The organism is Acinetobacter sp. KAM396 (genome assembly GCF_021602765.1).
Classification (GTDB): domain Bacteria; phylum Pseudomonadota; class Gammaproteobacteria; order Pseudomonadales; family Moraxellaceae; genus Acinetobacter; species Acinetobacter towneri_A.
Genome location: NZ_BPPH01000016.1, coordinates 1 through 51,707 on the forward strand (window position 1 = coordinate 1; position 51,707 = coordinate 51,707).

Below are 51,707 nucleotides of genomic sequence, written 5' to 3' on the forward strand. Positions count from 1 at the left end.
TGCTGAAAAGGTTGCCGACACATAAAGTGACTCAGATTGAAGAATTACTGCCACATCGCTGGAAATCCAACTCAAATTAAAAAATAGGCATGGGGTTCAGCGGACGCTTACTTTGGATATTGGCTCAGAATTTTACTTTTGTATTGCGCTGCTAAAGTAGGTTTGTGATCTACATCTTGCGCTATGCTATATAAGCGATATAAGGCACTTGATGCTTTTGCAGATTGGGGATACTTTGTTGCTACAATTTCAAAATTCTTTTTGGCTTCGGTGTAATTGGTTGGCTCAATTGCTAAATTAAATTCAGCTAACCAAAAATACGCATTGCTGATATACACACTGTTTGGGTGGTTTTTAATAAAGTTTTGCATAGGTGCAATCGCTTTTTTGGCACCACCTTGTTTATAGGCATCCAATGCAACAGTATAGGCTGCTTTTTCCAGCTCAATATTGGTATTTAAACCTTGAGCTGTTGGACTCACATGCGTTGTATTTTGCACAGATTGCGTGGCATTCTTGTTTAACTGGTTGTTGCTGGCGCTGGGTGCAGTATCTTTTTGGTTATCCTCCTCAGCGGCAGGAGCAGATTCAGGGTCTATTTTTTGTTGGAGCAGTTCTAGACGTTGATCTAAATCGGTATAGCGATTTTGCAATTCATGTTTGAGCTGCGCAATTTCATTGTCTTGTTCTTCAATTTTGCCACGTAACTGGCGGATGTCATTTTCAAGTTGCTGGTTTTTTTGCATCAACTGCCAATTGATATTGGTGGGTACATTGGCAGTTGCCCTATTACTCGTTGCAATTGCAGGGCTATTAGCATAACCAGCACTGCTTTGGCTGAGGTTATGGCTTTCAATTGGAATATTGGCAAATACAGGCGTTGCGCACAGTAGGGCAAGAGCACAAAGTGCATGCTTTTTTAGCATAATTGAATATCCATCTTAATCTGGTGTAGCTGAGTCCTTAAGGGTCTTAGACTCAATCTGTTAATTGGTCATTTTCCACATTTAAAACGTCCGCGTGTGGAATTGCAATAAGCTTTTACAAACTTATCATCAATCACAGCGCAATGTGGGTAAATCTAGGATTTGAATCTCAAAATAATTTTACAATGGTTGATTGAGAGTCTGATGATCATTCGTCTATGTTTGCGACAACGCATATTTTTTAGCTGATATAAGTCATGAGGCAGGAAATTTAGTCATTCTATATGACTGACTCATAACGTAATCTGAAGAAGTTTTAGCTTACATCGCAAGCCATTTGAGAAATATCAGCATAGCCAAGTTTTAGTTTTAAGTGACGTTATTTTATAAATGTCTTCAATTGTTTTTAAAATAATCAATTGGATAGCTTTGTAAAAGTAAATACAGAACAACGCTTGCAAGTTTGTTAAAAATCTCTATACTCTGTTTTTGCAATGGTAGCCCTGCTGGTTACTTCGCAATTGTACTCTACGAACCCCGTCAGGACCGGAAGGTAGCAGCGGTAGTGGAACTATGATGTGCCGAAGGCTTGCTGGTAGGGTTGCCACCAGTTTTAAAATAATAATTCTATTTATCTTTTACTTATTTTTATCTTATATCCATTATTTTAAAAATCTTGCTCTTTTCTACGAATTGCTTTCATAATTGCATCCATATCAAAGCCTCGATACTGTAAAAAACGAATTTGTTTGGCTTTAAGTTTTGGCTCATTTGCGACTTCTGTACCGAATTTTTTTACTTTTAGTTGATAGGCTTGTTCTGTCCAATCAGTTTCTTTAAGTTCTTCTGAAATTAAACTGCTATCCACTTTTTTGTTTTTGAGTGCCATTTTAATACGATTTGGCCCTTTACCTTGCCGCTTTTGGCTAGCCAGTAACATTTCTGCAAGACGTTGATCACTCTGATAATTTTCACGTGCCAGTTCATTGACTAATTCAATCACTTCATCACGATGTTCTGCATATAAAGCCAGTTTTTCAATTAAGTCATTTTTAGAATATTCTTTACGCGTTAAGACAGCAAAGGCGTAGCTGCGTAGACGAGAACCCGTGAGTCCTAGGCGTTTGCTTTGCTGTTCGTCAGGGTCTTCATTGTGCTGTTGATCTTCAATGGCTTTAGTATAAGTAGGGTATTGTTGATTGATGTTAGGCACAGAATTTGAGGTAAAATGCAGGGCAGACGTTGTTTCTGAATATGCCTTCTCAGTTTGGCTGCATGATTGCTCATCTTCGCCTAATTTTTGTTTTAGCGCGGCATAATCAATCAGTTTGGGGAATTTATTTTCAGACATGTTAATGCTTCCATATACAATAAAACGCTCCGTAGAGCGTTCTATTTAATCCAGTTTTTGTGTTCATCTTAGCGCATGCTTAAACATCAAGTAAGTCGAATTCTTCTTCGTCTTTATCTTCTACAGGCGCTGCTTGACCTGTCGTAAGTAGTTGTTCACGAATAATCGCTTCAATGCCTTTCGCTAGCTCTGGATGTTCTTCAAGGTGACGAATGGTGTTGTTTTTACCTTGACCAATTTTATCGCCCTGATAAGAATACCAAGCACCTGCTTTTTGCACGATGTTTTGTTGAACAGCTAAATCGACCAGCTCACCTAAATGGTTAACACCTTTACCATAAAGAATCTGGAACAATGCTTCTTTAAATGGAGGTGCCATTTTGTTTTTCACAACTTTGACTTTGGTTTCAGAACCAATAATCTCGTCGCCTTCTTTCACTTGACCTACACGGCGAATATCTAAACGAACAGAAGCATAGAACTTCAATGCGTTACCACCAGTTGTGGTTTCTGGGCTACCAAACATTACACCAATTTTCATACGAATTTGGTTAATGAAGATCACCATACAATTTGAGCGCTTAGCATTACCCGTGATTTTACGTAATGCTTGACTCATTAAGCGCGCTTGTAAACCCATGTGTGAGTCACCCATTTCACCTTCAATTTCGGCACGAGGGGTTAAGGCAGCCACGGAGTCGACCACAATCATGTCAATTGCACCAGAGCGTACCAACATGTCGGCAATTTCAAGGGCTTGTTCACCGTTGTCTGGTTGCGACACCAAAAGATTGTCAATATCTACACCAAGTTTACGTGCATATTGAGGATCAAGCGCGTGTTCGGCATCAATGAAGGCACAGGTTCCACCAGCTTTCTGACATTCTGCAATGGCTTGCAGGGTCATTGTGGTTTTACCTGATGATTCAGGGCCGTAAATTTCAATGATACGACCTTTAGGTAAGCCACCAATACCCAATGCAATATCTAGGGTCAATGAACCTGTAGATACGGCTTCTACCGCTTGCACAGTGTTGTCGCCTAGACGCATGACAGTGTTCTTACCAAATTGTTTTTCAATTTGGCTAAGCGCCGCATTTAACGCCTTGCTTTTATTCTCATCCATCTTACAACCTCAATACGATGTCACGAAATAATATACTCAAGTGGATGCATTTACTTCAATCTTTTCCACATGCGATATAGTGACAGAAATTTTCCTGTAGTTCTATTTATATCATAGCCTTTGCGACAAACTATGACGCTCTATTTAATCATCATTATATGACCAAAATTGGTCAAATTGCTGATCATTTTCTTGTTTGAATTTGCTGATGTCACGACGGTCTTTTTTACTTGGTCGATGATCAGGTCGTGCTAGATTATGCAACTTTCTTTGGGTCGCAATCAATTCCCTGCGTGCAATACTCACTTCAGTTTCTTCATAAAGTTGCTGAGCGATGGGTGCCGGGCCACGTACACCCGATAATGCCTTGACCAATACGGTTTTTTTATCAAAACCCTGTTGAATGGTCAGTTCAGTTCCCACACGAATTTCTTTGGAAACTTTAACGCGCTCGCCATTGTGATGTACTTTGCCGCCTTCTATGGCAGCTTTTGCAATAGAGCGGGTCTTGAAAAAACGTGCAGCCCATAGCCATTTATCAATTCGAATCGTTTCAATGGCTTCGTGGGACGAAGTTTTAGGCATATTTTTGAGTGTCCTCAAATTGTTCTAAGACAGGAATTAAATCTGTTAATTGGTGCAACATAGGGTAATTACAAGTCTGACGCGTAGGTTTTGCTGAAGATGGCTGGGCAATACTATATAAGTGTCCAATCCCAAAGGCTTTTGCACCATTAAGCACCTTTTCGGTGTCATCAATAAAATAGCAATCTGCAGGATTAAATGCATGTTGTTGTTGCAATGTTTGCCAAAATTCAACGCGCTCTTTGGCATAACCAATGCTTTCAGAGCTAACAATCACTTCAAAGTATTTTGTTAAACCTGTATGTGCTAGTTTAAAGTCTAAACCTGCACAATCTGCATTGGTGGTGAGCCAAATACGATAGCCATTATTTTTTAAATATTCCAGTAACTCAACGGCTTGTGGACGCAAAGTGACTTGATCTTTATATTCTAGTTGCATGGCTAACATATCTACCTCGACTTTGGTTGTCCAAAAACGTGAGGAATACCATTCTAAAGTGTGACTATGTGCTTGATAAAAATCGTATAAAATTTCTTTGCTGCGTGCTAAAGAGCAGGCATGTAATTCTGCATAGCGAATTGGCAATTGTTCATTCCAAATAAAATCATCATAAGCGAGATCTAACAACGTTCCGTCCATGTCAAACATGATGATATTTTTGCGCATTTAGACACCTTAAACCATAAAGCAATTGCCAAAAGGCAGATAAAACAGACTCATTTAAACATGCTTGAGGCATAACTCAAAATACTGTCTGATTTTTAGCCAAATCATGTTAGGCTAAATAGATAAGTACTGTGTAGGTTTTCATATAAACAAATGAGATGCGGCAGTTGTAGAAAGTTACTGTAGCGTTCACAAAAACAATTTTTTTGACATATTTCTGTATTTGTTTTTCTGTATAAGCATAGAAATTGAAGGGTAAATTTTTTTAATCAGGGAGCTAATAATGGCTGAACAACAGTATTTAGATTTAAAACACTTAGATAAACAACTCGATGAGTTTGAGAAAAAGAAGAAGAAAATTAAGAAAATGCGTATCGGTTATAAATTATTTGCGCATTTAATGGGAGATGAGAAATTCGCCCATCATGTTTCAGAATCGGCATTAAATCCAGATAAACGCAGTTATCGTAAAGTGAAAATTAAAATTACCTCAGATGAGGGGGAGTTAACTTTTCTAGAAAAAGATTGATCGATTTTTGATTTAAAATCTAAGTCGGTTTTTATTATGTGTAAAATTTGTATACCTTTAAATTTAACCAGATTGATGCAGATCGGGCTTTTTTATGAATCAATGCTATGAATTTTTTGGAATGAATTGTAATTCTTTTTAGAAAAAATTTGATCATCAATCATTTGTAAAACTAGGAATGAAAGCCCTTTCTCTTGCGGCATATATGGTTCACGATGATGAGTAATCCGCAAGTGGATAAGGCTGCAGAATGAGGGTTTAAAAAATTATGAAAGAAGTCTATTACAGAGTAAGCATAGTTATTTCAGTTGTTTTAATCAAATCCATCAAGTTGTCATAATTTGCACTTAATCTATTCAGCAAGCTCAGTGAAATGAAATAGGATGTGACTGGTATATTTGAGTATAAGTTCTGTATATAAATGCTGTAAAGCAAGCTCAAATGTTACGCTTTGACTATCAAAAGATGCATGAATATCGCAGAGCGATCCCTGAGAATAATGTCAATTTTTCATCATTAAGTAAATTTATAAGGAATTGTGATGTCTATTTTAGGAATTGCCATTACCACTATTTTGGGTTTATTGGGTATTGCTGCAATTATTTTTGGTTTTGTTGGTGGCGAAACTTATTTGGTTATTGTGGGAATTTTATTAATGGTCAGTGCTGCACTCACTTTTTCCATGTTCAAAAAAAGCTTATCTGATCCATTTAAGAATTAATTAACTTAGCACTGAATAAATAAAATTCATGTAAAAAATGAATTCCTTTGAAACTTAAAGTCTTGATTTAGCATATTAAGAGACTGAGTTTTTTGCTACGTATCAGCCGTAATTTTTATTACAATGTTTTTATGAAAGTAATGAAAAGTTAGACCTTTAGATACGGTCTAAAAAGGATAGTTATGTTTATAAAAACAACGGCGCCAACGCATACTTTAATTTTACAGTTGTTGTCAATCATGCAGCAGGCATGTGAAATTTTAAATCAGGAATTTCAAGATTACTGTTCAGGTGCTGCTTTTGATGTCGAAAAGAAAATTGATGAATCTCCTGTTACGCAAGCTGATTATCGGGTCAATTATTATTTAATGCAGGCTTTGGCAGAAATCTCCAATTTACCTGTATTGTCAGAAGAAGGTGAACAAGATCAGCGCCTGCAATGGCAGAAGTTTTGGTTGCTGGATCCTTTAGATGGCACGAAAGAGTTTTTACATCAACGACCAGAATTTACCATTAATTTAAGTTTAATTTGTGGAGCGTTAACAACTTTTGCCGTGCTTGCAGTACCCGGTGAGCATACTATTTATTTTTGCCCTGAACAGGGTATGCCATTGAAATATCAAATTTTAAATCAGCAGTGGTATCTCTATCAGCCAGCACCAACGGTAACATCTTCAATTCTAAAAATTGGTTTAAGCCACAGCAGTCAAAAAAAGTCACACTATGCAGACTATTTAAAATGCTTGGCGCAGTTGACCAATTTTGAAGAAGTAAAAGCAGGGAGTGCTTATAAATTCTGCATGATTTTGGAAGATCGTGTCGATGTCTATCCGCGTTTTCATCCGACCTCTGAGTGGGACACCAGTGCAGGACAATGCTTGTTGGAACGAATAGGTGGCGGATTGGTCGATTTGCAGGGGCGGGCATTTGTATACAATCAGCGCGACACATTGCTAAATGGTGGTTTTATCGCCTATAAAAATACACAGATGAAAATGATTGCCTTACAAGCACTTGGACTTATGGCCAAGTCAGATTGAGCAAAGTGCTGAACATGGTATAGTGTCAAGGAACCAAGTTAAAATTTTGGCTAGATCATGGCATTAGAACTACTCCCTGCAAGTATGCTTAAAGCAATTGATTTATTGCCTGATGCTCAGACGCCTGTGACTTTGTTTACCCGTCATTCTATTCGTGAAATTGTCGTGGGTCAGGGTTTGGCTGGATATAATTTGCAGTTGACCGAGCAAGGCCGTGATTTAGCCGAAGCATGGGGAGGCTACTTGGTTGGAAATACAGATCGAGTGATTCAACACTGTATTTCAAGTCCTATTCAGCGTTGTGTCGATACGGCTGCTTTAATGATTCGTGGAGCAGATGGTATAACCATTGAACCCAATACCCATCACATTGAAATTATAGAACAAGGATTATTGGTTGAACCTGGAAGCTTTGTACTTGATATCAAGCAGGCAGGTCCATACTTTCAGAAACAGGGTGCTTTAGGCTTTATCAATAGTTTTGTGAACAATGCCTTGCCAGGCATGAAACATCCGATTCATGGTGTAGTGGATGTTCTTGAGTTGATTTATAACACCCATCCAACCAACCAATACGGACTCAGTTTAGCTGTGAGTCACGATACGATTCTTGCCGCAATTATCGCGGTAATTTCTGGACGCAATGAAGTCACGCAAGCCGATTGGCCAGACATGATGGAAGGTTTATTTGTTTGGTTTGAAGGCGATGAGTTTTTAGAATCTAAGTTAAAATGGATTTGGCGCGGTCAGATTCACACTTTAGATATTTCGCAATTTCGTCAGAAAGTTTAAGTAGAGCGTTGAAGGCATAAAGCCCATCAAGCCGAGAAGCTATTATCGACACTGAATATTCCGCAATATAGCGATAGTATTCAACCTGCGGTAAAAATTGCTCGTACTCATGGCTAAGAAGCTTTAAGAAAGTTGAAATGCCTAATTTTCAGAAGCAGTTGGAAGCGCAAGCGAAATAGCAGGCACAAAAAAAGCCCTAAAGGGCTTCTTTTGTTTAACACTTAGTTAGAAGCTAAAGCTTTAACTTGAGCGTTTAAACGGCTCTTATGACGAGCTGCTTTGTTCTTATGGATGATGCCTTTATCAGCCATACGGTCAATCACTGGAACAGCTTTTTTGTAAGCTTCAGTAGCAACCGCATAATCGCCTGCAGCAATAGCAGCGATTGTGCGTTTTAAATAAGTACGAACCATAGAACGTAAGCTTGCGTTGTGTTTACGTGCTTTAACGTTTTGACGAGCACGTTTTCTAGCTTGAGCAGAGTTTGCCACTCGTGCACTCCTTGAAATAGATTGGTCTGGGCGGGCTGCAATTACTTCCGAAAACCAACATCAGAAGAATTATCACCAGCCCGTAAACAAGTGCCATATTTTGATGAAACTAGACAGTTAAGTCAAGTCTTGACATGCTTTGACAACATTTTAGCTGCAGAAAAATCGGAAAGAAACAGGTAGATTAGCTTTAAGCCTCAGAGATTGTTTAAAAAATGACAAATTTTATTCAAAATGCAATTGTAATTGGTGCGAATGGTTTAGTTGGGCAGCAATTGGTTAAACAGCTGAATCAGCTGTCTGAATGTAAAAACATCACCGTGATTTTGCGTCGGTCTTGTCCTGAATTGAATCGCTTAGAAAAAGTCCAGACGTTATTACTCGAAGATTTTTTATTGCTCAATGATGAAGATGTGAGCGGTTATAGCCATGCATTCAGTTGTTTAGGTACGACCTTAAAAAAAGCAGGCTCAAAGCAAGCATTTTATGCCGTGGACTATACTATCAATGCACATTTTGCCGAATTATTACAGGCAAAGGGTACGCATTATCTTTTGATCAGTGCATTAGGCGCTGATGCTAACTCAAAATTGTTTTATAACCGTGTTAAAGGTGAATTAGAGCAATATATTGAAAGCTTGGATTTAGACAAAGTATCAATGTTGCGTCCATCTTTATTATTGGGTGAGCGCAATGAACAACGGCGTTTAGAAGATTTAGGGCAAAAGCTGTATCTTAAAATATCACGATTTATTCCCGATCATTTTAGATATAAGCCAGTAAGCGCTACACAAGTGGCTCATACTATGGTCGAGGCGGCGCAATCGCAAATTCATAAATTTCAAATTTATGATAATTTACAAATACAAAAAACCAAGTAAAAGGGGAACAACGTGTCTACAGTACCATTCGTAACTTGTGACTTATTAGATGACCATCCAAAACATGACCTTCAAGTGGTGATTCCATCTTTGGATGGTAAATTTTTCAAAAGTTACGGTGCACGTAAAACTTTTGGTGGTCAAATTGTGACTGTAAAGTGCTTTGAAGATAACTCGCGTGTAAAAGAGTTATTGGCAACCGATGGTACGGGCAAGGTTTTGGTAGTAGATGGTGGGGCATCTATGCGCTGTGCCTTGATGGGAGACTTGATTGCTGAATCTGCAGTGAAAAATCACTGGAATGGAGTGATTATTTACGGTTGTGTGCGCGATGTCGATGCAATTGCAGCACTTGATTTAGGCGTACATGCTTTGGCTTCAATTCCACAAAAAAGTAACCGCAAAGGCGTGGGTGAAGTAGATGTGAGTTTGCATTTCGGACAAGTCACTTTTAATTCTGGCGATTATGTCTATGCCGACAACAACGGTATTATTGTAGCAAAGGAAAAGCTGGTCGATTTATAAGCGGTTTGATGGCGCAGTCATCAAATTGCTAAGCACATCAAAAGGAAAACAAAATGGTGCATCATCAAATTAAAGTCATTCAGGCAATCGCATCTATGCTTACCGAGGGTGGGCGTGGCGTGAATGGGACTGCGTTTCCCAAGCAACCCGAAAAAGCCTTAAAGTTATATGAGTTTGAAGGTTCACCATTTTGCCGTCGTGTACGTGAAGTCATGACCTTGTTAAATTTGGATTATCAAGTTTATCCATGTCCTAAAGGCGGCACAAAATATCGACCTTTAGTGAAACAACTGGGCGGTAAAACTCAGTTTCCATTTTTAATTGATGAAAATACAGGTGATCACCTCTATGAATCACAGCAGATCATTCATCATTTATTCAAACATTATGGTAAAAGTGAAAAAACGCCAAAAAAATATGCGCATTTTCCTAAAATTCCTTATGTGGCGCTTGCTGGCACCTTATTGAATGGTGCACGTGGTGTGTGGATTAACCAGAAAATTGTAGAGCGCGCTGCACCTGAACAACTGATTGAGCTGTGGGGTTTTGAGGGAAGTCCTTATACACGTGTGGTACGTGGTGTATTGACTGAACTGGAGTTGCCATTCAAATTTCATAATGTAGCCAAAGAGCGTTGGCAAGATCAGGGTTTGGCAAAATTACGTTTAAAACCGGGTAAATATGTGCCACTGGCAGGTGGTAAGCGTGAGCAGGTATTAAAAGTTATGGGTGATAATATTCAAGTCCCATTTTTAATCGATCCAAATACCCAGACTCAGCTTTTTGAATCGGCCAAGATTGTGAAGTATTTGCAACAAACTTATGGCAAATAAGCTTTAAGTCATTTTTTGATTGTTATAAAAGCATCTTCAAGATGCTTTTTGCATTTAGCAGGATGTAAAAATATACATCAGTATAAACAGCCTAAGCAATGAGGGCTTAAACCACTGATTTATAACATCAAGTGATCATAAATCACCCCAATTAGTTGCATCTATTTTAGTGAAGCCTTTAAACTCTGCAGCATTCACTTTGATTTCGCCAATTTATAGGTTCAAAATGTTCAGCAAACTCACAGGGCTATTTAAAAATAAAGCCAATCTCGAAGAAATTGCCTATTTAGAAGCACATAAAATTCAATGGGATGTAGAACAAGGCTATATTGTCGATGGTATTGTGCTTAACAATGTTTTAGCAGCGCGTTTAAATTATTTATCCAACCGACGTATGCAAAAGTTTGATGATTTAGCGCAATTGTATTCTACTGCCATGATTATCAATGAAAAAATTGATCTTGAAATTGCGCAACAGCGTTTTAATACATTGCTTGGCAATACCGAAGAAAACCTACAGGAATTTAAAGCGATTGTAAAAAAATTGAATGATTATTATCGACAGTTTTTACGAGATCAAAAGTAAAGCGGAGCGTGTATCAAACTTTAAAGCACGCTGTTTTATAAAATGTTGCAATTAAAACGATGCAATTCAGGATGAAAAAATTACGCAAAACCGTCAATTCATCGTGCTAGTATAAGTCCCATGTTGTTAAGACCCTAAAGCTATATACATGTTCCAACACGAAATTTCCCAACTCAATTTAGCTCAACTGAAAGCTGGCGAAAAACGCTGGATTGGTAATCTACATGGTTCTGCCGCAGCATTATTATTTAAAGAAATTGGTCAGCAGAACCCGCATTTATTTGTGATTGTTGCGCGCAATCAACAACATTTGGCGCAGTTGGAAAGTGAATTAGAATTTTACGGGGTAAAACCGACCATTTTCCCCGATTGGGAAATTTTGCCTTATGACCGCTTATCACCACATCAAGACATTGTGTCGGAGCGTCTGGCGATTTTATCCAATATGCCACAGCAAGGCGTGTTATTGGTGTCGGCGACCACTTTAGCGCAACGTGTTGCACCAACCTCATGGGTGTTGGGTGAGCATTTTGATATTCGTGTTGGGCAAAAGTTTGCTTTGGAACAACAAAAACAGCGTTTAGTACAAGCAGGCTATCATCTGGTCGATACTGTCTATGATCATGGCGAGTTCGCTGTGCGTGGCAGTATTATGGATATTTATGCTTCGGGACAAGAAGCACCCATCCGTATTGATTTATTTGATGATGAAGTTGAAACCTTAAAGTTTTTTGATCCAGAAACGCAGCGAACCACTGAAAGCTTGCAGAATTTTACGGTTTTACCTGCCAAAGAATTTCCTTTAAAAGAAGGTCGTGCGATTTTCCGTGACCGCTATGCAGAAAGTTTCCCAACAGCAAATCCGAAGAAAAACCCTGTATATCAGGATGTGCTAGAAGGCATTGCATCGCCTGGTTTAGAGTTTTATTCTCCCTTATTTTTCACTCAGGCTCAGCTTGAAGGCCAAAATACACTATTTTCATACTTACCAAAGCATTGCATTGTCATTACAGATAAGGCGATCGATGACGGTTTAACTCAATTTTGGAAAGATGTGCTGTATCGTTATGAGGACAGACGTCATAACATCGACCAACCAATTTTACCGCCTGAACAATTATTTCTACAACCGAATCAATTATTAGAACAACTGAATCAATTTGGACGTGTGATTGCATCCCCCGAAGCTTTTGAGCAAAAAGCAGGTGTGGTGAACTTAAGCACGCTTGCACCACCACGTTTAGCGGTTGATCCAAAACAAGAGCAACCCTTTCATGCCGTTAAGCAATATATTGATGCCGCCAATCATCCTGTTTTATTGGTGGCAGAAAGTGCAGGCCGCCGTGAAACATTAAAAGATGCATTACGTGCAGCTTTAGGTGAAATTCCACAAGTTGAGAGTTTTGAGGCCTTTCAGCAGTCTTTACAAGCTATTGCGATTACCCATGCACCTTTAGACCGCGGCTTGGTCATTCAAGACCAATTGAGTGTAATCTCAGAAAATCAGCTGTATGAACATCGCGTGGTGCAGCGCCGTCGTAAACGTCAGCAGGAAGTTTCAGAAGAGTTTTTAATTCGTAGTTTGACCGAGTTAAGCATAGGCGCACCTGTGGTACATATTGATTATGGTGTTGGTCGTTATGCAGGTTTAATTACTTTAAGCATTGATGAGCAAGAACATGAGTTTTTACAACTCGATTATGCCGATGCTGCAAAAGTGTATGTGCCTGTTACCAATTTGCATTTGATTAGCCGTTATAGCGGAGGTGACCCAGACCTTGCGCCTTTGCATAAATTAGGCACAGATGCGTGGAATAAAGCCAAACGCAAAGCTTTGGAACAAATTCATGATGTGGCGGCCGAATTGCTGCATATTCAGGCACGTCGCCAATCTAAACCAGGTTTCGCTTTTGAATTGGATCATAGTCTTTATATGCAATTTGCCAGTGGCTTTGCTTATGAAGAAACCTTAGATCAAGCCAATGCAATTGAAGCGACCTTACATGATATGCAATTGGCAAAACCAATGGATCGTTTGGTCTGTGGTGATGTTGGTTTTGGTAAAACTGAAGTTGCCATGCGGGCTGCATTTGTCGCGGTACAGAACAACAAACAAGTTGCTGTATTGGTTCCAACAACATTGTTGGCACAACAGCATTATGAATCTTTTAAAGACCGTTTTGCCGACTGGCCTGTGCGTATTGAAGTCTTATCGCGTTTTGGTTCAAGCAAATCTCATCAAAAAACCATTGAAGATTTAGCTGAAGGCAAAGTCGATATTGTGATTGGGACGCACAAAATTCTGCAAGAAAATATTCAATTCAAGCAGTTGGGTTTAATGATTGTCGATGAAGAACATCGTTTTGGAGTGCGTGACAAAGAACGTATTAAAGCGCTGCGCGCCGATGTGGATATGCTGACTTTAACCGCAACGCCAATTCCACGTACCTTAAATATGGCATTTAGCGGTATGCGCGATTTATCCATTATTGCCACACCACCTGCACGCCGTTTAGCGGTCAAAACCTTTGTGCAAGAGCATACAGGCGATACGGTGAAAGAAGCCATTCTACGTGAATTGTTACGTGGTGGTCAGGTGTATTACCTGCACAATGAAGTGGAAACTATTGAACGCAGTGCTGAAACCATTCGTGAATTGGTACCAGAAGCGCGCGTTGCAGTCGCACATGGGCAAATGCGAGAACGCGAATTAGAGCAAGTCATGCAGCAGTTTTATCATAAAGAATACAATGTCTTAGTTTGCTCGACCATTATTGAAACAGGAATTGACGTCCCAAATGCCAATACCATTTTAATTGAACGTGCAGATAAACTCGGATTAGCGCAGTTGCACCAACTACGTGGTCGTGTCGGGCGCTCGCATCACCAAGCTTATGCGTATTTGCTTGTACCATCTATTAAAGGCTTAAAAGGTGATGCTGAAAAACGCTTGGATGCCATTCAGCGTGCCTCAACTTTAGGGGCTGGTTTTATGTTAGCAACCGAAGACTTGGAAATTCGTGGTGCGGGAGAATTACTGGGTGAGCAACAAAGTGGGTCAATGCAAGCCATTGGTTATAGCTTGTATATGGAAATGCTAGAAAAAGCCACCAAAGCCATTCAAAAGGGTAAAACACCTAACTTCGATGCGCCATTGTCTTTAACTGCAGAAATCAACCTACACATGCCTGCTTTGATTCCAGATGATTATTTGGGCGATGTGCATCAGCGCTTATTATTCTACAAGCGCATTAGTAATACCGATACTCAAGAAAAGCTTGATCATATCCGTATGGAATTGATTGACCGTTTTGGTATTCCGCCACAAGCGGTGAAACAACTCTTTGCGGTGCATCAATTGCGTTTAAAAGCAGAGCAGTTGGGCATCACTAAAATTGATATTGGCACAAATGGTGGTCATATCGAATTTTCACCCGATACGCCTGTGCAAGCCATGAGCATCATTCAAATGATGCAAAAACAACCGACCTATTTCCGTATGGATGGTGGGCAGCGTTTAAAAGTAATGGTGATGTTGCAAGATGCTGAAAAGCGGATTCAATTTATTGCCGATCTATTAAACAACCTGCTTAAAACTTTGCACAGCTGAGTTGAAAAATGCAAATCTACCTAAATAACACATGAGTAAATTATGAAAAATTTCTAAGAAACCTCTGATTCTATGATGAAAATTATTTATGATGAATTTGGTTAAAATTGCACTTTATTTACATGGAAACATGATGGGAATGATACTCAGTGTACTGGGGATGTGATAGTATTAGTCATCATTACAATTTGCGTCATTTATAAAGATATGTTTAGTTTGCACCCACAACTTGCTCAAGATACTTTTTTTGTAGGCGACTTTCCTCTGTCAACATGTCGTTTAATGAATGATATGCAATTCCCTTGGTTAATTCTAATTCCACGTGTGCCAGGGGTTACAGAACTATACGAATTAAGTCAGGCAGACCAAGAACAATTTTTACGTGAATCCAGCTGGCTATCTAGCCAATTATCACGCGTATTTCGTGCCGATAAAATGAATGTGGCGGCTTTAGGTAATATGGTTCCACAATTGCATTTTCATCATGTCGTGCGTTATCAAAATGATGTAGCTTGGCCTAAACCTGTTTGGGGTACCCCAGCTGTACCATATAGCAATGAAGTTTTGGCTCACATGCGTCAAACCTTAATGCTTGCTCTGCGTGGGCAAGGCGATATGCCATTTGACTGGCGAATGGATTAATTGAATTAATTGCCACGCAGCATGCGTGGCTTTTTAATCCAAAAATCGAATTAGGCCGCGTTATTCATGTACAATTGGATGAAAAGAGATCCTCAACAATTCGAATTTCTACATCGATTAGTCGGGTATGCAAGTTTATCCCTAATGATGGTGGTCTATCACTACACCTACGCCGATACCAATTATCAAATTTATCTTCCATTTTTTCTCACTTTTTTATTACTGATTATTCCTAAATTTTCCCGTTGGCTGCAATATAAATATAGTCGTCAAGTTAAGCGTAATATCCTGTTTATTATTGATACTGTAGTGGTTGCGGCATGTTTGTCTGCGGTACAACTGAATTTGGTACTTACTTTTGCTGCTTTATTTGCCCTGTTATATACCGCGATTTATATTAAAGTTTCTTCTTTTTGGGTGGCATTCGCTTCCTTATTGGGTGTCACAGTTTTTTATTTTTGTAATATTTTTATTTTTGGTTTTAACGAATATTTTCAACAAAGCAGTAGTGAGCTTACGATTTTAGCTTTTTTATGTATGATTTTTTATTTTGGAATGGGCAGTGCGTATCAAGCACGTCGTATTCGCTATACTATGGCAAAAAAAGATCATTACTATAGGCAAATGAATCGATATATAGAATTTGCCAATCAACTAAGTCGCTATGCACCTTTACAATTATGGCAATCCATTATGAAGGGCGAGTCGGAAGCGAAAATCGAATATAAACGAAAAAAATTGACAATTTTCTTTTCAGATATTCAAGGCTTTACTGAGCTTTCTGAAACACTGATTCCAGATGATTTAGCATTCTTACTCAATGATTATTTAAGCCACATGACCGAAATTGCCAAACAATATGAAGCGACGGTAGATAAATTCATGGGTGATGCGATTCTGATTTTCTTTGGCGATCCAAATTCGCAAGGCGTTGAGCAAGATGCTAAAACTTGTGTAGACATGGCAATCGCAATGCGTCAGCAAATGAAATTGTTACGCGAGCGTTGGGTCAAAATGGGTTATCCACCTTTACATATTCGTATGGGTATCAGTACAGGATATTGCCACGTTGGGAACTACGGTGCAGCACATCGTATGGCATATACCATTGTTGGACGTGATGCTAACTTAGCCGCACGTTTACAAAGTGCTGCAGAAGTCGATGAAATTTTACTTTCAGATGATACTTATAAACTGATTAAAAATGATTATTTGTGTGCGCCAAAAGCACCGATCTTTTTAAAGGGGATTCAAGGCCCTGTAAAAACTTGGCAAGTGATGGAAAAATATGCGGCCAGCAAGTCGGATTATCAGCGTTGGTTTGACTACGAGTATAAAGGCTTCCATTTGTTGCTAAATTTGGATGAAGTGCAGAATTTTGAATATCCTGAACTCATTACCGTATTAGAAAAAATGATTAAAAGAATTCAAACCCAGCAAAAATTGACCAACTCACAGGGGATTGTAAAACTCAATCTTGAGGATGAAGTTATTGAACATGCACCTGTTCAAGAAATTGCCAAAACGCATATTCCTGAAAAACACTAAAATTTCTTATCAGACTGATTTAGTTTAACTTTTAAATCCTCAAGCTTTTTAAAGCTGAAGTTGTGCAATAAAAAAACTGCGTAGTAACGCAGTTTTTTAGATTTAGAATCATTTTCTGATTAATGATTTTCTGAAGCATGGTTAATGGTGTACTTTGGAATTTCAACTTCCAAGTCTTCATTGACCACTTTCACCTGACAAGATAAGCGTGAATCAGGCTCTAAGCCCCAAGCACGGTCTAATAAATCTGCTTCCACGTCATCCATTTCTTCTAGGCTGTCAAAGCCTTTACGAACCACAACGTGACAGGTCGTGCATGCACAAGACATATCACAAGCATGTTCAATTTTAATGCCATTTTCAAGTAAGCTTTCGCATAAGTTGGCATTTTGTTCGACTTCAAACTCAGCACCTTCTGGGCAGAATTGCGCATGTGGAAGTACTTTAATACGTGGCATAATCTTTACCTTAAATTAGTTTGAGTTTGACCAGTCATCGAGTTTAGTGCCTTTGAGTGCTGCATCAATATGTTGATTCATGCGAAGCGCAGCAAAAGCATCACTGTGTATTTTAAGCTGTTCAACAGCATGTTCAATGGCTTTAATGTCTTGCCCAGTCAACTCGGCTTCTAACTGCGCTTTGGCATTATTTAAAGCTTGCAACTGTTCTGAGCTTAAAAGTTGTGCATCCACCTTTAAGGCTTGTTGTAAAGCTTCAAGTTCACGTTGTGCTTCAACTTTGGTTTCATGCAAATGGCGCAATAGCTTGTCTTCTTCTGCATATTTGAAACCATCTAGCAGCAAACGCTCGGTATCTGCTTCAGATAAACCATAAGATGGCTTGATATCGATATTCGCAGTTACACCAGAGGTGGTTTCTTTGGCTGAAACACTAAGTAAGCCATCTGCATCGACTTGAAAGGTAACTTCGATACGCGCCTGACCCGCAGTCATTGGTGGAATACCATGCAGCACAAAACGACCTAAGCTACGGCAATGTTCTACCAAATCACGTTCACCTTGTACCACATGAATGAGCATGGCAGTTTGACCGTCTTGATAAGTGGTAAATTCTTGGCGACGTGCTACAGGAATTGCAGTATTGCGTGAAATTAAACGTTCCACCAAACCGCCCATGGTTTCTAAACCTAAAGACAGTGGGGTAACATCTAAGAGTAATGAACCATCTTTACTGTTACCAATCAGTTGATTGGCGGTAATTGACGCGCCAATTGCAACCACTTCGTCTGGGTTAATCGTGCATAATGGTTCTTGATTAAACACTTCACGTACAGCTTTTTGTACAGCATAAGAACGTGTTGAACCACCGACTAAAACCACATTTTGAATGTCGTCTAGTTCAAGTTTGGCATCGCGCAATACGCGTTTGCAAACACTAATGGTTTTATCCAAAGCAACTTGAATAATACTTTCAAAGTTTGCACGGTCTAATTGCAGCGTATGTTCTAACAGTTTTAATTCAACATTTTCTGCATTGCTGAGCGCTTCTTTAGCTTTACGTGCAGACACAATAAAGTGTGCATATTCTGCATCATCCAAGCTTTCAATATTCAGCTGTTTTTTTGCCCATTTTACAATCAGACGATCTAAGTCGTCACCACCTAAAGCAGTGTGACCGCCTGTAGCTAAAACTTCAAAAACACCCTGAGAGAAACGTAAAATAGAAACGTCAAAAGTACCACCGCCCAAGTCGTAAATCACATAGTTACGGTCTTGTGCTAAGTTGGTGTCTTGATCTAAACCGTAAGCTACAGCAGCTGCAGTTGGTTCGTTCAATAAGCGCAATACGTTTAAACCTGCAAGTTCGGCAGCATCACGTGTAGCTTGACGTTGCGCTTCATCAAAATATGCAGGTACAGTAATCACGGCACCATTTACAGGGTTTTGTAAGCTGGCTTCTGCACGGTCTTTGAGTTGTTTAAGCAATTCTGCAGAAATTTCAACAGGCGTTTTACGTCCTTGAGCTGTTTCAAACGCAGGCATTTGATTGTTTTCACCCACTAACGTATATGGATGTTGAAATTTGATGTCAGCTTTAGAACGACCCATAAAACGCTTGACTGAAACAATGGTGTTTTTAGGATCTGTAGTGATAAATGGCACAGCAGCATTGCCATAATGTGTATTTTGCGCTGCATAATGGACGATAGAAGGCAGTAGCACGCGACCTTGCTCATCATGCAAGACTTTAGCTTTACCAGAAAGAACTGTGGCAACCAATGAATGAGTGGTGCCTAAGTCAATGCCAATCGCAATGCGATGTTCATGCGGTGCACTTGATTGACCTGGTTCTGCAATTTGCAAGAGCGCCATTATGTAAAATCCTTTGCCCGTTAAATATTAAAATACAAACTAAAATTAAAAATCATCGTCTAAATCAAAACTGTCATCATCAAGAAAACGATCTTCAGCTTTGTCTAGGTCAGCCATAACTTTCATGAAAAAGCGTAATTTACGCACAGTGTCACGCGCTTCTGCCCAATCTTCTTCGGCATAGTCAATTTTAAATTCACGGACTAAACCATCAACCCATTGTTGTACTTCAATTTTTAAAGACTTTAAGTCTTCGGCACAACTAGCATCATCCAATTGCTCACGAATTTCCAAGGCGTCTTGTAAAAATTCAAAATCATGGATGGATTGATCGAGATGATAATCTTGCTTTTTCAATGAGAGCAAATATGCAGCACGACTATCTACCGCAGAAAGTTGTTTAAATGCCTGATTAATTTCACTAGATTTAATCAATGCCTCATCTTTGTCTTCGGCTTTGTCGGGGTGATATTGCTGCTGTAGCTTTAAAAATTCAGCTTTTAAAGTAGCGAAATCAATATCGAGTGCAACAGGAAGATTAAACAACTCAAAATGATTCATGGGAGATGGAATCCGCGATTAGTGTGCAAAATTGACTGCATAAATGCAATTAAAACAGTGTATTGTACACTGTTTTAAGCAAAAAAGAGGGAAGTGGCGGTTATACCGTGAACGATTCACCGCAGCCACATTCACCTTTTTTATTGGGGTTGTTAAACTCAAAACCTTCGTTTAAACCATTTTTGACATAGTCCATTTCCATGCCATCTAGGTAAACTAGGCTTTTTGGATCAACGAAAACTTTAACACCAAACTGTTCAAACATTTGGTCGTGCGTATCGACTTCATCTACAAATTCGAGTACATAAGCCAAACCAGAACAGCCTGAAGTTTTCACACCAACGCGAATACCTTGACCCTTACCGCGATTCTTTAAATAATTGCTGATATGAGTTGCAGCATTTTCAGTTAAATTGATCATGAAAACTCCGTTTGTTTTTCCATAAAACTTAATAAATTAAGCTTTGGTCTTTTTGCTGCGATAGTCTTCTACAGCAGCTTTAATTGCATCTTCTGCCAATACAGAGCAGTGTACTTTCACTGGTGGAAGGGCAAGTTCAGTTGCAATATCAATGTTCTTGATCGCTTGTGCTTCATCTAAAGTTTTTCCTTTAAGCCACTCAGTAACCAAAGAACTTGAAGCAATGGCAGAACCACAGCCATAAGTTTTGAAACGTGCTTCTTCAATCACGCCTTCGTCATTGACTTGAATTTGCAGACGCATTACATCGCCACATGCAGGTGCGCCCACCATACCTGTACCAACGTTTTCAGCATTTTTGTCTAAAACGCCAACATTACGAGGGTTTTCGTAATGATCAATTACTTTATCGCTATAAGCCATGTCGCTTCTCCAAACCTCGGGGTCAGCCTTAATATAAATATGGGGGTGAAATTACCTTTATCAATCTAATGGCTTCCTGTCAAAGCCATTAGATTTGGGATGAATTAGTGTTCAGTCCATTCTACTTTAGAAAGGTCAATCCCTTCTTTATACATATCCCAAAGCGGTGAAAGTTCACGTAACTTTTCAACTGCTGCTTTAGTCACAGTTAGGACATGATCAATATCTTCTTCAGTGGTGTATTTACCAAAACTGAAACGAATTGAGCTGTGTGCAAGTTCGTCTGAAAGACCTAATGCACGTAATACATAAGATGGTTCTAAGGTTGCTGAAGTACACGCAGAACCTGAAGATACTGCAGCATCTTTAAGAGACATCATTAAAGATTCACCTTCAACAAAGTTGAAGCTCACGTTTAAATAGTTGGCAACGTTTAGCGTTGGGTGACCATTTAGGAATACTTGTTCCATTGTGTTCAAGCCATTCCAAAGTTTGTCACGCAATACACGTAAACGGGCTTGTTCAGAAGCCAAGTTTTTGCCTGCAAGTTCAAATGCTTCGCCCATGCCTACAATTTGGTGTGTTGCAAGCGTGCCTGAACGCATGCCACGCTCATGACCACCACCGTGCATTTGTGCTTTTAAGCGTACACGTGGGCTACGGCGTACAAATAGCGCACCAATCCCTTTAGGGCCATAGATTTTGTGTGCAGAGAAGCTCATTAAATCTACTTTTAGGGTAGATAAATCAATTTCAACTTTACCTGCAGCTTGCGCAGCATCGACGTGGAAGAAGACTTTTTTTGCACGGGTGATTTCACCAATTGCAGCGACATCGGTAATCGTACCAATTTCGTTATTCACCATCATCAATGATACTAAAATGGTGTCTGGACGAATTGCTGCTTCAACCATTTCAGGGGTAATTAAACCTGTTTGTGGTTGTGGCTCTAAGTAGGTGATTTCAAAACCTTCAGATTCAAGCTCACGGCAGGTATCTAAAATGGCTTTGTGTTCAATTTTAGAGGTAATAATGTGTTTGCCTTTAGACGCATAGAATTGCGCTACGCCTTTTAGTGCAAGGTTATCTGATTCTGTTGCACCAGAAGTCCACACGATTTCACGTGGGTCTGCTTTGATCAAGTTCGCAACTTGTTCACGTGCATATTCAACTTTTTCTTCTGCTTGCCAGCCATAAGCGTGCGAACGAGAAGCGGCATTACCGAAAGTCCCATCAAAAGTCAGGCACTCCATCATGCGTTCTGCAACTTGAGGATCTACAGGAGTGGTTGCTGCGTAGTCAAGATAAATTGGACGTTTCATGTCAAATACCTGTAACCGATAAAAGAGCTGAATCAAACGGTGCTGTGTTCTGGCGAATGGCAACAGTTTGTACGTTGTCACGCGCAACTAAGTCAGCAAGTGAGATTTTAGCGAGATAGTCGGCAATATGATGGGAGAGTTCCTGCCATAAATCGTGAGTCAAACACATTGCACCATTTTGACAGTTGCCTTTATGGTCGCAACGGGTTGCATCAACAGTTTCGTTTACGGCTTCAATAATTTCTAGCACAGTGATTTCATTTGCACTACGTGCTAAATGGTAACCACCGTTAGCACCGCGAACACTAGACACTAAGCCGTGGCGCTTAAGTTTTGCGAATAACTGCTCAAGATAAGCAACAGAAATAGTTTGACGTGCTGCAATTTCAGCAAGCGTGATCGTTTGTTCAGTTGGCTGCAAAGCTAAATCAAGTAGAGCAGTCACTGCGTAGCGACCGCGAGTTGTTAAGCGCATGATTCGATACACATGATTAGACTAGATATGGATATTGTAAGAATCCCGAGTAAATTAGTCAAGTATTTTATTATGATATCGTGCGCGAGGATTTGCGCTGTTTTTATTGATATTTTAATGCGTTTAAACGATCCATAAATTATACACTAATAACGTAATTAATAATACTGTTATTACTCCAAAGGCGATGTTAATGCGCTTTTGACGGCGTTCAATGCGACGAATACGGTTTTTATGCTGTTTAAGCTCAACTTGTAAGGTGTTGATCTTAGAGCGTTGCTCATCAATTTTGTCTAAAAGTGGAGCAATGCGCTTTTTAGAACCGATCACTTCTTGTTCTTGAGGTGCTTCTTTTAGCCATTGTTTCCAGTCAGCCAAAACTTTGGGTGCACTAAAATGCAAAATTAGATCACGAAACTCATCTTTAAGAGTAATGTCGCCATCTATACGCATGTGTTTAATACTGCGACGATTACCTAAAATAAAGATTTTGAATAAATCCATGAGTGTGGTGCGCACATCCAAATCGACAGCTTGTTCAGGTGCTTTGCTGTCAAATAAGATGCCGTTTGGATTGAATTCGACGTAAATGTCGAAATAAGGAATATAGCTATTAATTTTAATAATGATTTTCTGGTCGATAAACTTTTTAGCCTGCAAAGCGACCACACGATCATGTTTTAGAATAAAGCTAAAAATTGTTTCCAGCACAATCATGAGCATGGTCAGCAACAAATGTGGATTATTTTGTCTTTGTTGCGAATCACTCATAAAATCAAGTCCCTAAATTTAAAGTTGAATTCCTTGGTTTGCACTTCGTAGTGAATACATCTTTTAAGAAGCACAGCGAATAATCTTGCTTTGTAGAACAGTTTAGCAAAACGATCAAGTATTTAATTTGCTATTATGAAGGCATTTTGTAGGTTTATTTCATTTATGTGCGCATAAAATAAGCAGGAGAGAGGTTCATGGAAAAAACGACAGATAGCGTGGAAGAGCATTTGGTTGAACCGGAAACTACATTGAAAAATAAAGATAAATTACGCTCAGGACGTAAATCATCACTCGATTTTCGTAAATATACCAAGCAAATTTGGCTGGCAGGTTTAGGTGCATTTTCACGCGCAGAAGAAGAAGGCAATAAGTTGTTTGACTCTCTGGTCAAAGTGGGTGAGGAATTAGAATCCAAAACTACAGAAATAGCCGATCAAACTGTTGAAAAGGTGTCAGAAAAAGCCAAGGAATCGGTGATAGACACCAAAGATAAGGTCGAGCGTCTTATTGACCATAGTGTAAATCATTCTTTAAATAGAATTGGCTTAGTAACAGCAAAAGATCTTCAACATTTAGAGCATTTAGTATTACAATTACATGCCAAAGTTGATGCCTTGATTGAAGAAAATAAACAATTAAAAGAAGATGTTGCAAAAAGTAAACGTGTCTAGCCTAGATTTAGAAACATGCAGATGTGGATGAGAGGCGGGTTTTAGACTAATTGTCAATAGTATCTTATGCTCCATCGTTTTTTACCATTTATTTTGCATAAAAGCGTACAGGGAGTATTGCTTTTACCCTCAAAGCATTGCTATAAAGGCGTTACGGTAATTTAAATTAAATCTCTGGACCTTAAATAAACGATATTAAGAGGACGTAATCTTCATGAATAAATCAGAATTAATCGATGCAATTGCAGAGAAAGGGGGGTTGTCTAAGACTGATGCAGGTAAGGCCTTAGACGCAACAATTGCTTCTATTACTGAAGCGCTTAAAGCGGGTGATACTGTAACCCTCGTTGGTTTTGGTACATTTAATGTGAAAGAGCGTGCTGCTCGCACAGGTCGTAACCCACAAACAGGTGCTACACTTGAAATTAAAGCAAGCAAAGTACCAAGCTTTAAAGCGGGTAAAGGTTTAAAAGATTCAGTAGCATAATCTTTTAAAATGCCAATAAAGCGCGCCAATTGGCGCGTTTTTTAATAATAATGTCAATTAAGAGCTTCAACGCATTCATTCGTTGAGGGTTTTCAGTTAAAATCTCGCACAAATAAAATATTGGAATACTTATGGAATCTTTTCGTAAAGTTATTAAGGGTTGGTTGGGCAAAGTTTTGCTCGTTTTATTCTTGACCCCTTTAGCACTTGTAGGTATTGAAGGATATTTTAGTGGAGGTCAGTCTGAAGACACTGTACAAACGGTCAATGGTCAGCAAATTTCAAAACAAGAACTAGATAATTTGACCAATTCGTTGAAAGAACAATATTTGGCTTATACCAATGGTGATGAAACACTATTGAATCTAAATTATATTCAAAACAAAGCTAAAGATACTTTGGTTGCACGTACCTTGTTATTACAACAAGCAGAGAAATTAGGGATTTCTTTGAGCGATGCACAAATTGAACAAATGATTGCACAACAACCGAATTTCCAACAAGATGGCAAGTTTTCTGAAAGCTTGTATGCCAACTATCTGCAATCTGTAGGCATGACCAATCAGGCGCTTGTGGCAAGTTTACGTCAAGACCATGCGTTAAAAATGCTCAGTGCTAGCTTTACCGATTATGCTTTAGTTAGCCCATCTGATATTCAGCAAATTGCCAACTTACAAACCCAGCAACGTACTTTGCATTTATCTAGCATCAAGTTAGATGGCTACAAGAAAAACATCATCACTAATGCGCAAGAAATTGCAGCCTATTACGAACAGCATGCGAATGACTTTAAACAGGTAGCCAGTGTTGATGTCGATTTTATTGTGGTGACTCCAGCGAATATTGCACCTGCAAATGCGACTGTCACTGAAGCAGAGTTACAACAGGCGTATCAAAAGTTTGTCGAAACTCAAAAAGGTGCTGCTGTACCTACAGTGAAACATATTTTAATCACCACGGATGCACGTGATGATGCCGCAGCAAAAAAACTTGCAGAGCAAGCGGTTGCTGAAATTAAGCAAGGTACAAGATTTGCTGCAGCTGCGCAAAAGTATTCGGACGATCCTGAGTCTAAAGCCAAAGGTGGTGTGGTTGCAGGTTATGAAATAGGTGTATTTGGTGATGCTTTTGATAAAGCCGTGGGTAGCTTAAAATCAGGAGAAGTATCACAGCCTATCAAAACTCAATATGGTTATCACGTAATTCAAACAGAAGGTGCTACGGTTCAGGTGCCTGCGTTTGAAACTCAAAAAGCACGTTTAACGGCGGAATTGCAAAAAACCAAAACTGAAAATGCGTATACCGATACCATCAACAGCTTAAATGAATTGGTGGTGAGTAGTGATGCTTTAGATGTGGTAGCGGAAGAAGTGAAAACAGCCAAAGTCGAATCTATCACTGGTTTAACTTTAGCGTCACAGCATCCTGTTTTAAGTCAGCCAACTGTCAAAGTTAAATTGTTTAATGATGATGTGAAAAATGGCGACCGTAACGCATCTAGCAATATTACTTTAGCGAATGGTGATGTGGTATGGGTTAAAGTGCGTAATTACCATGCTGCAGGTGTGCAAACTTTGGAAGAGGCAACACCACGCGTAAAAGCTAAATTGATTGAGAAAAAAGCCTTTGATGCAGCCAAAAAAGATATTCAAGCCACATTGGATGCCTTTAAAACTCAGCCTGCAGCGACCGTTTTGGCCAAAAACCAAATCCGTTTTGAAAATGCAGGCACATTCACCCGTGCAGATGGTTTGTTAAAGCGCGAAATTGAACGTGCTGCTTTTAGTGTACTTGCACCTAAGCAAGGCATGTGGTCAGTGACTACAGCATCTTTACCAAATGAATTGGTGGTGGTGGCTGTTTCAAATGTAAACGATACCACATCAAATGCATTAACTGCTGAGCAACTAAAAGAGTTAGCAAAGTTATATCAACAATTGCGTGCTCAGCAAGAGCTAGATGACTATACGCAATATTTGAAATCGAAAGCGAAAATCAAATAAGTACTGAACATCTACAAAAAAACCAGCAAATTTGCTGGTTTTTTTGTGCATCTAATAAAGATTAGGCCAAGCATCTGAAAGACTTATTCAGAGCGAATTTTTAGCTCATAACCTGTGTATTTACGAATGTTGATGACACCTGTATCCAAGATTAAATATTGCCCTTTAATTCCTTGCAGTTTGCCGCGAATGATTGGGGTTTTATCTAAGTTATGTGATTTAATTTTCTCAGGATACTGCTTTACAGGGTACACAAATTCACGCGGAAGTTCCTGATCTAAAAGTTCTACCGTTTCGTCGAATTCAAGATTCAGACTAAACTCATCACGAATGGTCTGAATTTTAGGTGCAAATTCTTCAATCAGTTGTTCTCTCACTTCAATTAAATTTAGCGGCTCTGCTTGGCCTTTGAGTAATTTGCGCCAGTCGGTTTTATCTGCGACCTGTGTGCCAAACATGACTTCTAATTGCCCTGATAAACGGCGTGAGCCAACTTTCATAATTGGCAAGGCTTGAGTTGCACCCTGATCTAACCAACGTGTTGGCATTTGACCTAAACGGGTGATTCCCACTTTTAAGGCACTTGAATTGGCTAAATATACGATGTGCGGTTGAAAGCAAACTTCTTGAGCAAAACTATCTTCACGACAGGTACCTAAATGATAGTGACAAGTTTCAGGCTTCATAATGCACATATCACAAGATGCTTTGGTTTTAAAACACTTAAAGCAATGTCCTTGCGAATAGGATTTTGGGGTTTTTACGCCACAAGAAACACAATAAATCTTGCTAGTCCATTCCAGTTCAAGTTCTTGCCCAAGCTGAAAAGGCAGATCAATTTCTGAACGGTCTAGAATAAATTTATATTCAACATTTGCCTTGTGTACCTGTTCATCAGTTACACTATGGTCCTTAAGACCTGCGTGCATTTTATGGCAAATGCCTTGTAGTTCCATAAGAATACTCTCTCAAAAATGAAGGAATGCAGTGATGGCTGAAATGCGTTTAATTCAAGCATTGATTGATGATTTGTCTCAACAACAGCCAATTTCGACTGCATTGTGTATAGGGCAAAATATTGAAGCAAGCCCGAAGCATAACAATCAAGCGGCTGATGAGCAGCCAACTATCCAATGGCAGTATTTTAGCGCATTGGCATTTTTAAATCTGCCTTTTACCCAACGTTTTGATTTGGCAGTTATATTTTTGGATGCTTCAGATTTTGCTTTGCAGACGCCGCAACACACCTCGCAAATTTTGGTGAAGCTACGTGACTTATTTGCAAAGCGTATTGTGGTGGTTGCTACGCGTCAAGATGAGCAATTGCTTAGAGCGCTTGGTTTTACGCAATTGATTGAACATCGCTTTGAGGAACATCATTTATGCTTATGGCAATTTAATATTTTGACTTATAAGCACGTGCCTGATTGGTTTAACTCTAAGTTTTGGGCCAACCCTGAAAATTGGGATAAATTCCGTTGGTAAGTGCTGGATTAAACTAACAAAAACTTAATAATGTTAAATGCTTAACATAAATTTAGGATATTGCAAAATTTAACAATTTCAAGCGCGAAATTCAGTCAAAACTTCGTATGCTGTCATAAGGGCATATTGAGGAACATAAAATGACCAATTTAAGCAATATTGTTGAAATTTTAGCAAAGCAGGCATTGGGCGCGAATCAGCAATCTAATCAATCTCAAGGTGGATTGGGCGGTATTTTAGGCTCGGTTTTGGGGCAACTTGGTGCTAATAACCAACAATCTGCACAAGGGGGCTTGGGTGGTATTTTGGGTTCTGTATTAGGTCAGTTGGGTGGGCAACAACAGCGTTCTGCTGCAGGTGCTTCAGGTGCACAAAGTTTATTGATTGCAGTCTTGCCTTTAGTATTGGCATGGATTCAAAAACAGGGTGGGTTGCAAGGCGCTTTAGATAAACTAAAAGGACAAGGCTTAACCAGTCAGGTGGAGGATTGGGTGTCTACAGGCCCAGGTGAAAATGCGCATGTAGGTGCTGAACAAGTTCAAAGTTTATTTGATGATGCCGATGTAGAGCAGGTTGCACAGCAAACTCAGGCGCCAAAGCAAGATATTTATAATGCGATTTCTGCAGTATTGCCACAAATTATTGATTCATTGACACCACAAGGTGAGCAAACGAGTAAGCAAGAAGCCAATGACGATATTCAGCAAGTGATGAATTTAGTGTCTGGGTTTTTAAAACGTTAATATTGAAAAATTCAGCTTGGTAAAACTGACTCGAATAAACAAAGCCAGCACATTTGCTGGCTTTGTTTTATTTGGTTTTTTAGGCATGCATTAAAAAAACACGCCGAAGCGTGTTTTTATGTTTTAAGTGTGGTTTAGACTTAGAAGTCGTAACGGAAACCTAAAGAAAGACCTAAGGCATCTTCGTCAGCCACACCAGCAACGCTGTTAGAGCGACCTTGTGACCATGGTGTTAGGTTAGATTTAGTGTCATTAAGCATTGTTGCAAGATTAGCATATACGCGCACTGCCTTGTCTAAACGGTGCTCAACACCTACTGCTACTAATGTTGCGTTTGCATCATCAGCATCTACGTCACGGTGGAAGACTTGACCACGTACATAAGTTTTCGGTGCAACTTTATAGTCAGCCGCTACACCAAATACTTGCACATCTGGGTTTGCAGTATCATTGTCATGTGTTAAATACTGGTATAAAGCACCTAAGTTAAATTCAGGTGTGATTTTATAAGCAGCTGCAACACGGAAGCCATCACGTTCACCGCGGCTTGCTTCTTCTTCATAGTGCTCATAAGCTGCTGCAAAGTCTACGTTACCTTCTTTATAAGTTAAAGCTAAGTCGTAAGCTTTATCATTACGATCAGCTTTAGTATTTGTTGTTGTAGTGCCTGGAACAACAACTGTAACTGGACCGTCTACAGTATCAATGACTGTAGTTTTTTGTGAGGTTGTAGATGTGAAACCAGCACTATTACCTTCATGTAAAGAAAGTGCAGCTAGAACATTAAAACCGCCACCAAATTTAGGTGATTTATATTCAATTGAGTTAGCATTACGCTCATCAAAACGTAAGTTACCAGCACGAGTTACGTTACGGATATCACCAACTTGGTCACCAAAGAAGTTGACTGGACCACGTGCAGCTTTAAATGGGCTGTCAAAACGACCTACACGCGCTTGACCGAAGTCACCTTTTAAACCTACAAAAGTATCACGAGTAGCAAACTCTAAATCATCATTTGCAGAACCGCTAGCAAAGTTAATTTCTTGTTCAATTTGACCAAAAACAGTCATGCCATTTTCTAATTTTTGTTCAGCTTTGAAGCCTAAACGTGATGAGTTAGAAGAAAGACCAACTTCGTTGTAGTCTTTTCCATCATCAAGATAGTCTAAAGATACGTGTGCACGACCATAAACTTTAACATCAGCAGCCATAGCTAGTGCTGGTGTAAATAAGGTTGCCCCAACTGCTAATGCGCAAAGCGTTTTTTTCATGTGTAGCTCCAATACAGACTATTGTTTTTTAGTCCTAAACATTGTTCAGAAGTAGGGTTGATCTACCGCTGCTCTCTATTGGTGCTAAGTATTCCTTACAAATGCGACAGTAATATTAAGGAAATATTTCAAAATTATTAAAAAAGAACAAATTAGATCAAAAACTTACCTTTAATCGCAAATTTTAAGTGAACAGGTTTTTTAAATTTAGAAAAAATTTATGAAATGAATAACTTAATTGCAAGGGGAGTGACATATTATTGTCATCAATGCTGTGGTTAATCGGGAAATTAAACATGATCCGAAAAAAATGGAGCGAGTGCTCCATTCATTTTTACTACAGTTTTGGAAATATTTTAAAGCGCTGCTTTTATTTTTTCGGCCTGTGCTAGGATTTTTTCCTGATCGCCCATTTGTGCAGCATGCTTTCCAAGTTCGTGAACTGAAGTTGGAATTAAATGGAAATGAACATGCGGTACAGTTTGTCCAGCACTTGTACCAGACAGCTGCATGAGCACAATACCATCCACACCTAAGCCTTTTTCAATGGCTTTAGCAATTTTTTGCACAATCTGGATGGTATATGCTGCAGCTTCGGCAGGTAGGTCCAATAATGTGACTGCAGGTGTTTTAGGAATAACCAAGGTGTGACCATCGGCTTGAGGCATGATGTCCATAAACGCAAGCACGTGCTCATCTTCATACACTTTTATTGCAGGAAGCTCACCACGTAAAATTCTTGCAAAAATATTTTGATCATCGTAAGCCATAATAATTCCTTCAATTCAGCTTATTTTCAAAACTGTTATTTACAGTTCAATTCTTTTTGACGTGCTTTAATTGCATCAAGGCGTTGTTGTTCTTTTTCAGAGAACTTCGGCTTAGTTGTATAGCAATTGTCATTACCAAAACGTGCTTTAGCTTCAGGGTCTTTAAAGCAGAAACCTTTAGATGCATAAATAACATCGTGATCATTTTTTAATTTTTGACATTCTTGCTCAGAAGCAAAAGCAGTTGAATTTGCCCCGATAAAAGTTGCAAGGCTTGCAAATACGGCAATGCTAAACTTTTTCATAAGAGTTTCCTCTGTGGTTTGTAGGGTGACGAAGCACTTATATACATTATTGGGTTTATGGCTGCGTATTCAATGGCGAGTTCTTACTCTAAGGTAATATTACTCCATAATTCATACATTTTCACGGCAGTGGAAAAATCACTGTCTTTTTCGGCAGTTAAATTTGCGGCTTGAATCAGACTTTGAGTTAATGCCAGTACTGGTGCAGGTAAGGCTGCCTCACGGACTAAATCCAGTGCAATCCCAGTATCTTTGGCAAGTAAAGGCAGGGCAAAGGTATTTGGGAAAGCGCGATTTAATACTCGCTGCGGTAAAATCATTTCTGTTACGGCACTTTTGCCACTTGAGGCATTAATGCATTGCAGAGCCTGATTTAAATTTACACCATGTGCTTTTAGGGTAGTAAAACCTTCAGCAGCAGCACATAGGCTGACAGCCATTAGCATATTATTCACTGCTTTAACTGCAAAACCTGCACCTGGCTCGCCAACGTGCTGAATCACTTTACCAAAAGCCTGAATTGCAGGGAGCGCTTTTTCAAAGGCTGCTGCTTTACCACCAATCATGACCGTTAAGGTGGCATTTTCTGCACCAATGGTTTGGCCACTTACAGGTGCATCTAAGAAATCGACGTTTTGGGCTTCAAGCTGTTGTACTAGTTTTTTGGCGCTTTCAGGTACGCCACTGGTGCAATCGACCCAAACTGAACCTGCTTTAAGTTGGACTTGTGCAATCAGGTTTTCAACTTCGGTACTGGTAGGCAAGCAAGAAAAAATAATATCAGCCTGTACCGCTTGGGCCAATTCAACCGCTTGAGTGCCATATTCTGCAGCATGTTGCTCGGCTTTGGCAAAGTTACGATTCCAAACATAGACCGTGTCAAAATGTTTGGGTAAATGTGCTGCCATGCGGTAGCCCATTGCGCCTAAGCCAATAAATGCAACAGATTGAATCATGTTCGTGCTCTCTTTATGCGATTTTGCTGGATCGTTGTTCTAACCATGTGGTCAGTTTAGGCCAGAATTCATTAGCACTTTTTTGACTGGACATTAAACCCAAATGTCCACCTGGAATGAGAGTAAACGTGACATCGCTACTACTTGTCAATTCACATAAAGGTTGAGCAGCTTCGGCTGTGACAATTTGATCGCTATCACCTGCACCAACCAAAAGTGAACAATTAATATTTTCAAGCTTAATGGTATGTTGATTCAGTTGAATAGCGCCTTGTTTGAGCGGATTTTGCAGCCACACATTTAACATCATGTCTTGATTAATCCCACCAGGATAATCAATCATATTATTTAAAAAATTGGCTAAAGTGGCATTTTCATGCAAGGTTTGTAAGTCGTGCAGATTCGAGAGCATCTGTTTATTGCTTTCAAGCCATGCTCTAGGGTCCAAAATCTTAAAACCAATCGCATTGATTAAACCTGGTGTATGAATAAAATGCTTGGGAATTTTTCCTGAATAAAAGGCATGTTGTAATTTAGGGTATTTAGAAATCAGCTTATTGGTCGATTGAAAGAGTTTACCAATCCGCCCAGAAGCATAACTATCTACAGGACTACCCAAAACCATCAAGTTTTTAATATGTGCGGATTGTTGGTCTGCGGTATAAAGCATGGCAAAAACACCCGCCATACTCCAACCATGCAGTGAAATTTGTTTGACTTTGGCGTGTTGTAAAATGAGTCGAATACAATTGGGGATTGCATCTTGAATAAAAGCCAAAAAATTTAAATCACAATGTTGATAGGTTAATTGTCCCCAATCAACCAAATACACATCAAAACCGCTATGCTGAAAATGTTTCACTAATGAGCGATAAGGGTATAAATCATAAATTGACATGGTAATAGCTAAGGGCGCAATAAAAACTAGTGGCTCTTTATATTGCTTATCTGGCGAAGCGTAATAGCGAATCTGCGCATATTTATAACGTGCCACGATGTCGTATGGCGAGGTTTGTGAAAGCACTAAATCACGACTTTTAAACAGACGAATACTCAGGTTTTTTAGCTTTTTTATGTATGGATTAAATTTACGTTGTAGCTGATTCATAAAGTATTCCATCACACACGGCGCCGATTTGAATGAAGTCTAAACGATATTTATACATTTTACCTTGACCTTAAATGCGCTTGACGCTCAAAATGTTGGCAATTATTCAACAAACAGGTCTTAGGACTAAGTTTAGGGCTGAGCAGTAAAGATGAGTCAACACGACGACATTGAATATCAACTAGATACTTTGGCAATTCGTACCGGACACAACCGTACAATTGAAGGCGAACACAGTGAGCCGATTTTTCTGACTTCATCATTTGTTTGTGAAAATGCTGCCGATGCAGCTGCAAAATTCTCTGGTGAAATTGAAGGCAACACCTACTCACGTTATACCAACCCAACCGTACAGGCTTTTGAAAAACGCTTAGCAGTATTAGACGGTGCGGAACGTGCAGTTGCGACCAGTTCGGGTATGGCGGCTGTTCATGCCATTACTTTGGCTTATCTTAAAGCGGGTGATCATGTGGTCTGTTCACGCGCTGTATTTGGCTCGATCATTTCACTGTTTGAAAAATATGTGATGAAGTTTGGTGTCGATGTCACTTTTGTTGATTTGGAAGATTTAGAAAGCTGGAAACAAGCCATTCGTCCTAACACACGTCTTTTATTTATTGAAACGCCATCGAATCCATTGGCACAAGTGGGCGATTTACAAGCTATTGCCGATATTGCCCATGCAAATAATGCATTATTTGCAGTCGATAACACTTTCTGCACTCCAGTTTTACAACAACCGATTAAATTTGGTGCAGACCTGATTATCTACTCATCGACCAAATATATTGATGGGCAGGGACGTGCTTTAGGCGGCGCTGTGGTAGGTAAAAACAAATTGGTTGAAGAAATCAACGGTGTGATTCGTACTTTGGGTAACTCATTAAGTCCATTTAACGCATGGATTTTCTTAAAAGGCTTAGAAACTTTAAGCCTGCGGATGAAAGCACATTGCGCCAGTGCACAAAAACTTGCCGAGTGGCTAGATGCACATCCAAAAGTTGAAAAAGTGTATTATGCAGGCTTGCCGCATCACACAGGGCACGAGTTAGCGAAAAAGCAACAGTCTGGCTTTGGTGGTGTTGTATCGTTTGTGGTGAAAGGTGAGCGTCAAGGCGCGTGGACCGTGATTGACAACACGCGCTTCCTGTCTATCACCAGTAACTTAGGGGATGTAAAGTCAACCATTACCCATCCTGCAACAACATCTCATGGCAGAATGACCGCAGAAGCTAAACAAGCAGCAGGCATCAGTGAAGGTTTAATTCGTATTTCTGTTGGCTTGGAAGATATTGATGATATTATTCGCGACATCGAGCGCGGTTTAGACCTCATTTAAAACTAAATAGATCAATTGTTCGGAGATTTTTTATGAACATTAATATGTTGATGCAGCAAGCGCAGCGTATGCAAAAAGAAGTGGAAAACAACATTAAAAAAGCCAAAGAAGAACTTGCGCAAACTGAAGTGCATGCAGAAGCGGGTGGTGGTTTAGTGAAAGTGACCATGACTTGCCGTAATGTGGTAAAACGCATTGAAATTAATCCTGAATTATTGCAAGACGATGCAGACATGATTGAAGATTTGATTGCCGCTGCAATGAATGATGCCGCTCGTCAAGCCGAAGAGATTTCTGAAGAAAAAATGAAGTCTGCGAATTCAGGTATGGGCTTGCCACCGGGCTTGGCAGGTTTATTCTAAGGAACGGCGTATGTTTAGTGATCGTTTTGATCAACTGGTACAAGCGCTACGCATTTTGCCAAGTGTTGGGCCAAAATCGGCTCAACGCATGGCATTGCACCTGATTATGAAGAATAGAGAAGGTGCAGTCGGTTTGGCTCATGCTTTGAACGAAGCCACAAGTTATATTCATGAATGTTCAATTTGTCACTCATTAACGGAAGATGAAGTCTGTAATATTTGCGCCTCACATGACCGTGATGCACACTTACTTTGCGTGGTGGAATCTCCAGCCGATGTCATGGCAATTGAGCAAAGTGGAAGTTTCCGTGGTAAATACCATGTTTTAGGTGGGCACTTATCACCTTTAGATGGCATTGGGCCTGATGAAATTGGTATTCCATATTTGGTTCAGCGTTTAAGCAATGGCAACATTACTGAAGTCATTTTGGCGACCAATGCCACTGTAGAAGGTCAGGCGACAGCACATTATTTGGTCGAAGCGACCAAACATTTGCCTGTACAAATGACTCGTATTGCACAAGGTGTGCCTCAAGGGGGCGAACTTGAATATGTCGATAGTCATACTTTAAGTCAGGCGGTGCTTAATCGGATGCGAATGAAATAAGCATTTAGGTGCTTATTTCCTATGATTTATGTGAGTATTATGTTGATGGCCATCTAATCAATCATTCATAGAAAGTATGACCTGCATTCAAAGGCAATAAAAATCAAATTAAGATAAAAAACGATAAAAAATTTAATTTTTCATGTTATCGACATCACAAATAAGATAAGCAATCAAAATACTGGACATATTTTTATAGCTAATTACTATTTAATGTTTAAAATGAAGCCCTAGCGAATCCTGTTTTACCTGCTCACTATGTTCCAATTTATTCATCAACAAAAAGACTTTGAAAATGTCTTGGCATTAATGAGCCAAAACAGCATTTACGGTTTAGACACCGAGTTTATTAAGGTTGATACTTTATGGCCAAAATTAGGTGTATTCCAAATTAATGTTAATGATCAGGTCTATTTGTTAGATGGCACTTCTTTAAATTTAAGTGCATTTTGGGAAAAACTGTTTCAAGCGCAGCAAAATATTTTTCATGCCTGCGGCGAAGATATTGATTTAATTTATCATTATTCGCAGAAAAAAAACTTAAATAACGTGTTTGATACCCAAGTAGGGATGTCATTTTTAGGACATGGTTTACAAGTTAGTTATCAAAATGCTTTAAAAACCATGCTCAATGTCGATATTGATAAAGGGCAAACCCGCTCAGACTGGCTTGCACGTCCTTTGTCCGATGAGCAGTTAAATTATGCTGCCAATGACGTGCTGTATTTAATGCAATTGGCAGATAAGGTACAAACAGACTTAAAACAACATTATTTACTGGATTTTGCACATGAAGATTGCCGCAATTTAACTCAGGAAATTGGTGAAGAAACACCGTTAGAGTTGTTATATCAGGATGTGGGCAATTATCGTCATTCACGCCGTCAACTCATGCAATTACAACAGTTAGCTGTTTGGCGTGAGCAAATGGTGAAAGCCTTAAACCAACCACGCAGTTTTATTTTACGCAATTCTACCATGTTGGATTTAGTCGAAAAAAATCCTAAAAATAAGTTCCAGCTCAGCAACATTAAAGATTTACGCCCGCATATTGTGCGTGAGCATGGCAAAACCATTTTGGATTTAATCAAATACCTGCCTGATCAATCTCAATGGCCGCTGCGTTTGGCACGGCCAATCCGCCATTCCTCTAAAGATGTCAGTGACAATATGGAGCGGGTGATTCAGTCTGCGGTTCAGGAAACTCAAATTCCCAAAGAAGTGTTGTTGCGTAAAAAGTGGCTGAATGCTTTGTATCAGCATGTGGTATTTCATAACGATGAACAAGACTTGCCAAATTACTTGTTGGGTTGGCGTTATGAATTGCTGACTAAGCCATTAATTGACGTGTTGCATGCCGATCGGTCTTATTTGTCAGGTCAGATGAGAGTTGCTGAATAACCTAGACTGATCTTCGTTTAAATACAGCAGTTTTTCACATCAAAATGGATGAATTTTCACGTCATTCTTTGTTTGAGAATAAACATAGACCAATGCGTTAATAATGGTTAATGTATCTCGGTTTTTTTTGTTGTATCCTTTGCCTGAGTTTTTAGAGTTTTGTTGTTTATGCACTGTTCAATTTATAAGTCGAGCAAAAAAGATGAGATGTATTTATACATCGCCCGTCCTGAGCAAACTGAAGATCAAGCAGAAGCGTTTGACCCACTTGAAGTATTACCTGAGCCAATGCGAGTTGCATTTGGTCGTGCGACATTTGTAATGGATTTGGAATTATCTGAAAGCCGCAAGTTGGCACGTGTGAATGTTTTGCACGTTATAGATTCTATTCAAACACGTGGTTTCTTTATTCAAGTACCGCCAGAAGGTTTAATTAATCCAAACGCTGTGGAACCAGAAGGCTTACGCGGTGCATAACCTTTGTTCAGGAGTTGAGAAATGAATAGCGTGATGACTGGATTGGATTCAATTCCTGAAACTGCAATTGCTGTTTCTATTTACTTATTGGGAAGTGCCATTATTTTGTGGTGTTGGTATGAAATTGCCAAACGCTTGCCAAACCCATTAGGTGGTATCACTTGGATTGTGCTGTTTGCAATTTTACTTACCCCCACAGTATCTGAAGGTAGCAATGCAGCACTTGCCCCAGCCATCTTTGGACTTCTTTTTGGTGTTTTAACCAAAGAAATGCCATTGGTTTGGTCTAATTTATCTGCCATTTTATTTGTGATCGGTCTTGGCTTGTTGGTCGGCTATTTCTGGTCAAGATACCGTCTTAAACAAACGACTTATACAGCCAACAAAAACACCTCACCACTGTAACTAAAACAATTAAGGTAAAATCATGTCTGTTGATACGCAACAATTTTCAGGTACAGATCAGTACATTGCGACTGATAGTTTAAAACTTGCGGTGAAAGCCGCACGTGCTTTGCAAAAACCACTTTTGGTGAAAGGTGAGCCAGGTACAGGTAAAACCTTATTGGCTGAGCAAGTTGCTAAAAGTTTGGGTTTAAAGTTGATTACATGGCACATTAAATCGACCACCAAAGCGCAGCAAGGTTTATATGAATATGATGCAGTGTCGCGTTTGCGTGACAGCCAACTGGGCGATGACCGTGTGTATGACGTTAAAAACTATATTAAACCTGGAAAATTGTGGGAAGCATTTACTAGCTCAGAGCGCTGTGTGTTGTTGATTGATGAGATTGACAAGGCAGATATTGAATTCCCAAATGACCTGCTGCATGAACTTGATAAAATGTCGTTTTATGTTTATGAAACAGGCGAAACCATTACCGCAACACAACGTCCAATCGTGATCATCACTTCTAATAATGAAAAAGAACTGCCAGACGCTTTTTTACGTCGCTGTTTCTTCCATTATATTGATTTCCCAGATGAAGCGACCATGCGCGATATTATCGATGTGCATTTCCCTAATATTTCAAGCAGCTTGGTTTCAGAAGCTTTACAAGTTTTCTTTAAATTACGCCAAGTTCCCGGCTTAAAAAAACCACCATCTACGTCTGAACTCATTGATTGGTTAAGCCTATTGATGGCAGATGACATGCCTGAAGATATTTTGCGTCATAGTGATAAAAGCAAAGCCATTCCGCCTTTATACGGCGCATTAATCAAAAATGAACAAGATGTGCAATTGCTTGAGCGTTTAGCCTTTATGTCGCGCCGTTAAGGGAGGACAACGCCATGTTTGTGCGCTTGTTTTATACCTTGCGACGCTACGGTGTACCTGTCACCACACGTGAATTGATCGACTTAAATCAGGCAGTGGCATCGGGTTTGGTTTTTGCAGACCAAGATGAATTCTATCAACTTGTTAAAACTGTCATGGTTAAAGATGAGCGTTTTTTTGACAAGTTTGACCGTGCCATGAAAGACTATTTTGATGGCATTTCTACTTTCGATTTAGATGATTTACTCCAGCAAGTCCATCAATTGCCCAAAGATTGGTTTAACTTAGAACTGCTAGAAAAAAATCTCACGCCAGAACAACGCGAAGAGCTCAAAAAAGCAGGTTCATTAGAAGAATTGATGAAAATGCTGGAAGAACGTTTACGCGAACAGCATAAAAAACATCAGGGCGGCAACCGTATGATTGGTACGGGTGGCACATCACCGTTTGGTGCTTTTGGGGATCATCCCGAAGGTGTCCGCATTGGTGGGCCCGGACGTAAGCGTTCTGCTGTGAAAGTCTGGGAGCAGCGTCAGTATCGGAATTTAGACGATGAACAGATTTTAGGTACGCGACAAATGCAATTGGCACTGCGTCGTTTGCGTAAATTTGCCCGTCAAGGCGCAGCCGAAGAACTAGATATTGATGGCACTATCCGCGAAACTGCCAAACAGGGTATTTTAGATGTGCAATTGGTGCCAGAACGTCGTAATCGCGTCAAAGTGTTGATGTTGTTTGACGTGGGTGGCTCGATGGATGCGCACATCGCCCAATGTGAAAAACTGTTTAGTGCGGCCAAAACTGAGTTTAAAACCCTCGAATATTTTTATTTCCACAACTGTTTATACGACTATGTTTGGAAAGACAATTTACGCCGTAGCAGTACTCGCATGAATACGTGGGATTTATTTAATACCTATGGACGCGACTATCGAGTAATTGTGGTGGGTGATGCCAGTATGGCACCTTATGAGCTAAATTCGATTGGTGGTTCGGTGGAATATATGAATGATGAAGCAGGGCAAGTTTGGCTACAACGTCTGCGTCAGCATTTTGAAAAAACCGCATGGCTGAATCCTGAACAGGAAGGCTATTGGCATTACACACATACCATTGGATTAATTCGACAAATTTTTGAAAATCATATGTACCCAATGACTTTAAAAGGCATTGAAGATATGACGAAATATTTGGCGCGATAAGCGCCATTTTTTTTCATTAACTATTATCTATATCAGTCAAAATTTTGCGTGCATATTGATGAAATACTAATACGATAAGCAACGTGAATTTCAATTTGAGGGGATCGAGATGGAACATCAAATCAATGGCATCGCATTACCGAATGAAGAAGGTTTTTTCGGACAATATGGCGGGCAGTTTATTCCACCGCATTTAAAAGCAGCCATGGATGAAATTAACCTTGCTTATGAAGAAATTCGTCATACAGCAGAATTTCAAAATGAATTAAAGGATTTATTTGCCAATTATGTAGGACGTCCGAGTCCTTTGTTTCATGCAAAAAGTTTATCTGAGCAGTTGGGTGGTGCACAAATTTATTTGAAGCGTGAAGATTTAAATCATACGGGTGCACATAAAATCAATCACTGTTTAGGTGAAGCATTGCTCGCCAAATATATGGGTAAAACCAAAGTGATTGCGGAAACAGGTGCGGGACAGCATGGTGTCGCGTTGGCAACGGCATGTGCGCTTGTGAGCATTCCGTGTGAAATTCACATGGGACAGGTTGATATTGAAAAAGAACATCCAAATGTCGTGAAAATGAAAATTTTAGGTGCCAACCTGATTTCAGTCACACGTGGCACAGCGACTTTAAAGGATGCCGTAGATAAGTTGACAAAAATAACTAATCATGCGAAAAAGTTTTTTTAGTTAACAGATGTTCACACATGCCTCGAATTGTTTCTGTACCACTTAGTTTAGAACAGCGAGAACGACTCATTTTTCTGGCCAAGCATGCAAAACATTGGCGTGAAAGACAACGTGCCCAAACTATTCTCTGGCTTTCTGAAGGTAAAAGTGTTGCGGAAGTTGCCACTCTACAAGAACGTATCCCAGAAACCATAAGGCTACAACGCCGACGTTGGGAATTGTATGAGTTTGAATCGATTAAAGAAGGTCATCGCTCAGGTCGGCCCAATACATTGATCTCAGACTATCAGGAGAAAATCCTAGATTGGGTCAATACAAGTCCACTCAATGCAGAACAAATCCGAGTCAAACTACATGAAGAATACGAAGTGTCCGTGTCTGTTGAAACCATTCGTAAGTTTTTACGTGATTCAGGTATGGTCTTCAAGCGTACCCGTCATAGCTTGAAAAAAAAGAGATCCGATTGCATTTGAACAAGCAACACAGCAGATTGAAAAATTACGAGAGCAAGCGGCACGTGGTGAAATTATATTAGGTTATGTTGATGAAACAGGGTTTTCATCTACACCTGATAACCGCTATGCATGGACAAAGATAGGTGATGTTCATGCGGTTGATGCAATAAGATTAAAACGAGTTAATGTCATGGGGTGTTTGCTTTCAACGGGGAAACTGGTGACAAGTTGTTTACAAGAGTCAGTTACAAGCACTTGGTTTTATGCCTATTTAACTGGAATAGCTCAACAAGTAAAACAGACTTATAACCTTCCATTGGTTCTTATTGTTGATAAAGCCTCGATTCATAGAAGTAAAAAGATGGCTGATTACAGAGAGCTACTTAAAAGTAACTTTTCGACGAATTTGTATTTTATTCCAGCTTATAGCCCTGAGTTAAATCGAATCGAGATGGTATGGAAGCAGATGAAATATTATTGGCGAGATTTTCAAGTCATGACAGCTGATAAAATAGAGCAATGGGTGGAGAGAGTATCAAACCAATTCGGAAAAGAATACATGTTTACTTTTTAATGACAGCTTAGTGCTTTTGAAGAATACTTAAAAGACCCGAAAAACTATATTTATGCAATTGGTTCAGTGGTTGGCCCACATCCATTTCCAAAAATGGTACGTGATTTCCAAGCAATTATTGGCGATGAAATTAAAATGCAAAGCCAACAACGTTTTGGGGTAAATCCAGATTATATCGTGGCATGTGTGGGTGGTGGTTCAAACGCAGTGGGTGCGTTTACTGCGTTCTTAAATGATCCTGAAGTTAAGCTTGTGGGTGTAGAACCTGCAGGACATGGTTTAGATACAGATCAACACTCTGCAACCTTAACGTTGGCTAAACCTGGTCAGTTACACGGCATGGCGTGTTATGTGCTTGAAGATGAGCAGGGTGAGCCATTACCAGTCCATTCAATTGCTTCGGGTTTGGATTATCCGGGTGTGGGGCCTCAACATAGCTTTTTAAAAGATATTGGTCGCGTGGAATATTCAACAGCAACAGACCAAGAGTGTTTAGATGCCTTTATGACCTTGTCACACGTAGAGGGGATTGTACCTGCTTTGGAAAGCTCACATGCGGTGGCTTGGGCCTTGCGTGAAGCACCAAAAATGGCAAGAGACTTGAAAATTGTGGTCAATCTTTCAGGTCGTGGTGATAAAGATGCTGACTATGTAGCAGAAAAATTAGGTTTGAACTAATTTTACTGAATATGATAAAACCGCCTAAACGTGTAAGTTTAGGCGGTTTTTATTTAACTTCAATTAGATTTTGCAGGTTGAATAAAACAGTCATTTAGCTTGCGATATATTGTTGTAATTGCTCGATCAATTTCTGTTGATCATCCATAGTCGCCTTCACCAAGTCACCAATCGACACCAAACCAACCAATTGTTCATCTTCAAGTACAGGCAAGTGTCGTAAATGATGGTCTGTAATTAAGTTCAAACATTCTTTAACACTGGTGTTTTTGGTCACGGTCAGTACTTTAGCAGTCATAATTTCACTGACTGTTGTACTTTTAGATGTTCGTTCCATTAAAACAACTTTACGGGTGTAATCACGCTCAGACAGAATACCAACCACATGATTATTTTGATTGGTAACCACCAATGCACCAATGCCTTTGTCAGCCATTAAACTAATAGCTTCTAAAACCGTTGCTTCTGGACGAATTGTGTAAATTTCGTGATGTACTTTATCTTGTAAAACGTGAATTACCTTGGTCATATTCTGTGTCCTGATTGTTGTTTATTGTTTGACTTTTAAAGTAACGTGAAATGTTAAAATTGCAAATACTTTAGCGTCACGATTGTTAATTTTATATCAATGCTATTCCGTTACTATTTAAGCAATATTTAACGTAGATTCGTTAAAAAAGAAATGTTTCATTTGTGAAGAGGTCAGTTTAATTTTTTGACTTGACGAACCATATAAGGTTGGAGTGACATTTAAACGAGTGAGCGTTGGTAATAAAGAAGTCTCGAAATCCTGCGCGGAAATTTTACGAGGAATGTATTGTGGCCAGTGCTTTGCTGCATATTTATGCGCCTGTACCGCATTTAACCAAAAAGGGAAAATATAATCATCGTGATCTGAACTCATTGCCCAACCTTGATGGAATAAACCCCAAAGTACACCGCAGTACATCATTGATTTTAATAGTGTAACTTTAAGCAGGAAATCCTTTGGTAAAGGTTGGAGTTGGTTAATCTGATTCATAATCAAGCAAGGTTGTAAAATTTGGCTATATTGTAAAAAGAATTGATGAATATACCGTTTAAGCTTTGCTTAAAATCGTAAATAAATATGTATTTATAGTTTAAGTTTCTAAAAAAGGGTCAAAAAAAACGCCACCTAAGTGACGTTTTATTATGCTTGCATGGTAGCCATGTTTTGCCAGTATTGTGCTTTCAAAGAATCACGTTCTACACGGAAACCTTGATAATACAATTCTGCTAAGAACATTGCTGCTTTACCATGTCCTGCGCGTGCAGCTTCTTCGAGTTGTTTTACCGCATCTTGGAAGTTCATTTGTGAATGAATCGTGTTCACTGCATTTGCATAAACATGCTCTAAGTCATGGTGAGAGATCGTTTGAATCATATTAAACTCCTTATTGTAATTATGATTACTTATTTGAGCCTACCTTTTAGGCTTCATATCAATTTAACACTATATTGTTAAACTAATATTACAATTTGATTGAATTGTCAAATAATTATCGGGGTTGATTAGCATATTTCAAGTTTACATGATTAAACATTAACAAGTTTAATTTTGATTAAACTAAAGCTCTAAGCATGATAAAAAAGGAGAATAACATGACAAGATCCGTAGACGGATGTGCTTTTGATGTACCTCCATTGACTTCACAAATTATTGAGTTGGCACATCATCACCGTAAAAAACTAGATGAGGCAATTTTCCGTCGAGATGTTCATTTAGGTGAATACTGCTTGGCGCAACGTAAACGTGTGGCTGATTTTGCTAAGACTTTAGAGCGAAGCGATCGTATAGAATTTTACCGTAATTATGATGGTGAATTACTCCGTATCGCAGATGAAGACGAACTGCATCCTGCCGAAGCAGAGGGCGGTGTCAGTATATTTGCTATTTTCTTGGTGCTTGCAGTCATTGCATTGATTTTATACTTTGCCGTAATTCGTGGCACCATTGGCTAAAGCTGAATGCTTTGTAGAATTTGTAGAAAAAGGCTCAATTTTTACCGTGACGATACAGTAAAAATTGAGCTGTTTAACTTGTACAACTCACAAGGGCATCCTACACTAAGGCGATTAGAGGTAGGTCATGCACAACGCAATTCAAAAAACGATTCAATTTATTTCTCAACTGAAACTCGAGCAAATTTATAATATTGTTGTGCTGAGTATCATTTTTATTATTTTAACTTTAGCAAGTGTTGCGCTTTATCGCCCAGTTGGGGTGCAACAATTTCAAAATGTTGAGCGTTTGTCGCAACAATCTATGTATGCCAATACCCAAGACATGGCAGTGCGTTTAATCAATCAACGTCCAATTCGTTATGTGCATTATTTAAAATTGATGCAGGCACATCAGATGGAGCAAGATCGGGCTCAACAACTTCCTGCCTTGGTGCAAGAGTAATTTTATCTATTGGCGTCGTTTTCATATTGCGCGGTGTCGGTGTTAAAGATATTGGCCGCAAGTAAATTGTCCTGTAGCATTTTTTCCAATGCCGCTTTATCTAAATGTTCGCTCACAATCACCAAAGTTAAACTATCTGGGTGTAAATGTTTGCGAACAGCACGTTGTACATCTTCTGCGGTAATTTTCTCCACGCGTTCTGCATAATCACTTAAATAATTTGCAGGAAGCCGATAAAAACCGATGTGTCCAAGCTGGGCATTAATACTGGCATTACTGCTGTATTGATTAGGAAAAGCACGAATTAAACCTGCTTTGGTTTCTTTTAATTGCTCCAAATTGATGGGCTGTTGCACAAATTGAATTAAGCTTTGGTGAGCGACCTGAATACTATCGAGTAACTGATCTTGGCGCGTAGAATAGTCTAAGCTAAATAAACCCGCTGCTTGGGTAAACCGAAACGAACTGCTAACACCGTAAGTGTAGCCACGTTTTACTCGTAATTCTTTCATCAAAATAGAATTGAAACTGCTGCCACCTAGCATTTTATTGGCAATTTCCAAAGCCAAATAATCAGGATCATCGCGTGTGGTCGCAAGTTGCGCAATACTCACATGCGCTTGTTGTGAGCGATAAGGAATATGCTGGATGTTGAACCGTGTTGCAGGTGTAGGCCGTGGCAAAGCTGTTGCTGCAGTACCTTGGACAATATGTGTGCTTATAGTGTTGGCAAGTTTTTCTGCTTCTTTTAAGGTTAATTTGCCTGTAATGGCAATATTCATATTTTGCGCGACCAGAAACTGATCTCTAAATTGTTGTAAGTGCGTTGGTTGAATCCGTTTGATACTGCCATTGGTGCCTGTAATGGGTTCTGCATAGGCATGTTGTCCGTAAATTGCGCGATATAAGCGAATATTCATTAAACGGCTTGGATTTTCTTGCAGTTGTTTTTGTCCGATTTGTGTATTGCTTTGCATCCGCTGGATATTGGAGCGCTCAAAAGTCGAGTTTTTTAGTATTTCCAACATCATTTTGACGGCAGTTTGCATTTTCTGCGGATCAGAGAGTGTTCTTAGCCGTACCACAAACATATCGCGGTACGCCGTGGTACTAAAACGTGCGCCTGTGGTTTCAAAGGCTGCGGCAATTTCTTCAGCCTTATAACTTTTAGTACCTTCATCCATCAGTTGCGCTGCCATATTGGCAACGCCAAATAAACCTTTTTCAATTTCTGCATCGCGGGCAGAACCTGCATTAAAAGTCAGTTGAATATCAACCATTGGCAAAGCAGGATTTTCGACAAATAAAGTGCGTACGTTTCGATGATTTTTTAATTCATGCACCTGTGGAGCGCGAACATCGACCAATTCATTTACAGCATTTAAACTGTGCAGCAAGTTCAGAGATTGCAAAGGCGTGCTTACGGCTGTTTCAGCAAAATCATGCGCTGCTGTGGTGGCAGTTTCCATCCCAAAGCTAGCAGAACATAGACCAAAACTCGTGCTTAAAATAAGCGTGTAAAATAAATGCTTTTTCATGAAAATCACAGTTTAAGGTGTAGTGCTTTGAGGCAATAAATACAAGGTGCTAAGTCTGTCTTTGTTAAAGTAACTTTGCGCAACACGTTGCAGATCTTGGGCAGTAATGGCTTGGAAGTGTTGTGGTAAAACATCGATTAAACGGTGACTGAATCCATTGACTTCCAAATTGCCAATGGTTCGGGCTTGTCCTGCCAAATCATCCTGACTATAAATCCAATTGGCCACAAATTGAGTCACCACGCGCTCAATTTCACTTGAATTGACCAAATCCTGTTTTAGCGTATCCACTTCGTTTTGAATCGCGGCCTGCGCTTCGCTTAACGTTACACCTGCTGCAGGCAATGCCGAAATACTAAACAAACTGTCCCCACGTTGATACGGATCATAACTGACACTGATGGAGCTAAGTATCTTATTATTTCTGACCAAGCGCTGTTCTAAACGTGAAGTAATTCCACTGTCTAATAGTTGTTTGATGATGGTGAGCGCAAAGGCATCTTGAGGATTTTTGGCTGTTGCTAGTGAGCCGACATTCCAAGCCATATATAAATTAGGAACTTGTATAGCCGCAGACAATTCCATGTGCCGATAACCTAATTGTTCAAACTCCAACACATCATTACGTGGTGGCGTAGGTGCTTTCGGAATATCTCCAAAATACTTTTGGACTTGCAACAATGCGGTTTGATGATCTACATCGCCCACAATCACTAAAATAGCATTATTGGGGCGATACCAATTTTTGTACCACGCCTGTACATCTTGCAGCTGAATGCTTTGCAAGTTTTTCATGTGACCAATAATGGGTTGGCGGTAATGGCTGGTTGGGTAGGCAATCCATTTAAAGCGTTCAAAAGCCAAAGCCCGTGGATTATCATCGGTACGTTGCCGTCGTTCTTCCATCACCACCTTAATTTCAGGCTCAAAATCTTGTTGGCGAAGCAACAAATTACTCATTCTGTCGGCTTCCAACTCTAAAGCCAGTGGGAAATAAGTTTTTGGATAGAGCTGATAATAATTGGTGTAATTGGTAAAGGTCGCTGCATTGACACTACCACCATAAATACGACTTAAACGGGTAAATTCATCATTCGGTACTTTGGCTGTACCTTTAAACATCATGTGTTCAAGTACGTGCGAAATACCCAGTGTATTTCCCGACTCATCGCTACTGCCTACTTTGTACCAAATTTGTGTCATCACCATAGGAGAACGATGGTCTTCACGAATAATGACTTTTAAACCATTGTTTAGCGTGGTTTCAAAAGTGTTATTCGCAGTTAAAACTTCTGCATGGCAAATTGAAGTTGTTAAACCTAAAAGCAACGCACAAACAGACTTCATCGAAAATTGGAACATAAGCAAGTGGAGATCAATCGTTATCGGCTTATCTTTCAAAAATTAAAGGGGAAAGGCAAGGATTGCTTTAGGTATTTTTTGTATGCAGCTATGTGGTTGGAATACGAGGTAAAAGCAATTGGTTTATGTTAGAATCCGATTTTTTAACGCAATGCTTTTCAAGGATTCGGCATGCAACAGCAATCTAATGGGCAAAATAAATTTTTGATTGATGCTGATATCGGAGATGATGATGTCACATTACCGAATTTACCAGCGGTAAATGTTCCGATTGTTGAAACAACACCTCTACAACAAGCAGCAACGTCTGAACCTGCTGCAGAAACATCATCAGACACGGAAGCACTTGCGAAAGGTGGTTTCTTTAGTCGCATGAAAGAAGGGTTAACCAAAACCCGAAAAAACTTTGCCGATGGCATGGTGAATATTCTGATTGGCGGTAAAGAAATTGATGATGAATTATTAGAAGAAGTCGAAGAACAATTGTTGGTTGCAGATATTGGTGTAGATGCAACCAAAACCATTATTGCCAATTTGACCGAGCGTACTGCGCGTGGTGACTTAATTTATTCGCATTCTTTATACAAGGCTTTGCAAGAAGAATTGGTGGCTTTGCTCGCACCACGGGTAAAACCTTTACATATTGATGCCAATAAAACCCCTTATGTGATTTTAGTCGTGGGTGTGAATGGTGTAGGTAAAACTACAACCATTGGTAAGTTAGCAAAACGCTTACAGGGTGAAGGTAAAAAAGTCATGTTAGCCGCAGGGGATACTTTCCGTGCCGCAGCGACTGAACAATTGCAAATCTGGGGTGAGCGTAACGACGTTGCCGTTGTTGCACAAGGTCACGGTGCAGACAGTGCTTCTGTTATTTTCGATGCTTTTGAAAGTGCGCGTGCCAAAGGCATTGATGTGTTAATTGCAGATACTGCAGGACGGTTGCATAACAAAAGCAACCTGATGCAAGAATTGACTAAAGTTAAGCGTGTAATGCAAAAAATTGATGCGACCGCACCGCATGAAGTAATGTTGGTGGTAGATGCAGGCACAGGTCAAAATGCCATTAATCAAGTTGAAATGTTTGATGAGGCTGTTGGCTTAACCGGTATCACCATTACCAAATTAGATGGTACTGCAAAAGGTGGCGTGTTATTTAACATTGCAAGCCGTACCCACGTGCCAATTCGCTTTATCGGTGTGGGTGAAAAAATTGATGATTTACGTCCATTCTCGGCAAAGTCTTTTGTTGCGGCACTGTTTGAAACTGAGAAATAAGTTTTAAAGCTTAAAAATATAAAATGCTGTAAGTTTCATACAAACTCCGCAAAATGCGGAGTTTGTTGTTTTTAGCCGGTTTGAGTGTTGTATAAAGCAGCAGCTAAAAATACGAATGTGAATAAAAGCACATCCGTCTAGATAGAATAAGAAAAATATTAGATTGATTTTTTTGGGCAGTCAAAATGAGTATGTGCTTACAGCAGATATCACGAAAGACTTTAAGCTTAAGAAAAAGCTGAACCATGACGGTAATGAACTGACTTTCATCGATCAATTTAAAAAGCGCCGTAGTATTTATGCTTTAGGTAAACGCATCCATTTTAGCCAAACGTATAGGGCCGAGCTGATTCAGGAAGCTGTGCTTAGCTGCCCATCGGCACATCATTCACAAAGTAGGCTTGTTTTCTGAATCGCATAAAAAGTTTTGGAATTTAGTGTAGGACTTGCAACGCCAATTTGTACCCAAGCAGATTTTAACAGGTACTAAAATGAAAATTGAACAATGTGCAGCAGCTTTTGGCTCGGTATTGTTCTATGAAGATCAACAAGTTATTCGTCAATTGCAAAAGAAAATTCTATTTCATGCTGCAGAATTTCCAATTTGGTCGGAGCAAACTTCAGGCATGGCGCAATTTGTGGTGTGGACAGCACTGGCAGATTCAGGTGTGGGTGCATCTTTACAACATTTTAATCAAAGCATAGACCACGCTGTGGCAGAGCATTTTGATATTCTAAATACATGGCTATTACGCTCACAACTTGTTTTTGGATCAATTGAAGAAGAAGCAACCGAGAGGTGTCATGCAAACTATCAAAATCAATTTAAACTTTATGCCTAAATGACAGCATTTGATTAAGATTGGTCAAATCAGCTTCTTATTATGCGCCACAAAGAGCGAACCGCAGTATATTATGTTGCAAAAGGCTGTATCTGTAGAATAGGTGTATAGATGCAGTCACATACATTTGTCACTTTATAAAACTATAATCGTTCTATACATAAAACACACTGTCGTATTTTATGTAATGTTTATGCTGAATAAAAGACTTAATATCGCTGTAATAAACCAATTTCTACAAAATACTGCAGAGGAATCAAAAATGTCTTTTTTGAATCAATTAGAAAAACGTCGCTCAATCTATGCACTTGGTAAAAACGTTCCTGTAGATCAGGCAACTATTGAAAGCACCATTAAACAAGCGGTTCGTTTAAGCCCGTCTTCATTTAACTCGCAAACTTCACGTGTTGTGACTTTATACGGTGCTTCGCATACGCAATTCTGGAATATCGTTTTAGAAACTTTACGTAAAATAGTTCCTGCAGACGCATTTGAAAACACAGAAGCAAAAATTAACAGCTTTAGTGCAGGTTTTGGCACAGCATTATTTTTCGAAGATCAGGATGTTGTAAAAGGTCTACAAGAACAATTTCCCCTATATGCAGACAACTTCCCAGTATGGTCAGAGCATTCAACAGGGATTGCACAATTCGCAGTGTGGACAGCGTTATCAGAAATCAATGTAGGTGCATCATTACAGCACTACAACCCAATCGTAGATGAAGAAGTTGCTCAAACTTATGACATTCCAGCAAACTGGAAACTACGTGCTCAATTGGTGTTTGGTTCAATTGAAGCACCTGCGGGTGAAAAAACATTTATGGATGATGCAGAACGTTTCAAAAGCTTTAACTAAGCTCTAGCAATACATACTGCACAGACTAAAAAGTAGGGTGATGATTCATCCTACTTTTTTTTGATTCGAGGGGGTGTTAATGATGTGTTTTAGCAACTTCCTTATTCATGTGAAAATGCTTGAAACCATTAATTGTCATAAAACTGTCATTTATACATTGCATAGTGCAATCAAACTTTAATAAATGATACAGAGTGAAATATGGCATTTAAATTAGGCGTAGCAACTATTGCATTGATGGCTTGTAGTTCAGCATTTTCAGCAGTAACCATTGCAGTACCAGAAGAAATTAAGTTACTCGCTGTAAATGATCAAGAAATTCGTTCAGGTTTATTCAGTTCTGCACAACAAGTGAAAGTTAATGCGGGTGAAAATGTCATTAACTTGCGGTATCAACAATATTTTGAACATCATAATGGTGCGCACGATATTTTAAAATCGGGTGTTATTACGCTCAAAACTCCAATTCTTCAAGATAGTGAAAACTATCGACTTGCTTTGGTAAATCCACCTAAAGATTTCGATGCTGCAAAAGAGTTTAAAGATCAACCTAGCGTTGGATTGTATAATCAAAAGAATCAATTGTTAGTACAACAAACAGGTGCCAAAGCAAGTTCAACTGGTTGGCTAAGTAGTAGCTTACGCAACAAAACAGTAGATGCAACTCAAAACACTACGGCTGTGAATCAGCCAGCGGCAGTTTATACCGCGGCAGCAGTGTTGCCATCTGATAAAACTACCCCAGCCACATTGCCTACACAAAAACAAACACAGGGCAAAGAGCAACAATTGATTCAATTATGGCAACAAGCCAGTAAAGCAGAGCGACAAAAATTCATGTCATGGCTTGCAGAACAAGCCAATTAATATAAATTTGCAACCAGCTCAATTGAGCTGGTTGTTTTTTGTTATCGCTTTAAAAGGATTTATTTAAAAAAAAATTTAGCAACGTGCAAAAAAAAGACAAATCATAAGAAAAGTGTGATAAAAATATCAAATGCGCTTAAAACTTGGGCGGATGATACTTTTTTTGAAAAAAAACCTAAAAACATATTGCGTCTATTCAAAAACTGTATAGAATACGCTGCACACCAACGCAGTGTTGATTGAATTGGTGCTGTTATTGACGAAATAACAGAAGATCATTAAGAGATTATGAAGAACAACTTGTGTGGATTTTTACTGATTGATTGATCGAAATTATTTTCATTGATTGATTGGTTTAAATTACTCGAAGTTTATTTGAGCGAAATTTAAGTCAGAAAATTGATGAGCCAGATTTGGAAGTTTAGATTAAAACTTCAAAATGATTTTAACTGAAGAGTTTGATCATGGCTCAGATTGAACGCTGGCGGCAGGCTTAACACATGCAAG

56 protein-coding genes, 1 other RNA gene and 3 pseudogenes are annotated in these 51,707 nt (G+C 39.4%); 35 read left to right on the top strand and 25 right to left on the bottom strand.

Annotated features, from left to right (window positions below; translation table 11 throughout):
* Window positions 1–107 precede the first annotated feature (107 nt).
* Complete coding sequence (locus L6C30_RS09205) at window positions 108–929, bottom strand: YbgF trimerization domain-containing protein (protein WP_236162953.1); 822 nt, start codon at window positions 927–929, stop codon at window positions 108–110.
* Between the two features lie 501 nt (window positions 930–1,430).
* Here L6C30_RS09205 and ffs point away from each other — a divergent pair.
* Window positions 1,431–1,527: signal recognition particle sRNA small type (gene ffs, locus L6C30_RS09210), an RNA gene on the top strand.
* Between the two features lie 66 nt (window positions 1,528–1,593).
* Here the strand turns inward: ffs and L6C30_RS09215 are convergent.
* The 4 genes from L6C30_RS09215 to L6C30_RS09230 form a co-directional block, all read right to left on the bottom strand.
* On the bottom strand, window positions 1,594–2,277 hold the full coding sequence (locus tag L6C30_RS09215; protein ID WP_236162950.1) for a regulatory protein RecX: 684 nt from the start codon (window positions 2,275–2,277) through the stop codon (window positions 1,594–1,596).
* Between the two features lie 79 nt (window positions 2,278–2,356).
* Entirely contained in the window at window positions 2,357–3,403 is a 1,047-nt protein-coding gene (gene recA, locus L6C30_RS09220) for a recombinase RecA (protein WP_004976691.1), read from the bottom strand.
* A gap of 144 nt (window positions 3,404–3,547) precedes the next feature.
* Complete coding sequence (locus tag L6C30_RS09225; RefSeq protein WP_019836488.1) at window positions 3,548–3,988, bottom strand: RNA-binding S4 domain-containing protein; 441 nt, start codon at window positions 3,986–3,988, stop codon at window positions 3,548–3,550.
* Window positions 3,981–4,655 (bottom strand): HAD-IA family hydrolase, encoded by a 675-nt coding sequence (locus L6C30_RS09230; RefSeq protein ID WP_236162949.1) that lies wholly within the window; start codon window positions 4,653–4,655, stop codon window positions 3,981–3,983. Before L6C30_RS09230 ends, L6C30_RS09225 begins: the two co-directional genes overlap by 8 nt.
* 283 nt (window positions 4,656–4,938) lie before the next feature.
* Here L6C30_RS09230 and L6C30_RS09235 point away from each other — a divergent pair, with 283 nt between their 5' ends.
* The 4 genes from L6C30_RS09235 to L6C30_RS09250 all read left to right on the top strand — a co-directional run bounded on the left by L6C30_RS09235 (window position 4,939) and on the right by L6C30_RS09250 (window position 7,737).
* Window positions 4,939–5,184 (top strand): hypothetical protein, encoded by a 246-nt coding sequence (locus L6C30_RS09235; protein ID WP_004976684.1) that lies wholly within the window; start codon window positions 4,939–4,941, stop codon window positions 5,182–5,184.
* Window positions 5,185–5,725: 541 nt separating this feature from the next.
* Window positions 5,726–5,905, top strand: coding sequence for a hypothetical protein (locus tag L6C30_RS09240; RefSeq protein WP_019836486.1), 180 nt, complete (start codon window positions 5,726–5,728; stop codon window positions 5,903–5,905).
* Window positions 5,906–6,087: 182 nt separating this feature from the next.
* Window positions 6,088–6,945 carry a 3'(2'),5'-bisphosphate nucleotidase CysQ gene (locus L6C30_RS09245; RefSeq protein WP_236162948.1) on the top strand — a complete coding sequence of 286 codons (858 nt, stop codon included), beginning with the start codon at window positions 6,088–6,090 and terminating at the stop codon, window positions 6,943–6,945.
* A 57-nt stretch (window positions 6,946–7,002) separates the two neighbouring features.
* Window positions 7,003–7,737 carry a histidine phosphatase family protein gene (locus L6C30_RS09250; protein ID WP_236162947.1) on the top strand — a complete coding sequence of 245 codons (735 nt, stop codon included), beginning with the start codon at window positions 7,003–7,005 and terminating at the stop codon, window positions 7,735–7,737.
* A 221-nt stretch (window positions 7,738–7,958) separates the two neighbouring features.
* Here L6C30_RS09250 and rpsT read toward each other — a convergent pair whose 3' ends face one another.
* Window positions 7,959–8,228, bottom strand: coding sequence for a 30S ribosomal protein S20 (gene rpsT / locus L6C30_RS09255; RefSeq protein WP_004976669.1), 270 nt, complete (start codon window positions 8,226–8,228; stop codon window positions 7,959–7,961).
* Between the two features lie 215 nt (window positions 8,229–8,443).
* Between rpsT and L6C30_RS09260 the strand changes: the two genes are divergently transcribed.
* The 7 genes from L6C30_RS09260 (at window position 8,444) to L6C30_RS09290 (ending at window position 16,853) form a co-directional block, all read left to right on the top strand.
* The gene (locus L6C30_RS09260; RefSeq protein ID WP_236162946.1) at window positions 8,444–9,109 is read left to right on the top strand and encodes a nucleoside-diphosphate sugar epimerase; all 666 of its coding nucleotides are present in this window, start codon (window positions 8,444–8,446) and stop codon (window positions 9,107–9,109) included.
* Between the two features lie 12 nt (window positions 9,110–9,121).
* Window positions 9,122–9,634, top strand: coding sequence for a ribonuclease E activity regulator RraA (gene rraA / locus L6C30_RS09265; RefSeq protein WP_019836481.1), 513 nt, complete (start codon window positions 9,122–9,124; stop codon window positions 9,632–9,634).
* Between the two features lie 53 nt (window positions 9,635–9,687).
* Window positions 9,688–10,467, top strand: a complete 780-nt coding sequence (locus L6C30_RS09270) for a glutathione S-transferase N-terminal domain-containing protein (protein ID WP_236162945.1) — start codon at window positions 9,688–9,690, stop codon at window positions 10,465–10,467.
* A gap of 226 nt (window positions 10,468–10,693) precedes the next feature.
* A complete protein-coding gene (locus tag L6C30_RS09275; RefSeq protein ID WP_236162944.1) occupies window positions 10,694–11,053 on the top strand; it encodes a hypothetical protein in 360 nt (119 codons plus the stop codon).
* 148 nt (window positions 11,054–11,201) lie between these two features.
* A complete protein-coding gene (gene mfd, locus L6C30_RS09280) occupies window positions 11,202–14,663 on the top strand; it encodes a transcription-repair coupling factor (RefSeq protein ID WP_236162943.1) in 3,462 nt (1,153 codons plus the stop codon).
* A 207-nt stretch (window positions 14,664–14,870) separates the two neighbouring features.
* Window positions 14,871–15,305, top strand: coding sequence for an HIT domain-containing protein (locus L6C30_RS09285; RefSeq protein ID WP_004976660.1), 435 nt, complete (start codon window positions 14,871–14,873; stop codon window positions 15,303–15,305).
* Between the two features lie 66 nt (window positions 15,306–15,371).
* The gene (locus L6C30_RS09290) at window positions 15,372–16,853 is read left to right on the top strand and encodes an adenylate/guanylate cyclase domain-containing protein (protein WP_070154512.1); all 1,482 of its coding nucleotides are present in this window, start codon (window positions 15,372–15,374) and stop codon (window positions 16,851–16,853) included.
* A gap of 119 nt (window positions 16,854–16,972) precedes the next feature.
* On the opposite strand, the gene fdx is transcribed toward L6C30_RS09290, so the two are convergent.
* The 8 genes from fdx to L6C30_RS09330 form a co-directional block, all read right to left on the bottom strand.
* Window positions 16,973–17,311, bottom strand: a complete 339-nt coding sequence (gene fdx / locus L6C30_RS09295) for an ISC system 2Fe-2S type ferredoxin (protein WP_004976656.1) — start codon at window positions 17,309–17,311, stop codon at window positions 16,973–16,975.
* A 15-nt stretch (window positions 17,312–17,326) separates the two neighbouring features.
* Window positions 17,327–19,186 (bottom strand): Fe-S protein assembly chaperone HscA, encoded by a 1,860-nt coding sequence (hscA, locus tag L6C30_RS09300; protein WP_236162942.1) that lies wholly within the window; start codon window positions 19,184–19,186, stop codon window positions 17,327–17,329.
* Between the two features lie 45 nt (window positions 19,187–19,231).
* Window positions 19,232–19,747, bottom strand: a complete 516-nt coding sequence (gene hscB / locus L6C30_RS09305) for a Fe-S protein assembly co-chaperone HscB (RefSeq protein ID WP_236095081.1) — start codon at window positions 19,745–19,747, stop codon at window positions 19,232–19,234.
* A 100-nt stretch (window positions 19,748–19,847) separates the two neighbouring features.
* Entirely contained in the window at window positions 19,848–20,168 is a 321-nt protein-coding gene (iscA, locus tag L6C30_RS09310; protein WP_004976650.1) for an iron-sulfur cluster assembly protein IscA, read from the bottom strand.
* Between the two features lie 36 nt (window positions 20,169–20,204).
* Window positions 20,205–20,591, bottom strand: coding sequence for a Fe-S cluster assembly scaffold IscU (iscU, locus tag L6C30_RS09315; RefSeq protein ID WP_004976649.1), 387 nt, complete (start codon window positions 20,589–20,591; stop codon window positions 20,205–20,207).
* Window positions 20,592–20,695: 104 nt separating this feature from the next.
* Window positions 20,696–21,913 (bottom strand): IscS subfamily cysteine desulfurase, encoded by a 1,218-nt coding sequence (locus tag L6C30_RS09320; protein ID WP_207973565.1) that lies wholly within the window; start codon window positions 21,911–21,913, stop codon window positions 20,696–20,698.
* A 1-nt stretch (window position 21,914) separates the two neighbouring features.
* A complete protein-coding gene (locus L6C30_RS09325) occupies window positions 21,915–22,388 on the bottom strand; it encodes an Rrf2 family transcriptional regulator (RefSeq protein ID WP_004976645.1) in 474 nt (157 codons plus the stop codon).
* 123 nt (window positions 22,389–22,511) lie between these two features.
* A complete protein-coding gene (locus L6C30_RS09330; protein ID WP_236162941.1) occupies window positions 22,512–23,159 on the bottom strand; it encodes a hypothetical protein in 648 nt (215 codons plus the stop codon).
* A gap of 197 nt (window positions 23,160–23,356) precedes the next feature.
* On the opposite strand from L6C30_RS09330, the gene L6C30_RS09335 reads away from it, so the two are divergent.
* The 3 genes from L6C30_RS09335 (at window position 23,357) to L6C30_RS09345 (ending at window position 26,323) form a co-directional block, all read left to right on the top strand.
* A complete protein-coding gene (locus L6C30_RS09335; protein ID WP_230244754.1) occupies window positions 23,357–23,833 on the top strand; it encodes a phasin family protein in 477 nt (158 codons plus the stop codon).
* A gap of 214 nt (window positions 23,834–24,047) precedes the next feature.
* Window positions 24,048–24,320, top strand: coding sequence for an HU family DNA-binding protein (locus L6C30_RS09340; protein ID WP_004976639.1), 273 nt, complete (start codon window positions 24,048–24,050; stop codon window positions 24,318–24,320).
* A gap of 131 nt (window positions 24,321–24,451) precedes the next feature.
* Complete coding sequence (locus tag L6C30_RS09345; RefSeq protein ID WP_236162940.1) at window positions 24,452–26,323, top strand: SurA N-terminal domain-containing protein; 1,872 nt, start codon at window positions 24,452–24,454, stop codon at window positions 26,321–26,323.
* 83 nt (window positions 26,324–26,406) lie between these two features.
* Here L6C30_RS09345 and L6C30_RS09350 read toward each other — a convergent pair whose 3' ends face one another.
* Window positions 26,407–27,279 (bottom strand): DUF2797 domain-containing protein, encoded by an 873-nt coding sequence (locus tag L6C30_RS09350; protein ID WP_236162939.1) that lies wholly within the window; start codon window positions 27,277–27,279, stop codon window positions 26,407–26,409.
* Between the two features lie 34 nt (window positions 27,280–27,313).
* Here L6C30_RS09350 and L6C30_RS09355 point away from each other — a divergent pair, with 34 nt between their 5' ends.
* Window positions 27,314–27,808, top strand: coding sequence for a DUF6231 family protein (locus L6C30_RS09355; protein ID WP_179990812.1), 495 nt, complete (start codon window positions 27,314–27,316; stop codon window positions 27,806–27,808).
* Window positions 27,809–27,948: 140 nt separating this feature from the next.
* On the top strand, window positions 27,949–28,551 hold the full coding sequence (locus tag L6C30_RS09360; protein ID WP_236162938.1) for a YidB family protein: 603 nt from the start codon (window positions 27,949–27,951) through the stop codon (window positions 28,549–28,551).
* Between the two features lie 140 nt (window positions 28,552–28,691).
* Here the strand turns inward: L6C30_RS09360 and L6C30_RS09365 are convergent, their stop codons facing one another.
* From L6C30_RS09365 to L6C30_RS09385, 5 genes are all read right to left on the bottom strand, one after another.
* Window positions 28,692–29,825 (bottom strand): porin, encoded by a 1,134-nt coding sequence (locus tag L6C30_RS09365; protein WP_236162937.1) that lies wholly within the window; start codon window positions 29,823–29,825, stop codon window positions 28,692–28,694.
* 356 nt (window positions 29,826–30,181) lie between these two features.
* On the bottom strand, window positions 30,182–30,595 hold the full coding sequence (locus L6C30_RS09370) for an HIT family protein (protein WP_236162936.1): 414 nt from the start codon (window positions 30,593–30,595) through the stop codon (window positions 30,182–30,184).
* Between the two features lie 35 nt (window positions 30,596–30,630).
* Window positions 30,631–30,900 carry a YARHG domain-containing protein gene (locus L6C30_RS09375; RefSeq protein WP_168419056.1) on the bottom strand — a complete coding sequence of 90 codons (270 nt, stop codon included), beginning with the start codon at window positions 30,898–30,900 and terminating at the stop codon, window positions 30,631–30,633.
* An 83-nt stretch (window positions 30,901–30,983) separates the two neighbouring features.
* Window positions 30,984–31,856, bottom strand: a complete 873-nt coding sequence (locus tag L6C30_RS09380) for an NAD(P)-dependent oxidoreductase (RefSeq protein WP_168419057.1) — start codon at window positions 31,854–31,856, stop codon at window positions 30,984–30,986.
* A 13-nt stretch (window positions 31,857–31,869) separates the two neighbouring features.
* Window positions 31,870–32,964: an alpha/beta fold hydrolase gene (locus L6C30_RS09385; RefSeq protein WP_236162935.1), complete on the bottom strand. Its 1,095-nt coding sequence runs from the start codon at window positions 32,962–32,964 to the stop codon at window positions 31,870–31,872.
* Window positions 32,965–33,115: 151 nt separating this feature from the next.
* On the opposite strand from L6C30_RS09385, the gene L6C30_RS09390 reads away from it, so the two are divergent.
* The 12 genes and pseudogenes from L6C30_RS09390 to L6C30_RS09445 form a co-directional block, all read left to right on the top strand.
* Window positions 33,116–34,303 carry an O-succinylhomoserine sulfhydrylase gene (locus L6C30_RS09390; protein WP_236162934.1) on the top strand — a complete coding sequence of 396 codons (1,188 nt, stop codon included), beginning with the start codon at window positions 33,116–33,118 and terminating at the stop codon, window positions 34,301–34,303.
* Window positions 34,304–34,335: 32 nt separating this feature from the next.
* On the top strand, window positions 34,336–34,665 hold the full coding sequence (locus L6C30_RS09395; protein WP_026438215.1) for a YbaB/EbfC family nucleoid-associated protein: 330 nt from the start codon (window positions 34,336–34,338) through the stop codon (window positions 34,663–34,665).
* Window positions 34,666–34,675: 10 nt separating this feature from the next.
* Window positions 34,676–35,272 (top strand): recombination mediator RecR, encoded by a 597-nt coding sequence (gene recR, locus L6C30_RS09400; protein WP_236162933.1) that lies wholly within the window; start codon window positions 34,676–34,678, stop codon window positions 35,270–35,272.
* A gap of 258 nt (window positions 35,273–35,530) precedes the next feature.
* The gene (locus L6C30_RS09405) at window positions 35,531–36,673 is read left to right on the top strand and encodes an HRDC domain-containing protein (protein ID WP_236162932.1); all 1,143 of its coding nucleotides are present in this window, start codon (window positions 35,531–35,533) and stop codon (window positions 36,671–36,673) included.
* 168 nt (window positions 36,674–36,841) lie between these two features.
* Window positions 36,842–37,150, top strand: coding sequence for a YcgL domain-containing protein (locus L6C30_RS09410; protein WP_019837912.1), 309 nt, complete (start codon window positions 36,842–36,844; stop codon window positions 37,148–37,150).
* A gap of 21 nt (window positions 37,151–37,171) precedes the next feature.
* Window positions 37,172–37,555 carry a hypothetical protein gene (locus L6C30_RS09415; RefSeq protein ID WP_236162931.1) on the top strand — a complete coding sequence of 128 codons (384 nt, stop codon included), beginning with the start codon at window positions 37,172–37,174 and terminating at the stop codon, window positions 37,553–37,555.
* Window positions 37,556–37,577: 22 nt separating this feature from the next.
* Window positions 37,578–38,429, top strand: a complete 852-nt coding sequence (locus L6C30_RS09420; protein WP_236162930.1) for a MoxR family ATPase — start codon at window positions 37,578–37,580, stop codon at window positions 38,427–38,429.
* Window positions 38,430–38,443: 14 nt separating this feature from the next.
* Window positions 38,444–39,631, top strand: a complete 1,188-nt coding sequence (locus L6C30_RS09425; RefSeq protein ID WP_236162929.1) for a VWA domain-containing protein — start codon at window positions 38,444–38,446, stop codon at window positions 39,629–39,631.
* Window positions 39,632–39,740: 109 nt separating this feature from the next.
* Window positions 39,741–40,322 (top strand): pyridoxal-phosphate dependent enzyme, encoded by a 582-nt coding sequence (locus L6C30_RS09430; RefSeq protein WP_374706591.1) that lies wholly within the window; start codon window positions 39,741–39,743, stop codon window positions 40,320–40,322.
* 17 nt (window positions 40,323–40,339) lie between these two features.
* Window positions 40,340–40,795: a helix-turn-helix domain-containing protein gene (locus tag L6C30_RS09435; protein WP_236162928.1), complete on the top strand. Its 456-nt coding sequence runs from the start codon at window positions 40,340–40,342 to the stop codon at window positions 40,793–40,795.
* A gap of 16 nt (window positions 40,796–40,811) precedes the next feature.
* Window positions 40,812–41,351: an IS630 family transposase gene (locus L6C30_RS09440; RefSeq protein ID WP_236162952.1), complete on the top strand. Its 540-nt coding sequence runs from the start codon at window positions 40,812–40,814 to the stop codon at window positions 41,349–41,351.
* A gap of 9 nt (window positions 41,352–41,360) precedes the next feature.
* Window positions 41,361–42,029: pseudogene (locus L6C30_RS09445) on the top strand (pyridoxal-phosphate dependent enzyme); the annotation flags it as partial.
* Window positions 42,030–42,123: 94 nt separating this feature from the next.
* Here L6C30_RS09445 and L6C30_RS09450 read toward each other — a convergent pair.
* The 3 genes from L6C30_RS09450 to L6C30_RS09460 all read right to left on the bottom strand — a co-directional run bounded on the left by L6C30_RS09450 (window position 42,124) and on the right by L6C30_RS09460 (window position 43,434).
* Window positions 42,124–42,558 (bottom strand): CBS domain-containing protein, encoded by a 435-nt coding sequence (locus L6C30_RS09450; RefSeq protein ID WP_019837907.1) that lies wholly within the window; start codon window positions 42,556–42,558, stop codon window positions 42,124–42,126.
* A gap of 117 nt (window positions 42,559–42,675) precedes the next feature.
* Entirely contained in the window at window positions 42,676–43,050 is a 375-nt protein-coding gene (locus tag L6C30_RS09455) for a DUF2750 domain-containing protein (protein ID WP_236162927.1), read from the bottom strand.
* 150 nt (window positions 43,051–43,200) lie between these two features.
* Window positions 43,201–43,434: a hypothetical protein gene (locus L6C30_RS09460; protein WP_004976599.1), complete on the bottom strand. Its 234-nt coding sequence runs from the start codon at window positions 43,432–43,434 to the stop codon at window positions 43,201–43,203.
* A gap of 218 nt (window positions 43,435–43,652) precedes the next feature.
* Here L6C30_RS09460 and L6C30_RS09465 point away from each other — a divergent pair, with 218 nt between their 5' ends.
* Entirely contained in the window at window positions 43,653–44,012 is a 360-nt protein-coding gene (locus L6C30_RS09465; protein WP_180064703.1) for a hypothetical protein, read from the top strand.
* A 127-nt stretch (window positions 44,013–44,139) separates the two neighbouring features.
* A complete protein-coding gene (locus L6C30_RS09470; protein WP_180064704.1) occupies window positions 44,140–44,457 on the top strand; it encodes a hypothetical protein in 318 nt (105 codons plus the stop codon).
* Here the strand turns inward: L6C30_RS09470 and L6C30_RS09475 are convergent.
* Window positions 44,354–45,995, bottom strand: a pseudogene (locus L6C30_RS09475) (M16 family metallopeptidase). The gene L6C30_RS09470 and the pseudogene L6C30_RS09475 overlap by 104 nt on opposite strands.
* A gap of 12 nt (window positions 45,996–46,007) precedes the next feature.
* A complete protein-coding gene (locus L6C30_RS09480; protein WP_236163394.1) occupies window positions 46,008–47,342 on the bottom strand; it encodes a pitrilysin family protein in 1,335 nt (444 codons plus the stop codon).
* A 186-nt stretch (window positions 47,343–47,528) separates the two neighbouring features.
* On the opposite strand from L6C30_RS09480, the gene ftsY reads away from it, so the two are divergent.
* The 4 genes and pseudogenes from ftsY (at window position 47,529) to L6C30_RS09500 (ending at window position 51,200) form a co-directional block, all read left to right on the top strand.
* Entirely contained in the window at window positions 47,529–48,635 is a 1,107-nt protein-coding gene (gene ftsY, locus L6C30_RS09485; protein ID WP_236162925.1) for a signal recognition particle-docking protein FtsY, read from the top strand.
* 166 nt (window positions 48,636–48,801) lie between these two features.
* Window positions 48,802–49,477: pseudogene (locus tag L6C30_RS09490) on the top strand (hypothetical protein).
* A gap of 262 nt (window positions 49,478–49,739) precedes the next feature.
* On the top strand, window positions 49,740–50,333 hold the full coding sequence (locus tag L6C30_RS09495) for a nitroreductase family protein (protein ID WP_236162924.1): 594 nt from the start codon (window positions 49,740–49,742) through the stop codon (window positions 50,331–50,333).
* A gap of 201 nt (window positions 50,334–50,534) precedes the next feature.
* On the top strand, window positions 50,535–51,200 hold the full coding sequence (locus L6C30_RS09500) for a DUF2057 domain-containing protein (RefSeq protein WP_236162923.1): 666 nt from the start codon (window positions 50,535–50,537) through the stop codon (window positions 51,198–51,200).
* Window positions 51,201–51,707 lie beyond the last annotated feature (507 nt).

What these genes read in the sequence shown, in the direction of transcription:
- L6C30_RS09215 (WP_236162950.1), bottom strand. Translation starts at nt 2,277, where the DNA reads ATGTCTGAAAATAAATTCCCCAAACTGATTGATTATGCCGCGCTAAAA.
- recA (WP_004976691.1), bottom strand. Translation starts at nt 3,403, where the DNA reads ATGGATGAGAATAAAAGCAAGGCGTTAAATGCGGCGCTTAGCCAAATT.
- L6C30_RS09225 (WP_019836488.1), bottom strand. Translation starts at nt 3,988, where the DNA reads ATGCCTAAAACTTCGTCCCACGAAGCCATTGAAACGATTCGAATTGAT.
- L6C30_RS09230 (WP_236162949.1), bottom strand. Translation starts at nt 4,655, where the DNA reads ATGCGCAAAAATATCATCATGTTTGACATGGACGGAACGTTGTTAGAT.
- L6C30_RS09235 (WP_004976684.1), top strand. Translation starts at nt 4,939, where the DNA reads ATGGCTGAACAACAGTATTTAGATTTAAAACACTTAGATAAACAACTC.
- L6C30_RS09240 (WP_019836486.1), top strand. Translation starts at nt 5,726, where the DNA reads ATGTCTATTTTAGGAATTGCCATTACCACTATTTTGGGTTTATTGGGT.
- L6C30_RS09245 (WP_236162948.1), top strand. Translation starts at nt 6,088, where the DNA reads ATGTTTATAAAAACAACGGCGCCAACGCATACTTTAATTTTACAGTTG.
- L6C30_RS09250 (WP_236162947.1), top strand. Translation starts at nt 7,003, where the DNA reads ATGGCATTAGAACTACTCCCTGCAAGTATGCTTAAAGCAATTGATTTA.
- L6C30_RS09260 (WP_236162946.1), top strand. Translation starts at nt 8,444, where the DNA reads ATGACAAATTTTATTCAAAATGCAATTGTAATTGGTGCGAATGGTTTA.
- L6C30_RS09270 (WP_236162945.1), top strand. Translation starts at nt 9,688, where the DNA reads ATGGTGCATCATCAAATTAAAGTCATTCAGGCAATCGCATCTATGCTT.
- L6C30_RS09275 (WP_236162944.1), top strand. Translation starts at nt 10,694, where the DNA reads ATGTTCAGCAAACTCACAGGGCTATTTAAAAATAAAGCCAATCTCGAA.
- mfd (WP_236162943.1), top strand. Translation starts at nt 11,202, where the DNA reads ATGTTCCAACACGAAATTTCCCAACTCAATTTAGCTCAACTGAAAGCT.
- L6C30_RS09285 (WP_004976660.1), top strand. Translation starts at nt 14,871, where the DNA reads ATGTTTAGTTTGCACCCACAACTTGCTCAAGATACTTTTTTTGTAGGC.
- L6C30_RS09290 (WP_070154512.1), top strand. Translation starts at nt 15,372, where the DNA reads ATGTACAATTGGATGAAAAGAGATCCTCAACAATTCGAATTTCTACAT.
- fdx (WP_004976656.1), bottom strand. Translation starts at nt 17,311, where the DNA reads ATGCCACGTATTAAAGTACTTCCACATGCGCAATTCTGCCCAGAAGGT.
- hscA (WP_236162942.1), bottom strand. Translation starts at nt 19,186, where the DNA reads ATGGCGCTCTTGCAAATTGCAGAACCAGGTCAATCAAGTGCACCGCAT.
- hscB (WP_236095081.1), bottom strand. Translation starts at nt 19,747, where the DNA reads ATGAATCATTTTGAGTTGTTTAATCTTCCTGTTGCACTCGATATTGAT.
- iscA (WP_004976650.1), bottom strand. Translation starts at nt 20,168, where the DNA reads ATGATCAATTTAACTGAAAATGCTGCAACTCATATCAGCAATTATTTA.
- iscU (WP_004976649.1), bottom strand. Translation starts at nt 20,591, where the DNA reads ATGGCTTATAGCGATAAAGTAATTGATCATTACGAAAACCCTCGTAAT.
- L6C30_RS09320 (WP_207973565.1), bottom strand. Translation starts at nt 21,913, where the DNA reads ATGAAACGTCCAATTTATCTTGACTACGCAGCAACCACTCCTGTAGAT.
- L6C30_RS09325 (WP_004976645.1), bottom strand. Translation starts at nt 22,388, where the DNA reads ATGCGCTTAACAACTCGCGGTCGCTACGCAGTGACTGCTCTACTTGAT.
- L6C30_RS09330 (WP_236162941.1), bottom strand. Translation starts at nt 23,159, where the DNA reads ATGAGTGATTCGCAACAAAGACAAAATAATCCACATTTGTTGCTGACC.
- L6C30_RS09335 (WP_230244754.1), top strand. Translation starts at nt 23,357, where the DNA reads ATGGAAAAAACGACAGATAGCGTGGAAGAGCATTTGGTTGAACCGGAA.
- L6C30_RS09340 (WP_004976639.1), top strand. Translation starts at nt 24,048, where the DNA reads ATGAATAAATCAGAATTAATCGATGCAATTGCAGAGAAAGGGGGGTTG.
- L6C30_RS09345 (WP_236162940.1), top strand. Translation starts at nt 24,452, where the DNA reads ATGGAATCTTTTCGTAAAGTTATTAAGGGTTGGTTGGGCAAAGTTTTG.
- L6C30_RS09350 (WP_236162939.1), bottom strand. Translation starts at nt 27,279, where the DNA reads ATGGAACTACAAGGCATTTGCCATAAAATGCACGCAGGTCTTAAGGAC.
- L6C30_RS09355 (WP_179990812.1), top strand. Translation starts at nt 27,314, where the DNA reads ATGGCTGAAATGCGTTTAATTCAAGCATTGATTGATGATTTGTCTCAA.
- L6C30_RS09360 (WP_236162938.1), top strand. Translation starts at nt 27,949, where the DNA reads ATGACCAATTTAAGCAATATTGTTGAAATTTTAGCAAAGCAGGCATTG.
- L6C30_RS09365 (WP_236162937.1), bottom strand. Translation starts at nt 29,825, where the DNA reads ATGAAAAAAACGCTTTGCGCATTAGCAGTTGGGGCAACCTTATTTACA.
- L6C30_RS09370 (WP_236162936.1), bottom strand. Translation starts at nt 30,595, where the DNA reads ATGGCTTACGATGATCAAAATATTTTTGCAAGAATTTTACGTGGTGAG.
- L6C30_RS09375 (WP_168419056.1), bottom strand. Translation starts at nt 30,900, where the DNA reads ATGAAAAAGTTTAGCATTGCCGTATTTGCAAGCCTTGCAACTTTTATC.
- L6C30_RS09380 (WP_168419057.1), bottom strand. Translation starts at nt 31,856, where the DNA reads ATGATTCAATCTGTTGCATTTATTGGCTTAGGCGCAATGGGCTACCGC.
- L6C30_RS09385 (WP_236162935.1), bottom strand. Translation starts at nt 32,964, where the DNA reads ATGAATCAGCTACAACGTAAATTTAATCCATACATAAAAAAGCTAAAA.
- L6C30_RS09390 (WP_236162934.1), top strand. Translation starts at nt 33,116, where the DNA reads ATGAGTCAACACGACGACATTGAATATCAACTAGATACTTTGGCAATT.
- L6C30_RS09395 (WP_026438215.1), top strand. Translation starts at nt 34,336, where the DNA reads ATGAACATTAATATGTTGATGCAGCAAGCGCAGCGTATGCAAAAAGAA.
- recR (WP_236162933.1), top strand. Translation starts at nt 34,676, where the DNA reads ATGTTTAGTGATCGTTTTGATCAACTGGTACAAGCGCTACGCATTTTG.
- L6C30_RS09405 (WP_236162932.1), top strand. Translation starts at nt 35,531, where the DNA reads ATGTTCCAATTTATTCATCAACAAAAAGACTTTGAAAATGTCTTGGCA.
- L6C30_RS09410 (WP_019837912.1), top strand. Translation starts at nt 36,842, where the DNA reads ATGCACTGTTCAATTTATAAGTCGAGCAAAAAAGATGAGATGTATTTA.
- L6C30_RS09415 (WP_236162931.1), top strand. Translation starts at nt 37,172, where the DNA reads ATGAATAGCGTGATGACTGGATTGGATTCAATTCCTGAAACTGCAATT.
- L6C30_RS09420 (WP_236162930.1), top strand. Translation starts at nt 37,578, where the DNA reads ATGTCTGTTGATACGCAACAATTTTCAGGTACAGATCAGTACATTGCG.
- L6C30_RS09425 (WP_236162929.1), top strand. Translation starts at nt 38,444, where the DNA reads ATGTTTGTGCGCTTGTTTTATACCTTGCGACGCTACGGTGTACCTGTC.
- L6C30_RS09430 (WP_374706591.1), top strand. Translation starts at nt 39,741, where the DNA reads ATGGAACATCAAATCAATGGCATCGCATTACCGAATGAAGAAGGTTTT.
- L6C30_RS09435 (WP_236162928.1), top strand. Translation starts at nt 40,340, where the DNA reads ATGCCTCGAATTGTTTCTGTACCACTTAGTTTAGAACAGCGAGAACGA.
- L6C30_RS09450 (WP_019837907.1), bottom strand. Translation starts at nt 42,558, where the DNA reads ATGACCAAGGTAATTCACGTTTTACAAGATAAAGTACATCACGAAATT.
- L6C30_RS09455 (WP_236162927.1), bottom strand. Translation starts at nt 43,050, where the DNA reads ATGAATCAGATTAACCAACTCCAACCTTTACCAAAGGATTTCCTGCTT.
- L6C30_RS09460 (WP_004976599.1), bottom strand. Translation starts at nt 43,434, where the DNA reads ATGATTCAAACGATCTCTCACCATGACTTAGAGCATGTTTATGCAAAT.
- L6C30_RS09465 (WP_180064703.1), top strand. Translation starts at nt 43,653, where the DNA reads ATGACAAGATCCGTAGACGGATGTGCTTTTGATGTACCTCCATTGACT.
- L6C30_RS09470 (WP_180064704.1), top strand. Translation starts at nt 44,140, where the DNA reads ATGCACAACGCAATTCAAAAAACGATTCAATTTATTTCTCAACTGAAA.
- L6C30_RS09480 (WP_236163394.1), bottom strand. Translation starts at nt 47,342, where the DNA reads ATGAAGTCTGTTTGTGCGTTGCTTTTAGGTTTAACAACTTCAATTTGC.
- ftsY (WP_236162925.1), top strand. Translation starts at nt 47,529, where the DNA reads ATGCAACAGCAATCTAATGGGCAAAATAAATTTTTGATTGATGCTGAT.
- L6C30_RS09495 (WP_236162924.1), top strand. Translation starts at nt 49,740, where the DNA reads ATGTCTTTTTTGAATCAATTAGAAAAACGTCGCTCAATCTATGCACTT.
- L6C30_RS09500 (WP_236162923.1), top strand. Translation starts at nt 50,535, where the DNA reads ATGGCATTTAAATTAGGCGTAGCAACTATTGCATTGATGGCTTGTAGT.